Origin of the sequence: Streptomyces griseiscabiei (assembly GCF_020010925.1) — a bacterium.
GTDB lineage: Bacteria > Actinomycetota > Actinomycetes > Streptomycetales > Streptomycetaceae > Streptomyces > Streptomyces griseiscabiei.
In genome coordinates, this window is record NZ_JAGJBZ010000002.1 from 230,371 (window position 1) to 287,339 (window position 56,969).

The following is a 56,969-nucleotide window of genomic DNA, read 5'->3' on the forward strand; positions in this document are numbered from 1 at the left end:
GGAGAACTCCAGATGATCACCTCCCGAACCGGAGAACCCGCCCCGGGAGCCGCCCGATGAGGGTCCTGCTGATCGGAGCCAACGGCTACCTCGGCCGCTTCGTCGCCGAACGCCTGCTCGCCGACCCCGCCGTACAGCTCACCGCGCTCGGCCGCGGCGACGACGCCGACGTACGGTTCGACCTCGCCACCGGCAGCCCTGGCGCGCTCACCCGCTTCCTGGACGCCGTCCACCCGGGTGTCGTCGTCAACTGCGCCGGAGCCACCCGTGGCGGTGCCCGCGAACTCACCCGGCACAACACCGTCGCCGTCGCCACCGTCTGCGAGGCCCTCCGCCGCAGCGGCTGCGGCGCACGCCTGGTGCAGCTCGGCTGCGGCGCCGAATACGGGCCCAGCCAGCCCGGCTCCTCCACCGCCGAGGACGCCGTACCCCGCCCCGGCGGCCCGTACGGCGTGAGCAAGCTCGCCGCCACCGAGCTCGTCCTCGGCTCCGGCCTGGACGCCGTGGTCCTCCGTGTCTTCTCGCCCGCCGGACCCGGCACACCCGCGGGCTCCCCGCTCGGCCGCCTCGCCGAAGCCATGCGCCGCGCCATGCAGTCCGGCGACGGCGAACTCAAACTCGGCGGCCTCGGCGTCCAGCGCGACTTCGTCGACGTACGCGACGTCGCCCGCGCCGTCCACGCCGCCTCGCTCTCCGCCGCCCAGGGCGTGATCAACATCGGCTCCGGCCGAGCCGTGCGCCTCCGCGACGCCGCCGCCGTCCTCGCCCGCGTCGCCGGTTACGGCGGCGCCCTCCACGAGCTCGACGCCCCGCCCGGGCCCCTCAGGCCCACCATCGGCCACCCCCGTCCCGAACCGGACCACGCGGGCCCCGTCTCCTACCCGTACCCGGACGGCTGCGGCAGCTGGCAGCAGGCCGATGTGCGCACCGCCCGCGACCGCCTCGGCTGGCGGCCCCGCATCAATCTGGAGGAGTCCCTCGCGGACATCTGGATGGAGGCGGCGTGCCGTATCTGACCCCCGCCCCGTCCGGCATCGCCAGCACCGGCCTCAGCCTCGGCTTCGGCATCCCCGGCTATGCCCACCCTCTGGTCGCACCCCTCGAATGGGGCGAACTCACCCGCCCCGGCACTCCTCTCCACTGGGTCGTCCTGAACGTCTCCGACGGCCCCGGCAGCCGCCCCGATCCGCACTGCCTGGAAGCCGCCGGACGCCTGCGGAACGCGGGCGTCCGGGTCCTCGGTCACCTGGACACCACCTACGGGGCCCGCCCCCTCTCCGAGATCGCCTCCGACGCCCACCGCTATCTCGACTGGTACCGGGTCGACGGCTTCGTCCTCGACCGCTGCCCCACCGAGCACGGCGCCCTCCCCGAGACCGGCCGCAGGGTCGGCGCACTCCGCGCACTCCTCGGCGGTGGTCATCTCGTCCTCGGCCACGGCACCCACCCGCACCCCGGATATCTGGAGATCGCCGACCAACTGGTCACCTTCTCCGGACCCTGGAGCGACTACCGCTGGTCGCAGGTGGCCGAGTGGACCGCGGATCATCCGCCCGAACGCTTCTGCCACTTCGTCCACGGCGTCCCGCGCGGCCATCTCGACGAGGCGCTGCGCATCGCCCGCTGGCAGGGCGCCGCCACGATCTACTTCACCGACCGCACGGACCGTGGCGGCCGGATCGACCCCTGGGAGACCATGCCCGGCTACTGGGACGACATCGTCTCGCTGGTTGGAACGGGTGTCTCGGAATGAAAAAGGGCGTGGCAGTGTTACGGGAAGAACAACTGTAGTGATTGACCGACCAACGGAGTCCCCGTGTCGCTGCCACCCCTGGTCGAGCCCGCCGGCGAGCTCACCGTAGACGAGGTCCGCAGGTACTCCCGCCACCTGATCATCCCCGACGTGGGCATGGACGGGCAGAAGCGGCTGAAGAACGCCAAGGTGCTGTGTGTGGGCGCCGGTGGCCTGGGCTCGCCGGCGCTGATGTACCTGGCCGCGGCGGGCGTCGGCACGCTCGGCATCGTGGAGTTCGACGAGGTCGACGAGTCGAACCTGCAGCGCCAGATCATCCACAGCCAGGCCGACATCGGCCGCTCCAAGGCCGAGTCCGCGCGCGACTCCGTCCTCGGCATCAACCCGTACGTGAACGTGATCCTCCACGAAGAGCGGCTCGAGGCCGAGAACGTGAAGGAGATCTTCAGCCAGTACGACCTGATCGTCGACGGCACCGACAACTTCGCGACCCGCTACCTCGTCAACGACGCGGCCGTGCTGCTGAACAAGCCGTACGTGTGGGGCTCGATCTACCGCTTCGACGGCCAGGCCTCGGTCTTCTGGGCCGAGCACGGCCCGTGCTACCGCTGCCTCTACCCGGAGCCCCCGCCGCCGGGCATGGTCCCCTCCTGCGCCGAGGGCGGCGTCCTCGGTGTGCTCTGCGCGTCCATCGGCTCCATCCAGGTCAACGAGGCCATCAAGCTCCTCGCGGGCATCGGCGAGCCGCTCGTCGGCCGTCTGATGATCTACGACGCCCTGGAGATGCAGTACCGCCAGGTCAAGGTCCGCAAGGACCCCAACTGCGCGGTCTGCGGCGAGAACCCCACCGTCACCGAGCTCATCGACTACGAGGCCTTCTGCGGCGTCGTCTCCGAGGAGGCCCAGGAGGCGGCCGCCGGCTCGACGATCACTCCCAAGCAGCTCAAGGAGTGGATCGACGACGGCGAGAACATCGAGATCATCGACGTCCGCGAGATCAACGAGTACGAGATCGTCTCCATCCCGGGCGCCAAGCTGATCCCGAAGAACGAGTTCCTCATGGGCACCGCCCTGGAGGCCCTGCCGCAGGACAAGAAGATCGTCCTGCACTGCAAGACGGGTGTCCGCAGTGCGGAAGTCCTCGCGGTCCTGAAGTCGGCCGGTTTCGCCGACGCGGTCCACGTCGGTGGCGGTGTGATCGGCTGGGTCAACCAGATCGAGCCGCACAAGCCGGTCTACTAGACACACGCCTTCCCGAGAGGGGCTCGGCACCACGGGTGCCGGGCCCCTCTCCGCTGCCGTCCGTGCGCGCGCGAGTCGGTGGTGGCCCCTGCCTAGGCGCAGACCTTGCCGTCCTTCGGCGCCGTCCCGTCCAGCAGATACGAGTTCACCGTCGAGTCGACACAGTTGCTGCCGCTGCCGTACGCGCCATGGCCCTCGCCCTTCCAGGTGAGCAACACACCGACGCCCTCGCCCAACTCCCCGGCCATCTTCCGCGCACCCTCGTAGGGTGTCGCCGGGTCCCCGGTGTTGCCCACCACGAGGACGGGCGCCGCTCCGGGGGCGCTCACCTCCGGTGAGTCCGTCAGACCGGGCACCGGCCAGTCGTGGCACCAGCCCGCGGTGTCCCAGCCGAGGTACTCGCCGAAGACGGGCGAGATCTTCCGGAACTCGGGCAGCAGCTTCTTCGTCTCCTCCGGACTCGGCCGCTGCTTCTGGTCCAAGCACGATATGACCCGTTGGGAGTGGGTCGTCGTGCCGTAGCGGCCCGAGGGGTCACGCTCGTTGTATCCGTCGGCCAGCGTGAGCAGTTCGGTTCCGTCGCCGTCCTCGGCCGCGTCGAGCGCACTGGTCAGCGTGGGCCAGCTCTGCTCGCTGTAGAGCGGCAGGACGATACCGGTGGTCGCCAGCGACTGGGTGAGCTTTCGGCCGGACGTCGTCGCCAGCGGTTCGCCGTCGATCCGCTCCAGCAGGTCCGCGATCTTCCGGGTGCCCTTCGCGGGGTCCTGGCCCGTGGACCTCAGATAATTGTCGAGGGCTCGCTGGAAGCCCAGGGTCTGGTTCTTCGCATGGCCCACGGTGTCCGCGGTCGGGTCGACCACCGCGTCCAGGACCAGGCGTCCCACGTTCTCCGGGAACAGGTGGGCGTAGACCCCGCCGAGTTCGGTGCCGTAGGAGATGCCGAAGTACTGCAGCTTCTCGTCGCCGAGGGCCCGGCGCATGAGGTCCATGTCGCGGGCGGTGTCGGTGGTGGAGACATGCGACAGCAGCTTGCCGGCGGCCTTCTCGCAGCCCGCGCCGAAGTCGGACGCGTCCTTGAAGAAGGCCGTCTCCTCCCTCGCGTCGTCCGGTGTGGCGTCCACCGACTCGCCCGCCTGGATCTCCTTGTCGCTGCGGCAGCGCACCCCCTCGCTCCCCGCGACCCCACGCGGGTCCCAGCTCACCAGGTCGTACCGCTCGTGCAGTTCGCTCGTGAGTCCCGCGTACGACGGCATCATGGACACCCCGGAGCCGCCGGGCCCGCCGAAGTTGAACAGGAGCGAGCCGACCCGTTCGTCGGCGTCGCCGGTCGCCTTGCTGCGGATCAGCGCGAGCCCGATCGCCCCGTCGTCCGGGTTCGCGTAGTCCATCGGCACCTTCAGCGTGGCGCACTGCCAGTCGTCTCCCGGTGCCGGGCCCTCGGAAGTCGCCTTGCAGCGAGCCCAGTCGAGCTTCTCGGGCGCCCATGAGGACGGGGCAGAGGAAGAAGATGATGAAGACGAAGAAGCCGAGGGCTTTCCGTCGTCCTTGTCGTCACCGGCCTTGTCGTCCGTGCCGCCACTACAGCCGGCCATCAGCAGCACGGCAGCGGCCAGAGCCGCCCCCCGTGGAAAACGCGCCATGAACACTTCCCCCCTCGCGATACCGCCCGCCGGATGTCCCGAATGGCGGTCATGCCATGGTATGCGGACTGACGGGCAGGCCGAGATGGCCTGTGGATAACGTTCTGACCTGCAAGTTCACGAGCAGATCGTGCCAGACTTCGGTACCTTCCCCGTCAGCAGGTAACCGTCCACGGCCGTCTGGACGCAGGCATTGCCGCTGCCGTACGCGCCATGCCCCTGCCCCTCGTACGTCAGCTCGACGCCGACTCCCTCACCGAGCGCGTCGACCATCTTCCGCGCACCCTCGTACGGCGTGGCCGGGTCGCCGGTGTTGCCGATCACGAGGATCGGCGCCGAGCCCGGGGCGCGTACGTCGGGGTGGTCGGCCGCGCCGGCGACAGCCCAGTCGGTGCAGCTGAGCATGGCCCAGGCGAGCCACGTACCGAAGACGGGGGAGGCCGTCCGGAACTCGGTGAGTCTCGCCTCCACGTCCCCGGTGGTGTAGCGCGGTTTGTCGTCCGCGCAGTTGATGGAGATGTTGGCCGCGGTGATGTTGCTGTACTCGCCGTTCTCGCTGCGCCCGTTCAGCGAGTCGGACAGCAGCATCAGCACGCTGCCGTCGCCGTCGTACGCCTGTTCAAGGCCCTCGGTCAGGTACTGCCAGAGGTCCTGGGAGTACAGGGCCTGGGCGATACCGGCCCTCGCCTCCGACTCGGTCAGGTCGCGGGGGAAGACTCCGCTGATCGGCTTGCGGTCGAGGTCGTCGAGCAGTCTGACGATCCGGTCCTCGACGTCCTGCCGGGTGTCGCCGACCGGACAGTCCTCCACCTTGGACACGCAGTCCTGTGCGTAGTTGTCGAGCGCCCGCTGAAAGCCCTTGGCCTGTCCGAGTGCCCCCTGTTCCGCGTTCTGGGTCGGGTCGACGACGGCGTCGAACACGGCCCGTCCGACGTTCTCCGGGAACAGATGGGCGTAGACGCCGCCGAGTTCGGTGCCGTACGAGAAGCCGAAGTAGTGGAGCCGGTCGTCGCCGAGCACCTGGCGCATGAGGTCCATGTCGCGGGCCGCGTCCGTGGTGCGGACGTGCGGGAGGGTCGCCCCGGAGTTCTCCTCGCAGGCGGAGTTGAACGCCGTCGTGTTGTCGAGGAAGTCCGTCCGCTCGGCCGCGTCGTCCGGGGTTCCGTCCTGCTGGAAGTACTGGTCGAGCTGTTCGTCGTCCTCGCATTCGACTCCGGCGCTGCGGCCGACGCCCCGAGGGTCGAAGCTCACCAGGTCGTAGCGGGTGCGCAGTTTCGCGTAGTCCTCCCCGAAGGAGGGGAGGGTCTTGACGCCCGAGAGGCCGGGGCCGCCGAAGTTGAAGACGAGCGAACCGATGCGCCGGCTCCGGGAGCCGCTGGATCCGGCCCGGATCAGCGCGATGCCGATGGTGTCGCCCTCGGGCTCGTCCCAGTCGAGGGGTGCCTTCATGGTCGCGCACTCCCAGACCTCGCCGTCCGGCAGCGGGGCGGGCGCACTGCCGCCGCCCTGGGACTGGGACGGGGCCTCGCAGGTCTCCCAGCTCAGTTTCTGTGTCGTCAGGTCCCCGTCACCGCCCTTGGCATCGTCGCCGCAGCCGGCCGCCGACAGGGAGAGCAGGAGGGCGACGGCGGTCATGGCGACGGCACGCGGTCGGGGAGAGGTGGGCATGTCCTCCATCCTGGAGGTGCCCGGGACGACGCGCTCGGGGCGCGGTCCGTGCGGGTGAGGCGCGGGAGGTGCCGCCACGCGCGCGTGGACAGGACCCATCCCGGACGGGGACCCACGCGCGCGAGGACGTGCCTGGAGCGCGCCCGCGCGGGACAACCGGACGTGCCTAGAGCGCACCCTTGCGGGACAACTGGTTGAACGCCAGCCACCCCGGCAGCACGGGCAGCCACAGCGTCAGCAGACGGAACAGCAGCACCGCGGGCGCGGCGACCTCCTTGGGGAGCCCGACGGCGATCAGACCCACGGTCAGGGTGGCCTCGACCGCGCCCACACCGCCCGGGGTCGGCGCGGCCGAACCGAGCGCGTTGCCCGCGAGGAAGACGACGGCGACGCTGGCGATGCTGATCGACACGTCCTCGTTGCCGAAGGCGCGGATCGAGGCGTCCAGGCACATCACGAAGCAGCCGGTGAGGAGCAGCATGCCGCCGATACCGGTGACCAGCTTCTGCGGCCGCTGCAGCACGTCGAGCATGCGTGGCACGACACCGGCGAAGAGCGACCGCACGCGCGTGACGACGAACTTGCGCAGGAACGGGATCGACGTCACCACCAGGACCAGCACGGCGACCGTCAACAGGCCCGCGATGACGGTGCGGGACGGAGACAGGGACGGCGTCTTCTCCGTTCCGGTCAGATAGCCGAAGGCGAGCAGCATCAGGATGTGACAGCCGAGCCCGAAGAGCTGCGACGCGCCGACACTCGCCACCGCGAGCCCCGGCCGTACCCCCGCGCGCTGCAGGAAGCGGGTGTTGAGTGCCACACCGCCCACCGCGGCCGGCGCCACGATCTTGACGAACGAGCCGGCGACCTGGGCCCCGATCGTCCGCAGGAACGGCACCCGCTCCGGCACGAAGCCCAGCAGGCTCATGGCCGCCGCGACATAGCTCAGCGCGGAGAAGAACACGGCGGCGGCGACCCAGCCCCACTCGGCGTTCTCGATGAGCGGCCCGAACTCGATGTGGGTGAGCTGGGTCAGCAGGAAGTACGCGCCGATCGCGCCGGCGATGAGACTGATCAGGGTGCGCGGCTTGACCCGCTCCAGCCGGGCCGGTTCGACCGGTGCCTGGGGCCGGATCAGCAGCACCTGGTGGCGGATCTGGGTGAGCAGATCCTCCTCGCGGGCCTCCTCCAGGGCCTCGTCGATCGCCCGTTTCTCGGCCCGCTGCTCGGCCCGTACGGCCTTCTTGTCGGCCTTGCCCGGCTCGGCGGCCTTGCTGTGCTCCTCCGCGCGGGCCTGCTTGGCCAGGTGGGACGCCTCCAGGACCGCCTCGCGCTCGCGTTCGGCGCGCTCCCGGGCCAGCCTGCGCAGGGTCGCGCGCGTGGAGCGCGAGAGGGCGATGGGCTGCAGCATCGGCAGACAGTCGGCCACCGCGTCGGGGCCGAGCACGCTCACCGCCGACGCCACCGAGCGTTCGGCGCCCACACGCAGGCCCAGGGTCGTCAGCAACTGGGACACGTCCATGCGCAGCACCAGATCGCCTGCCGCGATCTCGCCGACGCGCAGATCGGTGAGGATCACCGTGCCGGAACGATCCACCAGAATCGCGTCGCCCACCAGCCGTCGGTGCGCGATCCGCCGCGACTGCAGTGCCTTGACCTGGTGCCAGGTGTCCGACATCAGCTCGTCGGTGACCTCGTCGTCCGCCAGGGAGTCCAGGTTGTGGCCGCCGGTGTGCTCGTAGACGAGCATCACGGCGTCCGGTCCGAGTTCGGAGGTCGCGATCAGTTTGGGCGCGTTGGCTCCGGCCGCGATGGCCGCGTACGCGAGGAGGGCCTCCTGCTCCAGGGCCTGGCGCAGCGACTGGAGGCTGCGGCGCGTGGTGATGCCGCGCAGGGTCAGCCGCCGCCAGACGCGGTAGAAGAAGCCCTGTGCCTGCTGCTCCCGGTCGACGACGGTGACGTCCAGGGGCGGGCCGTCCTCCAGCGTCACGAAGTACCGGCGGCCCCGGTCCCCGCCCTCCGCCGTCTCCGGGATCTCCTCGCGGGCGGCGCTGACCGGCTTGAAGCCCACCCGCCGGAGGCCGGCCATCAGGGTCCGGCCGGTCGGGCGTACGTTCGGGGAGCCGACCGCGTACAGCGTTCCGTAGGCGACGGTCCAGCCGATCAGCACCGTCAGGATGATCGAGAACGGTGTGGTGTAGCCGGTGACCAGCATCGAGAAGGCGTCCAGCAGCAGCACGATCCACAGCACGGCCCGCCAGCGTGGTCTGCGGGACATGCCGACGGCGGTCATGTACGCGATGACCGGCGCGAGATAGCCGTGCACCGGGTCGGTGAGGGCGTGGATGTCACCGGGGGACGGCTGGGTGAGGGCCTCCTGGATCGAGTCCGGGGCGGCCCGGGCGACCCACAGGTCGGTCGCCAGCGTCACCCCGTGCGCCAGGACCGCCGCGAGCACACCGTCGGCGATGCGCAGACCGTCCCGCTTGATCAGCCGTTCGATCGCGAAGGCGACCGGTACGAGCAGGATCGCGATGCTCGATCCCAGGCCGGCGAGCTTGATCAGGAGATCGGGCGCCTGTCCGGTGCCCTTGTTGATGTCCTGTTCGAGTCCGGAGGTGGTGCCATGGGCGAACGCGGCGATCGCCAGCAGGACGATGATCCCGAGGATGCCGACCGACAGCCGCATGAGGTCGGAAGGACGGTGCACGCGCGCGGGGAGCAGGGGTTCGTCGCCCTCGACCTCCTCGGCGTGCGCCTCACCGAGGTCGTCCTCGTCCCGCCCGACCTGATGCTTCTCGTTCTCGTGCGCCATGGGGGAGGCATTTTCGGCCGAGGACGGGGGGGACGGGGTGGTGCCGGAGGCCTTCTTCGAGACGTCGTCGGTGCCCTTGCCTCCCTGGGAGGCGTCCGGGCGCGACGAGGCGTCAGAGGTGCCCGACGCGTCATCGGGCTGCACGCTCTGCTGCTTCATCGTCTCTTCTTGGTCTCGTATCACCGGTCACCGCCCGCACGATGGTGGCATGCCGGGTGGGCACACAGGGGCATCAGGGTGCAATGCGGGGGCGCACAGTCTGCCCGAAGACCGCTCCCTGAGCGAGGGACGCACGCGGCGGCCACCACGTCCCATTGTCGGTGGGGTGGGGCAGGATGGGGCGGATGAGCGAGGAGAGCCTTCCGGCGGATGCCCTGCCGGAGTACGCGGAGCGGGTCCTCGAGGTCGCCGACCTGATCCCGCCGGGACGGGTCATGACATACGGGGACGTTGCCGAATGGCTGGGGGAGGGCGGCCCGCGCCAGGTGGGCCGCGCGATGGCCCTCTACGGGGGCGCGGTCGCGTGGTGGCGGGTCGTCCGCGCGGACGGCGTACTGCTGCCCGGCCACGAACTGAGAGCCCTGGAGCACTACCGCGCGGAGGGCACCCCCCTGCGCGCGGCGAGCCGCAGCGCCGAGGGCCATGTGCCGCGCCTCGACCTGAGGCGGGCGCGCTGGGACGGCGAAGGAGTCGCGGAGAGGCCCACCTGACGGCCTCGGGCACCCCAGGGGCCTCGGTGCGCCCGCCGCGCCGTACGCCGCTGCTCCGTACGGGGGACGAGGGGCACGTCGGTGCCATGCCGTACGTTCGTGGGGCGAGGGACTCACGAGCCGCGCGAGTCGGGAGGGAAGAAGAGGAAGCCCCGCTTCCGTACTGCTGGTCGGCGTAGCGTCGGCTGCGCGTGTCCCTCTCACCCCGCGGCCACCGCCCTCGACGAGTGGTGGGCCTCGCACCCGTCTCCCGACCACCACCCCTCGGCGTCGGCGCACCGCGTCGGCAGTGACATCTCGCACACCCACCAGGACCGGCGAACCACGTGAGCTCCTCTTTCTCCACCAGGCGCCTGTCGCACACCCAGGTGCGACAGGGGAGCCGTGGCGCTTACCGACTGGTGCGTACGCCACCGGCCCGGACGGACCCCCCTCGTCTGGACGCCGAGCAGCGCGGTGTGGTTGACCACGCAAGGGGCCCGCTCCTCGTCCTCGCCGGTCCGGGCACCGGCAAGACGACCACGCTCGTCGAGTCCGTGGCGGCCCGCGTCGCCCGCGGGGCGGACCCCGCGCGCGTGCTGGTCCTGACCTTCAGCCGCAAGGCCGCCGTGGAACTGCGCGACCGCATGGCGCTGCGCATGGGCGCCCCGCGCGCGCCGCAGGCCACGACGTTCCACTCGTTCTGCTACGCACTGGTCCGCTCCCACCAGGACAGTGATCTGTTCGTCGAACCCCTGCGGCTGCTGTCAGGCCCCGAACAGGACGTGGCGGTCCGTGAGCTGCTCGCGGGCCAGCCCGACCTGGAGCGTCTGGGCCTCTCGCATGTGCGCTGGCCGGACGAACTGCGCGCCTGCCTGACCACGCGCGGGTTCGCCGACGAGGTCCGCGCGGTCCTTGCCCGCAGCCGTGAACTGGGCCTGGCCCCCGAGGATCTGCGGGCCTTCGCCGAGCGCATCGGCCGCCCGGACTGGCTCGCGGCCTCCGCCTTCCTCGCCGAGTACCTCGACGTCCTCGATCTGCAGGGAGTGCTCGACTACGCGGAACTGGTCCACCGCGCCGTGCTGCTCGCCGACCGCCCCGGTGCCGCCGAGCGGCTGGCGGCCCAGTACGACGCGGTCTACGTCGACGAGTACCAGGACACGGATCCCGCCCAGGTACGACTGCTGAGGGCCCTCGCGGGCGGCGGCCGCACCCTGGTGGCCTTCGGCGACCCCGACCAGTCGATCTACACCTTCCGGGGCGCCGACGTGAACGGCATCCTCGAGTTCCCGGCGGCCTTCCCGCGCGCGGACGGCCGCCCGGCCCCGGTCGCGGTCCTCAGGAACTCCCGCCGCTCGGGTGCGGACCTGCTGGCCGCCACGCGTCTGCTCACCCAGCGCATGCCGCTCACCCGCCTCCCGGCGGAGAAGGTACGGGCCCACCGCGACCTGAGGCCGGTACGGGTCGGGGGAAGTGTCGAGGTCCACACGTACCCGACGCCGGGCACCGAAGTGGACAACATCGCGGACGTCCTGCGCCGGGCCCATCTGGAGGACGGCGTCCCCTGGGGCGAGATGGCCGTCCTCGTACGCGCCGGCGCCCGCACGATCCCCTCGATCCGCCGCGCCCTCACCGTCGCGGGCGTCCCCCTGGAGATCGACGGCGACGACCTCCCCCTGCGCCACGAGCCGGCCGTACAACCCCTCCTGACGGCACTGCGAGCGGTGGCCCGGGCGGAGCTGGAGGAGGCGGCTCCAGCGCCGCCGACGACGTCCCCGGCACCCTCGACAGAGGACGCCGACGGGTCCCCCGACATGTCTCCCGATGAGGCCGAGCCGCCCGGTACGCGGCCCTCCTGGCTCGACACGGAGACCGCGCTCGACCTGCTCGCCTCCCCTCTCGCGGGCATGGACACCGCCGATCTGCGGCGCCTCGGCCGTGCGCTGCGCGAGGAGGAGCGGGCCGGGGGCAACCCCGTCCCGCCGCCCTCGGACGAACTGCTCGCACGCGCGCTGGCGGAGCCGGAGCGCCTGGTGGCGCACGACCCGGTGTACGCACGGGGCGCGCAGCGCCTCGGCGCGCTGCTGCGCAAGGCCCGCGAACGGCTCGCGGGCGGCGGTACGGCCGAGGAGGCGCTCTGGGAGCTGTGGGACGGCACGCCGTGGCCCAGGCGCCTGGAGCGGGCCGCCCGGCGCGGTGGCACGGCCGGCCGCAACGCCGACCGTGACCTCGACGCCGTCTGCGTGCTGTTCGCCACGGCGGCACGCGCGGAGGAGCGCACCGGCGGCCTCGGCGCCCTCAACTTCCTGGCGGAGATCGAGGCCGAGGACATCGCCGCCGACACGCTCACCGGACGGGCCGTCCGCCCCGACGCCGTACGCCTGATGACCGCGCACCGCTCCAAGGGCCTCCAATGGCGCCTGGTCGTCGTCGCGGGCGTCCAGGAGGGCCTGTGGCCGGACCTGCGCCGGCGCGGCTCGCTCCTGGAGGCCGACCGCATCGGCCGCGACGGGCTCGCCCAACCGCTCACGCCGGGCGCGCTGCTCGCGGAGGAACGCCGGCTGTTCTACGTGGCCACCACACGCGCGCGTGAACGCCTCGTCGTCACCGCCGTGAAGGCCCCGGCCGACGACGGCGACCAGCCCTCCCGCTTCCTCACCGAACTCGGCGTCGAGCCCAAGGACGTCACCGGCCGTCCCCGCCGCCCGCTGTCCGTGGCCGCCCTGGTCGCCGAGCTGCGCGCCACGACGGTGGACCCGCGCGTGTCGGACGGTCTGCGCGAGGCCGCCGCCCAGCGGCTGGCCCGGCTGGCCGCGCTGAGCGACGAGGACGACCGCCCCCTGGTGCCGTCGGCGCACCCGTACCGCTGGTGGGGCATGTACGAGCCCACCGAGAGCAAGGTGCCGCTCAGGAACCGCGACCAGCCCGTCGTGCTGTCCGGCAGTGCCCTCGACCAGCTCGCCAACACCTGCGCCCTGCAGTGGTTCCTGGGCCGCGAGGTGAAGGCCGACGCGCCCGCGACCGCCGCCCAGGGCTTCGGCAACGTCGTCCACGTCCTCGCCGACGAGGTCGCCTCCGGGCGCACCCCCGCCGATCTCGACGTCCTCATGGAACGCCTCGACTCCGTGTGGAACGCGCTCGCCTTCGACGCCCCCTGGAAGTCGGAGCAGGAGAAGCAGCACGCGCGCGTGGCGCTCGAACGCTTCCTGAAGTGGCATGTGATGGACCGCACCGGTCGGGCCCCGGTGGCCAGCGAGCACGACTTCGACGTCACCCTCGAAGCGGGTGACTACGAGGTGCGCATCCGGGGCTCCATGGACCGGGTCGAGGCCGACACCGAGGGCCGTGCGTACGTCGTCGACTTCAAGACGGGCAAGCAGGCCGTGAGTTCCGCCGAGGTGACCCGCCACCCCCAGCTCGCCGTCTACCAGCTCGCCGTCCGTGAGGGAGCCGTCGACGAGCCCTTCGGCGGGGTCCGGCCCGAACCGGGCGGCGCCGAACTCGTCCAGCTGCGCCAGGGCGCCGCCAAGAAGAACGGCGGTGAGACCGTCCCCAAGGTGCAGGCCCAGGAACCCCTGGAGGGGGAATGGGTCGGAGACCTCCTGGCGACGGCCGCGGGCAAGGTCCTGGACGAACGTTTCTCCCCAACCGCCGGACAACACTGTGCACACTGCGCTTTCCGGGCATCGTGCAGCGCGCGCCCCGAGGGGCGTCACGTGGTGGAGTGACCCGGTCCTCGGGACGGCCGGCACGCGCTGTCAGTGGCCGGCGTTAGCCTCTCTGGAATGTCCGCCCGTATCAGCGACCCCGAGCAGCTCAAGGAGCTCCTCGGCATTCCGTTCACCCCGGAGCAGACGGCCTGCATCATCGCGCCGCCCGCCCCGCAGGTGATCGTGGCGGGAGCCGGTTCGGGCAAGACCACGGTGATGGCCGCGCGCGTGGTGTGGCTCGTCGGCACCGGCCAGGTCGCCCCCGAACAAATACTCGGCCTGACCTTCACCAACAAGGCGGCGGGCGAACTCGCCGAGCGTGTACGCAAGGCCCTGGTCAGGGCGGGCATCACCGACCCCGACGTGATCGACCCGGACAACCCGCCCGGCGAGCCGGTCATCTCCACGTACCACGCCTTCGCGGGCCGCCTGCTCACCGACCACGGTCTGCGCATCGGCCTGGAACCCACCTCCCGCCTCCTCGCCGACGCCACCCGTTACCAGCTCGCCGCGCGGGTGCTGAGGGAGTCCCCGGGCCCGTACCCGGCGCTGACCCGCTCCTTCCCGGACCTGGTCAGCGACCTGCTGACCCTCGACTCCGAACTCGCGGAGCACCTCGTACGCCCCGAGGACCTGCGCGCGTACGACGCCGAACTGCTGCGCGAACTGGAGGGTGCCAGGCTCACCAACGCGGACCTCCGCAAGGTCCCCGAGGCCGCCGCGGCCCGGCGTGAACTGACCGCACTGGTGGGCCGCTACCGCGCGGCCAAGCGCGAGCGGGACCTCCTCGACTTCGGCGACCAGATCGCCCTGTCCGCCGGTCTCGCCGGGCTCCCCGAGGTGGGGCGCTTCCTGCGGGACGAGTTCCGGGTGGTCCTGCTCGACGAGTACCAGGACACCTCGGTGGCCCAACGCGTCCTGCTGGCGGGCCTGTTCGGCGGCGGCACCGGCCACCCCGTGACCGCCGTCGGCGACCCCTGCCAGGCCATCTACGGCTGGCGCGGCGCCTCCGTCGCCAACCTCGACGACTTCCCCGAGCACTTCGCCCACCCCGACGGCCGCCCCGCGACCCGGCAGGCGCTCAGTGAGAACCGCCGCAGCGGCGGCCGCCTCCTCGACCTCGCCAACGGCCTCGCGGAGCCCCTGCGGGCCATGCACGCGGGCGTGGAGGCCCTGCGGCCCGCCCCGGGCGCCGAACGCGACGGAGTGGTCCGCTGCGCCCTGCTCCACACCCATGCCGAGGAACTGGACTGGATCGCCGACTCGATCGCCCACCTCGTGCGCACCGGCAAGGAACCCGGCGAGATCGCGGTCCTGTGCCGTACGGCCGGCGACTTCGCCGAGATCCAGGGCGCGCTCGTCGCCCGGGACGTCCCGGTCGAGGTCGTGGGTCTCTCCGGGCTGCTCCACCTCCCCGAGGTCGCCGACCTCGTCGCCGTCTGCGAGGTCCTCCAGGACCCCGGCGCCAACGCCTCCCTGGTGCGCCTGCTCACCGGCCCGCGCTGGCGGATCGGCCCGCGCGACCTCGCCCTCCTGGGACGCCGGGCCAGGCTGCTGGTGTCCCACGCGCGCGTGGACGGCGACGAGGACCCGGACCGACGGCTCGCCGCGGCCGTCGAGGGCGTCGACCCCTCCGAGGTGATCTCGCTCGCGGACGCGCTGGACACGTTTCTGGAACTGCCGCTCGAAGCGGAGGCGGAGGACGACGGACTGCCGTTCTCGCCGGACGCGCGCGTACGATTCGCCCGCCTCGCCGCCGAACTGCGCGACCTGCGCCGCTCCCTCGCCGACCCGCTCATGGACGTCCTCCACCGGGTGCTCACCGTCACGGGCCTGGAGGTGGAACTGTCCGCGTCCCCGCACGCGCTCGCCGCCCGCCGCCGCGAGACCCTCTCCAACTTCCTGGACGTCGCCGCCTCCTTCGCCGCCAACAGCGCCGGCGAGGCCACCCTCCTCGCCTTCCTCGGCTTTCTGCGTACGGCCGCCCAGTACGAGAAGGGCCTCGACAACGCCCTGCCGGGCGGCGAGAACACCGTCAAGGTGCTCACCGCCCACAAGTCCAAGGGCCTGGAGTGGGACGTCGTCGCCGTCCCGGGCCTGGTCACCGGGACCTTCCCCAGCACCCAGGGGCGCGAGAAGTGGACCGCCCAGGGCAAGGTCCTGCCGCACGGGCTGCGCGGCGACGCCGACACCCTTCCCGACGTCGAGGCCTGGGACTCCCGCGGCCTGAAGGCCTTCCAGGAGGCCATGAAGGACCACCAGCACACCGAGGAACTCCGCCTCGGCTACGTCACCTTCACCCGCCCCCGCTCCCTGCTCCTCGGCTCCGGCCACTGGTGGGGCCCGTCCCAGAAACGCCCGCGCGGCCCGTCCGACTTCCTCATGGCTCTCCACGACCACTGTGCCGCCGGACACGGCGAGATCGAGGTCTGGGCCGACGAACCCGAGGAGGACGCCGAGAACCCCGCCCTCCAGGAGGCGGCCGCCGAACACGCCTGGCCCCTGCCGCTCGACGGCACGGCCCTGACGCGTCGCCGCGCCGCCGCCGCGACCGTACTGGCCCACCTGGACCGGGCGGTGCCCTACGAGGACACCCCTCCGGATGCCGACGACACGGACCTCACGGACGACCTCCCCTTCGAGGAAGACACCGGCGACTGGGACTCCTGGTCGGCGGACCGTCCCGCACAGGCCGCCCACGCGCGCGTGGAGCCCGGGCCGCACAAGCACGCACCGGCCGTGCCGCACGCCCGCAGGCACCCCGCCGCGTCCGGCCTCAGCCCCGAGGAAGCGCGCACGGTCGCCTCGTGGGACCGCGACCTGGACGCCCTCACCGGAGAACTCGTACGAGCCCGCGCCCAGGTCACCGACGTACCCCTGCCGGCCTCGCTGACCGCCTCCCAGCTGATGCGGCTGGCCGCCGATCCGGACGGCTTCGCGCAGGAACTCGCGCGCCCGATGCCCAGGCCGCCGCAGCCCGCGGCACGTCGTGGCACCCGCTTCCACGCCTGGGTCGAGGCCCGCTTCGAGGAACTGCGGCTGCCCATGCTGGAGCCCGACGACCTGCCCGGCAGCGAGGCCGAGATCGCCGACGAGCTGGACCTGGAGGAGCTCAAGGAGGCCTTCGACCGCACCCCGTACGCGCACCGCACACCCCACCGTGTCGAGGCACCCTTCCAGCTCGGCATCGCCGGACGCGTCGTGCGCGGCCGTATCGACGCCGTCTACCGGGAGCGCGACGGCGACGGGGCGACGAGGTACGAGATCGTCGACTGGAAGACCAGCCGCACCCGCACCGCCGACCCGCTCCAGCTCGCCATCTACCGGCTCGCCTGGGCCGAGCAGCAGGGTGTGCCCCTGGAGTCCGTCGGCGTGGCTTTCCTGTACGTCCGTACGGGGGACGTCGTGCGGCCCACGAACCTCCCCGACCGCGACGCACTGGAGCGGCTGCTCCTGGAGGAGCCCGGCGGCGACGCGGGATCGGACGCGACCGGAGAGGGGCCGTAGCCGTCGGCGGACGGGCAGGGGGTGTTCACGGACGAACCGCCGGACGAGCATGTCGGTGCGGGCCTATAGGCTCGTGAGCATGAGCCAGCCCGTTGACAGCGACGTCAGCGTCGTCCGTACGTACATAGCGAACCACCGTGCCGCGTTCCTCGACGACCTCGTGGAGTGGCTGCGTATCCCGTCGGTCTCGGCCCAGCCCGAGCACGCGGCGGACGTACGGCGCAGCGCCGACTGGCTGGCCGCCAAGCTCAAGGAGACGGGCTTCCCCACGGCCGAGGTCTGGGAGACACCGGGCGCTCCCGCCGTCTTCGCGCAGTGGCCCTCCGCGGACGCCGACGCCCCCACCGTTCTGGTCTACGGGCACCACGACGTGCAGCCCGCCGCCCTCGCGGACGGCTGGGACACCGAGCCGTTCGAGCCGGTGATCCGCGGGAACCGTCTCCACGCGCGCGGGGCGGCCGACGACAAGGGCCAGGTGTTCTTCCACACACTCGGCGTCCGCGCCCACCTCGCCGCGACCGGCCGCACCGCCCCCGCCGTCCATCTGAAGATGCTGATCGAGGGCGAGGAGGAGTCGGGCTCCCCGCACTTCCGAGCGCTCGTAGAGGAACACGCCGAACGGCTCGCCGCCGACGTGGTCGTCGTCTCCGACACCGGTATGTGGGCCGAGGACACCCCCACCGTGTGCACCGGCATGCGCGGCCTCGCCGAGTGCGAGATCCGACTGTACGGACCCGACCAGGACATCCACTCCGGCTCCTTCGGCGGTGCCGTGCCGAACCCGGCCACCGAGATCGCCCGCCTCGTCGCCGCCCTGCACGACGAGCACGCGCGCGTGGCCGTCCCCGGTTTCTACGACGGCATCACCGAACTCACCGACCGCGAGCGAGAACTCCTCGCCGAACTTCCCTTCGACGAACAGCGATGGCTGCGCACGGCCAGGTCGACGGCGGCGCACGGAGAGGCCGGACACACCACCCTGGAACGCGTTTGGGCCCGCCCCACCGCCGAGGTCAACGGCATCGGCGGCGGCTACCAGGGCATGGGCAGCAAGACGATCATCCCGTCCTCGGCCATGGTGAAACTGTCCTTCCGCCTGGTCGCCGGTCAGGACCCCGACCACATCCGGAAGGCGGTCACCGCCTGGGCCGTCGAGCGGATCCCCACCGGGATCCGCCACGAGATCACGTTCAGCGGGTCCACCCGCCCCTGCCTCACACCGCTGGACCACCCTGCCCTGCGATCGCTGGTACGAGCCATGGGCCGCGCGTTCCAGCAGCCGGTCCGCTACACGCGCGAGGGCGGCTCCGGGCCCGCCGCCGACCTCCAGGAGGTCCTGGACGCGCCCGTGCTCTTCCTGGGCATCTCCGTCCCCTCCGACGGCTGGCACGCGCCCAACGAGAAGGTCGAACTCGATCTGCTCCTCAAAGGCGTCGAGACCAGTGCGTACCTCTGGGGCGAACTGGCCTCGGGCTCCGGCGAGGCACACTGAAGAAGGCCCCGCACACCCCGGCGCACCCGCCCGCCGCACACCCCGCCGAACCGCCCGCCCCAATCAACCGTTTCACCGGGGGAGTTGGAAGCACCCGTGACCACCTGGACCGACCACACCGCCGACCGACCCATCGCGCTCACCGCCCCCAGCGGCATCGACCGGGCCGCCCACCACCGGCTCGACGAGGCCTGGCTCGCCGCGGCGTGGAGCCACCCCACCACCCGCTGCTTCGTGGTCTCCGGCGGTCAGGTCCTCATCGACGAGACCCCGGACGGCACCACCGAACTCGTCATGACGCCTTCCTTCGAGGCCCCGCTCACCGAGGCGCACCGCTACTTCCTGGGCACCGACGCCGACGGTGTGAGCTATTTCGCACTCCAGAAGGACGCGCTCCCCGGCCGCATGGACCAGTCCGCGCGCCCGGCCGGACTGCGCGAGGCGGGCATGCTGCTGTCACCGCGCGACACGGGCCTCATGGTGCACGCGGTCGGACTGGAGAACTGGCAGCGCACCCACCGCTTCTGCTCCCGCTGCGGCGAGCGCACGGTCATCGCGGCGGCCGGACACATCCGCCGCTGCCAGGCCTGCGGTGCCGAGCACTACCCGCGCACCGACCCGGCGGTGATCATGGCGGTCACCGACGAGGAGGACCGCATCCTGCTCGGCCGCCAGGTGCACTGGCCCGAGGGCCGCTTCTCCACCCTGGCGGGCTTCGTGGAGCCGGGCGAGTCCATCGAGCAGTCCGTGCGGCGTGAGGTGCACGAGGAGGTCGGCATCACCGTCGGCCAGGTCGAGTACGTCGCCAGCCAGCCCTGGCCCTTCCCGTCCAGCCTCATGCTGGGCTTCCTGGCCCGCGCCACCTCGACCACCGTGGACGTCGACGGCGACGAGATCCACGAGGCCCGCTGGTTCTCCCGGGAAGAGCTGCGGGCCGCGTTCGAGGCCGGGGAGGTACTGCCTCCCTACGGCATCTCGATCGCGGCCCGACTGATCGAACTCTGGTACGGCAAGCCCCTGCCGACGCGAAGCCACATCGGTTAGGGACCCGCCGCGGTTACGCGCCGATCTTCTGCTTGACCTGCGCCAGCGAGGGGTTCGTGAGCGTCGAACCGTCCGGGAAGAGGACGGTGGGGACCGTCTGGTTCCCGCCGTTCGCCTTCTCCACGAACGCGGCGGACTCCGGGTCGTGCTCGATGTTGATCTCGTTGTACGTGATGCCCTCACGGTCCATCTGGCTCTTCAGCCGACGGCAGTAGCCGCACCACGTGGTGCTGTACATCGTCACAGTGCCCGGCATGTCCCTGGCGCTCCTTCACGGTCTGAGGGGTGCTTGGTCGCAGTGGGTGGAACGTACGCGACACGCCCGCCATTCCCTTGCGCCGGGTGGCGTCCACCACCGCGACCCGGCGCCCGCGCCCCGGAACACACAAGCGCCTGCCGCATTAGTACGACTGCGAGTGCCTGCCTGTGGACAACTTGCTCAGCCGTCTCCGGCGACCTGGCAGCATGGCCATGTGACAGCAGCAACGCACTCCACCCTCTTCCCGCGGGTCCCCGACTCGGCCGACGCGGTGCTCGAAGGGCTCGACCCCGAGCAGCGCGCGGTGGCGACCGCCCTGCACGGCCCGGTGTGCGTGCTGGCGGGAGCCGGCACGGGCAAGACCCGGGCGATCACCCACCGGATCGCCTACGGCGTGCGTGCCGGGATGCTCCAGCCCGCCAGTGTGCTGGCCGTCACCTTCACCAACCGCGCCGCCGGGGAGATGCGCGGCCGGCTCCGCCAGCTCGGCGCCGGCGGAGTCCAGGCCCGGACGTTCCACTCGGCCGCGCTGCGCCAGCTCCAGTACTTCTGGCCGAAGGCCGTCGGCGGCGGCATGCCCCGTATCGTCGACCGCAAGATCCAGCTCGTCGCGGACGCGGCCGCGGCCTGCCGCGTCCGTCTCGATCGCAACGAACTCCGCGACACCGCCGCCGAGATCGAATGGTCCAAGGTCACCCGGACCGTCCCCGCCGACTACGCCGCCGCCACTGCCAAGCACGGCCGCGAGGCTCCCCGCGACCCGGCCGAGATCGCCCAGATCTACGCCACCTACGAGGACCTCAAGCGCGAGCGGGCCGTCATCGACTTCGAGGACGTCCTCCTGCTCACGGTCGGCATCCTCCAGGACCGCCACGACATCGCCGAACAGGTCCGCTCCCAGTACCAGCACTTCGTGGTCGACGAGTACCAGGACGTCAGCCCCCTCCAGCAGCGTCTTCTGGAACTGTGGCTCGGTGACCGGGACGACCTCTGCGTCGTCGGTGACGCCAGCCAGACGATCTATTCGTTCACCGGCGCAACTCCCGACCATCTGCTCGACTTCCGTCACCGCCATCCCGGGGCCACCGTCGTCAAGCTCGTCCGTGACTACCGCTCCACCCCGCAGGTCGTCCATCTCGCCAACGGCCTGCTCTCCCAGGCCCGCGGTCGCGCCGCCGACCACCGACTCGAACTGATCTCGCAGCGCCCGGCGGGCCCCGAGCCCCGCTACACCGAGTACACGGACGAGCCGGCCGAGGCCGAGGGCGCCGCCCGCCGCATCCGTGACCTCATCGCCTCCGGCGTCCCGGCGAGCGAGATCGCCGTCCTGTTCCGGACGAACTCCCAGTCCGAGACCTACGAGCAGGCCCTCGCGGACGTCGGAGTGCCCTACCAGCTGCGCGGTGCGGAGCGGTTCTTCGACCGCCCCGAGGTGCGCAAGGCGGGCACCGCGATGAGAGCCGCCGCCCGCTTCGGCGGCAACGACACCCTCCTCGAAGACACCGTCGACCTGCCCTCACAGGTACGGGCCGTGCTGTCCGGCGAGGGGTGGACCGGCGAACCGCCGGCGGGCTCCGGCGCGGTCAGGGAGCGCTGGGAGTCACTGGCGGCCCTGGTGAACCTGGCCCAGGACTTCGCCGCGGCCAAGCCGGACGCCACCCTCGCCGACCTGGTGGCGGAACTCGACGAACGGGCGGGCGCCCAGCACGCCCCGACCGTCCAGGGCGTCACCCTCGCCTCACTGCACTCCGCGAAGGGTCTGGAATGGGACGTCGTCTTCCTGGTCGGAGTGGCCGAGGGCATGATGCCGATCACCTACGCGCGAACGGACGAACAGATCGAGGAGGAGAGACGACTTCTCTACGTGGGCGTCACCCGCGCGCGTGAGCAGCTCTCCGTCTCCTGGGCCATGTCCCGAACGCCCGGCAGCCGCCCCAACCGCCGCCCCAGCCGCTTCCTCAACGGCCTGCGCCCCGGATCCACCGCCACGACGGGCAGGACCGGCACAGCAGGCTCCGGGGGCGTCGAACGGGGTACGGCGGGCAGCCGGACGGGTGACCTCGCGGGAGCCGGCGGAGAGACGGCTCCTCGCCGCACCGGCCGGACACCGGCCCGCTGTCGAGTCTGCGGGCGCACCCTGCGGGACGCCGGTGACATGAAGCTGATGCGCTGCGAGGACTGCCCCTCCGACATGGACGAGGGTCTCTACGAGCGACTGCGCGAGTGGCGAGCGGTCCAGGCGCGACGCAGCGGCCAACCCGACTTCTGCGTCTTCACCGACCGGACGCTGATGGCGATCGCGGAAGCGGGACCGAGCACTCCGGTTGAGCTCGGTCGCATCGCCGGTGTCCGCTCCCGCAAGCTGCAGCGCTACGGTGCCGATGTTCTCGACATCTGCGCAGGTCGGGAGCCTGGGTACGAGGACGAGAACGACTGATACGAACTCGTCGAAAAAATAGTTTGCGCATGCCCCAGCAATCCCCATAGGTTCTTAGGCACGAGAGCAGGCGGCCTTCTCGAAGGCCCCGGTTTCGTGATTTACTTCATATCCGTCGGATTGGTTCGCGCCGGTCCCCATAGACGCCGAGAGGAGGCGAGTCCAGTGATCAGCATCGACACCAGCTTCACCAGCACGGTCAAAATGACCGATCGCTCGGCCGTCTCCCTGTGCATGCTCGGCGTCTCGAACCTGGGCACCGGTCTGTCCGCCATCAGTGGCGGCCGTCCGGCGACCTCCGTGTCTCTGGCGGGTCTCCCCGTCCGTGAGCGCAATGAGCGACCGACCAAGGCACTGGAAGCAGCAGTAACGGCACAGGCCCAGGCCTATGCCGTCGCGGCGGCCGGTGCCGGATTCCGGAAGCAGACGACGCAGCACCACCTGATGTGGGCCTTCCGTGGGCCTGAACCCTGGAGTGATCCAGCCTGATCGACGATCAGGCCGGCGCCTTCAGGGCCGCGGAACCCCATCCGGGATCCGCGGCCCTTCTGTTTGTCCCTGACCGGGGACTGCAGAGCGAAGGGGCCTCGGGACAAGAAAAGAACCCGGTACCAGCCGCCACCGGCCAACAGGCCGGAACGACCAGACGAGGAAGACGAACCGTGCAACTCGAAGCGCACGCCCCGTCCGTACCGCCTTCCGAAACGATCTCCCCGCCCGGCCTCACGGAGGACTCCACCTTGACCCCGCTCACCCCGCTCACCGCGCTCACCGCGCTCGACGACGCCATCGAGAACCTCGGCGTACCCGTCCCCTGCCGCTCCTACGACCCGGAGGTCTTCTTCGCCGAGTCGCCGGCCGATGTCGAGTACGCCAAGTCCCTCTGCCGCACCTGCCCGCTGATGGAGGCCTGCCTCGCCGGCGCCAAGGAGCGGCGTGAGCCCTGGGGCGTCTGGGGTGGCGAGCTCTTCGTCCAGGGTGTCGTCGTGGCCCGCAAGCGGCCCCGTGGCCGCCCGCGCAAGAACCCGGTCACGGCATGAACATCACCGGAACGATCGACCGCCCCCTCACGCACGATCCCAAGAAGCAGGCCCCGATGAAGCCGTCCACGAGTGAGCCCCTCGGCTCCGCGACTCCAGACTTCACCACCACCGGCGCGAACGCGTCGCGTCAGAACAGGACCCGAGAGATGCATCTCATGCCAGAAGCCCTGGCTCGTGCGCATATGCACGAGCGCCTGCACCAGGCGGAGCAGGAACGCCGGGCCATGCGCCTGGCGGTCGCCCGCCGGATGCAGCGCCGGGCCGAGCGCGCCTCGATGCGCGCCCGCCGTGCGCTCGCCATGGCGGTCATGCAGTAGCCGTTCCGCGGCAACCGGCGTGAACCAGCCTGGACAGGCACAGCACCACCGTCAGTAGTGGCTCCCCGCGGGGGCCGGTCCGAAGGGACCGGCCCCCGCGGTGCGTGGTGACCACCGAAACCGCCGGGGGCGGCGCTATCGTCGCCGCGTGACGAGTCTTTCCGGGGACAGCGACAGCGGCGCCTCCGCCGCGGAACCCCAGACCCTCATGTGTGCCCGCTGCGGCACCACCGCCGACGCTCCGCAACCCCTGTGGATCTGCTCGGTCGAGAACGGCGCACGGTGCTACTTCTGCGCCGCCTGCGCCAGGGAGAACCTGCGAGCGATCGAGGGCAGGCTGGACTCCGCCTGGTGGTGAAGCCGCCCCCGCCCGAACCGGTCACGCTTCGGCGGCCGACTCGCCCTCCTCCTCTTCCCACACGAAGCCCGGCAGCCACTCCTCCAACTCCTCGCGCATACGGACCGTCGCGCCGAGTTGGCACAGCACGCCGATGGTGCTCAGCGTCACCCGGTGGATGAGGAGATAGGACGGAGGCAGGTTCAGCTGCTTGCCCAACTGGTGGGCGGGGGAGCGGGGGTCGGCGATCCGGGCGGCCTGACTGCGCATCCAGCCGCGGGCGAAGGTGAACTCGTCCGCGCGCACCGGTTCGATGATGGGACGCAGATAGTCGAGCACGGCGTCCGGATCGAGGTCTATCGACTCCCTCACGAAGCCTTCCGTGCGGAGCATCTCGTAGACGGCCTCGGCCTCGCCCTCGATCGTCAGCCGCAGGGCGTCACCGATCGGGGTCGGCAGGCCGCCCGGCAGCCGGTCCACCGTGCCGAAGTCGAGGACGCCGAGACGCCAGCCGCGCTTCTCGTCCGGCAGGAGGCGGAAGTTGCCCGGATGCGGGTCGGCGTGCAGAAGACCGGTGCGGGCCGGGCCCGAGAAGAGGAAGCGGGTCAGCAGTTGGCCCGCGCGGTCACGCTGCTCCTGGGAGCCGTCGGTGATCACCTCGGAGAGAGGGGTGCCCTCCATCCACTCGGTCACCAGCACTTGATCGCACTGGTGCACAACGGCCGGGACCACGACATCGGGGTCGCCCGCGAACTCCTCCGCGTGCGCCTGCTGGGCCTGGGCCTCCAGACCGTAGTCGAGCTCCTCGGAGACCCGGTCCCGCAGCTCCGTGATGAGCGGCTTGATGTCCATGCCGGGGATCAGCGGGCCCAGCAGCCGGGCGAACCGGCTGAGCTGACCGAGGTCGGAGAGAAGGGCCTCGCCCGCGCCCGGGTACTGCACCTTCACGGCGACCGCACGGCCGTCGTGCCACACCGCGCGGTGCACCTGCCCGATCGACGCCGCGGCGGCCGGTTTCTCCTCGAACTCCAGGAACAGTTCCTGCCAGTCCTCTCCGATGCGCTCCTCCAGGACGGCGTGCACCGTGCGGGTCGGCATCGGGGGCGCCGCGTCCTGGAGCTTCGTCAGGGCCGCGCGATAGGGGCCCGCTACATCCTCGGGAAGCGCCGACTCGAAGACGGACAGGGCCTGCCCGAACTTCATCGCGCCGCCCTTCAGCTCGCCCAGGACCTTGAACAGCTGCTCCGCCGTGCGCTGCTGGAGTTCGCGGCCCACGAGCTCCGCCGACTCGCCGACGATTCGCTTGCCGAGTCCCCAGGTGGCCCGGCCTGCGATGCCGAGCGGAAGCGCGGCGAGCTTGGCGGTCCGGGTGACCGCCTTCCGGGGAAGATCAGACATGCGCCCTCCAAGTCCCAGCAGGCCGTGCCGCGTGTGCCTTGCGGGACAACCTCGTTGACCGCTGATGCCCCGCCATTGTCGCGCGCGCCTCCCCGTCCTTTGCGATGTGTTCCCCGTTACGTTTCCCGGCCGCGTCGCTTTCAGCGGCTGCGCAGGAACATCCCGGGTGGGGCCACACGGGTCGCGGGTGCCAGTCGAACCCCGGTACCGAGACCTCCCAGCGGGCGCCCGCACTGGACGGCGTCCGCCCGTCGAGGAACGCGAGCGCATGCCCGGCGGCCAGCCCCGCGACGGTCGTGGCCAGCGTCAGATCGCAGGCCTCGAACGGGTGCGGGCGGCCGGACCGCCACTGCGCGACCAGCCGCGGCCAGGTCTCGTCGCGGTCGGCACGGCTCTGTTCGAGACAGCCCGCGCAGCCCGTCTCACCGGGCAGCACCAGAGGACCGACCACTCCTGTGCCCTCCACCACGCCGGCGTACAGGTGGGGTGTGCCGGAGGCGATGAGTGGTTCGGCGGCCACGGGCCTGGGTGCGTGGACCTCGACACCGTCGCGTGGGGCGAGGATCACCAGGGAGAAACCGGGCTCCTCACGGAGTCGGTCGGTGGGCACCTCGCCGACCGGGTCCACGGACCGCTGAGACCCGCGGCGGCGGCGCGGCGGGCGGTCCGGGGCCGCGTGGCGGGCGGCCCGGCGGGCCGCCGTGTCCCTGCGCTCGCCGATCGACTCCGCCGGCAGACCGCCCGGTGTCACGTCCCAAGGTTCGACCCGGCCGACATCGCGCACGTCGATCTCGCCGACACCGGCCGCCGACAGCAACGAGGCGACCACCGCTCCCACCCGACCGGCACCCCGAACCTGCACTCTCAGTGACCGGCGGGTCGCCAGACGCTTCATGGCCTCGCCGGGCTCGGGCGCGCTCAGGGACAGGGTGGCGGCGTCCGGGCGCAACCGGTCGAGCACCTCCGGTTTGGCGCGGAGGCCGTCCGCGGCAGGGCCGCCGCCCGTCGCGTCGTCCAGCAGACCGGACTCGGACAGTCGATCCACCAGACCGTCCACATGTCCGTCCGGCAGGCCCATCCGGCGTCCCTCGTCGCGCAGGAGCGGCAGCCCGCGGGTGCCGTCGAGCAGGGCGAGAAAACTGCCCGTCGCCGTGTCCATCGGGCCCAGCACCATGGCGTGCGCCGGCGCCAGACCGAACTGCACGGTGTTGAGATCCCGCCAGCCGCGCCGGAGCGCGGGCTTCACCATCGGATGCATGATCGGCCCCCGTAGCCAGAGATGAGTCCCCGTGTGCCGACGGTCCGAGTGACTGGTCCGCCGACGAGTGCCAGCATGCACGGACCGCGACGAAGCCTGTCGACAGTTGTCCACAGGCGACAGCATTCGTCGTACAAATCAGGCGCTCGGAGTGCGGATCGATATCGAACCGTCCCGGAGGCGGGACTTCCCCCGTGTGCAGCGGGTAACGTCGGGGCGTGCCCGCCGACCCACTGCACCGCGCCGGACAGCCACAGCGCAGCACGACGAGCCCGCCGCCGAGCGGCTCGCGGGCGAGCGCGATCGAGGTCCGCAGAAGCGCACGACGGCGCAGAACGGTCTCCGCGTACCGCGAGGGCGATCGCACCGTCGTGCTCATCCCCGCTCGGATGTCCGAGGCGGAGGAGCAGCGCTGGGTGACGGTCATGCTCGACAAGCTGGCCGCGCAGGAAAGCAAACGGCGGCTCGGCGACACCGAACTCGCGGAGCGCGCCGCCCGGCTCTCCGAGCAATACTTCGACGGTCGCGCCCGGCCCGCCTCGGTCCGCTGGGTCACCAACCAGAACACCCGCTGGGGCTCGTGCACCCCCGCCGAGGGCAGCATCCGCCTGTCGCACCGGCTGCAGGGCATGCCCGAGTACGTCGTCGACTACGTCCTCCTCCACGAACTCGCACACCTGCTCGTACCCGGTCACGGGCCCCACTTCTGGCAGCTGCTGGAGGCCTATCCGCGCACCGAGCGTGCGCGCGGCTACCTCGAAGGGGTGGTTGCCGCCGACCGGCTGCCCCAGCTGTCCGGCGAAGGGGACGAGTGACGCGGACCGGCGTCCCACGCGCGTGTGTGCGTTTGTGGGAGCGGTGACCGAAGTCGCGCTTTTGTACCGGCTCTGTACCAGCCTCGTACGTTCCCGGACTTTGCGGTTAGCCTGACGCGACGCACACGCAGGCGCACGCACTTTCGGGATGGGGGACGGTCGTTACGCATGGCCAGGGAATTCCAACGCGGCCACAAGGCCAAGATCAGTGACCTCACCGCGGGTACGGATCTGTACGTGGGTGTACAGATCTCCGCCCCCGGGCTGAGCTTCGACATCAGCTGCTTCGGCCTGGACGCCGACGAACGGCTCTCCGACGACCGCTACTTCGTCTTCTTCAACCAGCCGAAGACCCCCGAGGAGTCGATCCAGCTCCTGGGTGCCCAGTCGGGCGACACGGAGTCCTTCCGTGTCACGCTCGACAAGATCCCGCCGCAGATCCAGAAGCTGTCCTTCACGGCGACGATCGACGGCAACGGGCAGATGTCGCAGATCGCCCCCGGTTACGTGCGCATCGTCGCGGGTGGCGAGGAGGTCGCCCGGTACCCGTTCGACGGCTCGGAGTTCTCCACCGAGCGTGCCGTGATGCTGGGCGACTTCTACCTGAAGGACGTGTGGCGGTTCGCGGCCGTCGGACAGGGATTCGACGGCGGGCTCGACGCCCTGCTGAAGAACTTCGGCGGCGAGGTCGCCGAGGAGGAGCCCGCCGCCGCGCCGCCGCAGCCTCAGGCGGATGCCGCGCCCGGCTTCGCTCCGCCCGCGTTCGGGGCTCCGCCCGCTCCCGCCGCCCCGGTACCCGCGCCGGCCCCGGCGCCCGCGCAGCCGTTCGCGCCCCCGGCGCCCTCGCCCTCCGTGCACGCCGCCCCGACCATTGCCGCGCCCCTGCACACGCCGCCCGGCGGCACCGTTCCGCCTCCGGCCGCGCCCGCACCACAGGGCGGCCCCTTCACACCGCCCGGCGCTCCGCCGCAAGGCGGGCCTTTCACGCCGCCCGGCGCTCCACCCCAGGGCGGGCCCTTCACACCTCCGGGTGCTCCGCAGGGCGGCCCGTTCACACCTCCCGGCGCTCCCGGCATGTTCCCCGGACAGGCGCAGCCCTTCGGCGGTGGCACGCATCTCGCGCCCGTGCCTCCGGAGGCGGGGCTGCGGGTCGTCCTGACGAAGTACTCCGAGGCACCCGTCGGGGACCGGTGGACCGAGCAGAACCCCCAACTGGTGCGGACGACGCTCACCAAGGGCGCCAACATCCTCGCCAAGCAGGGCAGCATGGTCGCCTACCAGGGCGACATCGACTTCGCCCACAAGGGGTCGGGTCTGCTCGGCAAGTTGACGGGCCAGCTCACCGGCCAGGGCATGGCCCTGATGCGCTGTTCCGGGGACGGCGAGGTGTTCCTCGCGGACGAGGGCAGCCACCTCTTCGTGATCCGCCTGGAGAACGAGCAGCTCTACACCAGCGCGCGCGGGGTGCTCGCCTTCGACGAGGCACTGGACACCGAGATCCGCCGTATCGAGGGCGCCGGCCTGCCCGGCGGCGGCCTGTTCAGCATGCTCTTCTCCGGTACGGGCGCGGTTGTCGTCAAGACCCGCGGCATCCCCGTCGTGCTCCCCGTCGGCCCGGCCACCTACGTCGACGGCAACGCCGTCATCGCCTGGTCCGCCGGCGCCCAGGCCGTCACCACGACCTCGCTCAGGCTGCGCCGTTCCGGGTACGCCCGGCAGACCCAGGAGGCCGTCAACCTCCAGTTCCGCGGTGCTCCCGGCAACTTCGTCGTCGTCCAGCCCTTCGAGGTGTGAGGCAGAGCATGGACCTCCAGACACTCAACGCGCACCGCTCCGCCTCCACCGGCGTACGGATGAGCGTGCACAGCTCCAAGACGCTCAAGGTCGCCATGGTCACCGGGCAGGACCTGCTGGCCAAGGCCGGTTCGATGATCGCGTACGACGGCTATGTGCAGTTCGACGGCCCGCCCGCCACGCTGCGGCGCAGCGCCGAGGAGATGGTCACCGGTGAGGGCGGCAAGCTGATGCTCTGCCGGGGCGACGGGGAGCTGTATCTCGCCGACTACGGCGGTGACGTCCTCATCCTGCACCTGAACAACGAGGCGCTGTCCGTCAACGGCCCGACCCTGCTGGCCTGCGACGCCTCGCTCCAGCTCACCATCGAGCCGGTCAAGGGCCTCGCCAAGCTGTCCGGCTCGGGTCTCACCAACCTCGTGATCCGGGGCACCGGATGGGTCGCCCTGGTCAGCCGGGGCGTGCCGATCTCCCTCGACTGCGCCGAACGGGAGACGTACGTCGACCCGGACGCGCTGATCGCCTGGACCGACGGCCTCGACATGAAGGCCCGCCGCACCATCAAGGCCGGCGCGCTCATCGGCCGGGGCAGCGGGGAGGCGTTCCAGATCGGGTTCAAGGGGCGGGGCTTCGTGGTCGTCCAGCCCAGCGAGGACACCGGTGACCGTTTCAAGATCCGTGGCTGACCGGGACCGAGAGGAGAACACCGCACCATGCACAGCACACTCTTCGCGCACATCCCGGTGAACCACACCGAGCGCTACACCCTTCAGAATCCCCAGCTGCTCAAGACGGACGTCACCATCGGCAGCAGCCCCGTCCTGGCACGCCAGGGCGCCATGGTCGCCTTCGAGGGGCAGGTCGACTTCGACAGCCAGTACCGCAACCGCAGCTGGCGCAACGCCGAGCGGATGACCGGTGAGCGGCTCGAACTCATGCGCTGCAAGGGCAACGGGATCGTGTATCTCGCCAACTTCGCGCAGTACCTGCACATCATGGAGGTCGGCCGCGGCATCACTGTCGACTCCTCCGCCGTCCTCGCCTTCGACGGCTCCCTGAACGTCGGCATCGTCGCCGTGGACAGCGCCGTCGAGGTGGCCTCGGCCGGGGCGTACAACCTGGAGCTGTCCGGTGGCGGCAAGGTCGTCCTGATGACCTCGGGTGCGCCGCTCGCCCTCGAAGTGACGCCCGAGAAGAACGTCTGCGTCGACTCCGACGCCGTCATCGCCTGGTCCACCTCGCTGCGTACGCAGCTGCAGGCACCGACCTCCACCTCCGCGGTGTGGCGCCGCAGGGGCTCCACCGGTGAGGGCTGGGAGATGCACTTCGGGGGCCAGGGGCATGTCCTGGTGCAGCCGAGCGAGCTGCTTCCGCCCCAGCACCTGCGCACGTCCGGGGTCCTCGGACAGTTCGGCATGGGCGGCGGCGGACTGAGCGGGAACTCCCTCGGCGGCAGCCGCAACTGATCAGCGCCACTCGGCCGGCACTCAGCGGCACACGGGTAAGGGGCGTCCGCCATTGCGGGCGCCCCTTACCGCGTCCGTCCCCCCGGCGGGGGACTGCCCACAGCACGTCGGCAGCACACCCCCGGCCCGTCGACACCACGCGAACGAGCGAGGTCGGCGGCAGGCGTCAGAGCCGTGCCCGCGTGGCCTCCAGCAGGCGTACGACCGAGTCGTCGGCCACCGTCGCCACCTCGTCGTAGGCGTACCAGCGCAGGTCCAGGGACTCGTCGCTGATCGCCTCCTCGGCGCCGGACGGGGCGAGGGCCGCGTACTGGACGTCCAGGTGCCAGGCGCACGGGGTGTGATGGCGGTCGAGGCGGACCGGGCCGCCGGGCAGCAGCGTCAGGCCCGCGATGCCGGACTCCTCCGTGGCCTCGCGGAGGGCGGAGCCCGCGAGGGTGGTGTCCTCGGGCTCGCAGTGGCCCCCCATCTGGAGCCACATGCGCAGCTTCTTGTGCAGGGTGAGCAGCACCCGGCCGCGCTCGGGGTCGATCACCAGGCCGCTCGCTGTGATGTGACCGGCGCCGCACGCCTTCCACATGCCGTCCGGGTGGGCCGCGAGGTGGTCGAGGTACGCCTGGCGCAGCTCGGCCTGGTCCTCGTAGCTCTTGAGTACGAGGACCGCGTCGTCGTGCAGGCTCACTCGGTGTCGTCGTCCTTCTTCTTCAGATCGGGCTTCTCGGTGGAGCCGCCCGCGGCCTCGCCGAGCATCTTGTCCAGCTCGGAGAAGTCCATCTGCTCGCGGTGGACGAAGCCGTCGGGGTCGTCCAGGTCGGAGGCGGTGGGCAGCATGTCGGGGTGGGCCCACAGGGCGTCGCGGCCGTCGACCCCGCGCGCGTCCGTGAGGGACGCCCACAGACGGGAGGCGTCGCGCAGCCGGCGGGGACGCAGCTCCAGGCCGATCAGCGTCGCGAAGGTCTGCTCGGCCGGGCCACCCGTGGCGCGGCGGCGGCGCAGGGTCTCGCGCAGCGCGTCAGCGGACGACAGGCGCGGTTTCGCGGCGGCGTGCACCACTGCGTCCACCCAGCCCTCCACCAGCGCCAGAGCGGTCTCCAGGCGTGCCAGGGCGGCCTTCTGCGCAGGAGTGTCCTCCGGCTGGAACATGCCCTGCTGGAGTGCCTGCTGCAGCTCCTCGGGGTTCTGCGGGTCGAACTGGCCGACCACGTCCTCCAGCTTGGCCGTGTCGACCTTGATCCCGCGCGCGTAGCCCTCGACCGCGCCGAACAGGTGCGAGCGCAGCCACGGCACATGGGCGAAGAGCCGCTGGTGGGCGGCCTCGCGCAGGGCCAGGTAGAGCCGCACCTCCTCCTTGCCGATGCCCAGGTCCTTGCCGAAGGCGTCCATGTTGATCGGCAGCAGCGCGGCCTTGCCGGCCGGGCCGAGCGGCAGGCCGACGTCGGTGGACCCGACCACCTCGCCCGCGAGCACGCCCACGGCCTGCCCGATCTGCTGGCCGAACATGGCGCCGCCCATCGACTTCATCATGCCGATCAGCGGGCCGGCCATGGCCTGCATCTCCTCCGGCAGGATGTCGCCCATGGCGCCGCCGACGCGCTCGGCCACCGGGTCGACGAGCTCCTTCCAGGCGGGCAGGGTGGCCTCCACCCACTCCGCGCGGCTCCACGCCACGGCGGAGCCCGCGCCGGACGGCAGGGACGTCACGTCGTCGAGCCACAGGTCGGCCAGGCGGACGGCCTCCTCGACGGCGGTGCGCTCGGCGGGGCCGACGCTGGCGTCCTTGGTGCCGTCGGCGGTGCCCTGGGAGACCGTCTGGCGGGCGATCTGCTTGGCCATGTCCCAGTTCACCGGGCCGCCCTCGTACGAGAGCATCTGGCCCAGCTGCTGGAACGCGGCGCCCAGGTCGGTGGGGTTCATGGAACCGAACATCGCGGCGAACGGATTGTCGGCGCCGGAGCCCCCGGCCCCGGGAAACCCGAAGCCGAACGGGTTGGCCGGTCCCTGACCACCACCGCTCTCCTGGTCCTTCTTCTTGCCCTCGTCGCCGTCGTCCGGCTCCTCCGGCGGAAGGCCGAATCCGAATGGGGTGTCACTCACGGGATTCCTCGGCTGATAGGGCCATCGGTTTTCTCCGACGGCACGGCTGCCCGAACACCACCCAGCGTAGACACCACGGCGGGATAAGGCCTCGGTGCTCCGCCGACCGAAGGCCTGCGGCAGGATGGATGCCACCTGGTACGTACGCGTCACCCGCGTTCGTACTGAAGACAACCGCTGGAGACGCCCGGTGAGTTCCCCAGATCCACAGGTTCGCGCAGCGCGAAACCACTCAACCAGTCCCGCCGCGCGCGGGCCCGTCGTCGCGGTCACCGGTGCCGCGTCCGGGGTAGGAGCGCTGCTCACCGAGCGGCTCGCCGAGTCCGACGAGATCCGGCAGGTCGTCGCCATCGACGAGCGGCGCGGGGAGTGCGCCGCCGCGCAGTGGCACATCCTGGACGTGCGGGACCCGGCGATCGCCGAGAAGCTGCGCGGTGCGGACGTCGTGGTGCACCTCGCCGTCGACCTCGACCTGGGCACGGACTCGGCGGCCCGCAGCGCGTACAACGTGCGCGGCACGCAGACGGTGCTCACGGCCGCCGCCGCGGCCGGGGTGCACCGGGTCGTGCTGTGCACCTCGGCGATGGTCTACGGGGCGCTGCCCGACAACGAGCTGCCGCTCTCGGAGGACGCCGAGCTGCGGGCGACCGCCGAGGCCACCGGGGTCGGCGACCTGCTGGAGATCGAGCGGCTCGCGCGCCGGGCGCCGCGCGCCCACCCGGGCCTCAATGTCACCGTCGTGCGCCCCGCGACCCTCGTCGGGGGCACGGACACGGCGCTGACCAGGTACTTCGAGTCGCCTCGGCTGCTGGTGGTGGCCGGATCGCGGCCCGCCTGGCAGTTCTGTCACGTCGAGGATCTGTGCGGGGCGCTGGAGTACGCCGTACTGGAGAAGGTCGACGGGGAGCTGGCCGTCGGGTGCGAGGGGTGGCTGGAGCAGGAGGAGGTCGAGGAGCTCAGCGGGATTCGGCGCATGGAGCTGCCGTCCGCGGTCGCCCTCGGGGCCGCCGCCCGGCTGCACCGGATCGGGCTGACGCCGTCGCCGGCCGGGGATCTCGCGTACACGATGTATCCGTGGGTCGTGAGCGGGAGCCGGTTGCACGACGCCGGGTGGCGGCCCCTGTGGACGAACGAGGAAGTGCTCGCTGAGCTGCTGGAGGAGGTCTCCGGGCGGCACACGGTGGCCGGGCGGCGGCTCGGGCGCAAGGACGCGACGGCCGCGGGCGCCGCCGGTGCGACGGTCGCGCTGCTGGGTACGGCGGCGTTGGTACGGCGGGCACGGAAGGCCCGGGGGCGGCGCTGAGGTCCCTGCCGGCCTTCGGGCTCGCCATCGAGCGCCGGACGGGCTGAATTCCCGGGCCTCCCGGGTGCGGGGGATGAGGCACGATGGGGGGTATGGCTGTGAATGAGGATCATCCTGGTGAGCAGGGGGCCGAGGAGCCCGTCAAGTTGATCGGGATCCGGGAGACGGCGCTCTCCCTGGACGAGGTGTTCCGGGCGGTCGGGGACGACGCGGCCGGGGGAACCGCGCTGTTCGTGGGGACCGTGCGGAACCACGACGGGGGAGCCGATGTCGACCGGCTCGGATATTCGTGCCACCCGACGGCCGAGGCCGAGATGCGGCGGATCGCGGAGAAGGTGGTCGCCGACTACCCGGTGCGGGCGCTGGCGGCCGTGCACAGGGTGGGCGATCTGAAGGTCGGGGACCTGGCCGTGGTCGTCGCCGTGTCCTGTCCGCACCGGGGCGAGGCCTTCGAGGCCTGCCGGAAGCTGATCGACGATCTCAAGCACGAAGTGCCCATCTGGAAGCACCAGAAGTTCTCGGACGGTACGGAGGAATGGGTGGGGGCCTGCTGAGGCCGTGACCGGAATGCGCCCGTGCGCGTTCCGGTTGCGTAACCTGTCCCCCGGCGCGAGCGTTGACGGAGCGGATGGATAATCTGCTGATCAGTCAGATGTGGTTGCTTGATAGGGGTTGGGAGGCCGGCATGGCGGCGCTCGCCTGGTTGCTGATTCCGCTTGTGGCCGCGATCGGTGCCGGACTGTGGGGCGGCTGGGCCAGCCGGAACCGCAAGAGCATCGAGGACGGCACCGAACTCGCGGGTTACTCGCGCTTCCGTGAAGCCATGGAACGTTCGCACTCCGGCGGCTAGCGGCCGACACCGGCGACGGCGCGATCAGCCGCCGTCGCCCCGGACGGACGGCCCCGACAGTGCACTTACAGGCCTGTCCCGTACTGTCGTTCCATGCCACGCCGCACCGCGACGATGCTCGCCTCCACCCTGATGCTGATCGCGCTCCTGTGCGCGGGTGTGCTCATCCCCGTGCCGTACGCGGAGATGTCACCGGGGCCGACGGTGAACACGCTCGGGCAGCACGACGGCGAGCCGGTGCTGCAGATCTCCGGGCGCAAGACCTACGCCACGACCGGCCACCTCAACATGACCACGGTCCGCGTCACCAGCGCCGACTACCGGATGAACCTCGTCGAGGCCGTGTACGGCTGGCTGGCGCACGACAACAAGGTCGTGCCGCACGACACCCTCTACCCGGACGGCAAGACCGAGGAGCAGTCGACCCAGGAGAACGCCGAGGAGTTCAGCCAGTCCCAGGAGAGCGCCAAGGTCGCGGCCCTGAAGGAACTGGACATCCCGGTGAAGTCCTGGGTGATCGTCTCCACCGTCCTCAAGGACTCCCCGGCCGAGGGCAAGCTGCACGCCGGCGATGTGATCAAGTCCGTCGACGGCACGGCGGTCAAGGCGCCCGAGGACGTCGCGAAGCTGGTCACCCAGCACAAGCCGGGCGAGGACGTCGACTTCGTCATCGTGCCCGCCAAGGCCCAGGCCGCCGCCGAGAAGGCGAACCGGACGGCGACCGAGACCGAGAAGGTCACGATCACCACGGCGAGGTCCGACGACACCGGCGAGGCGCGGGCGATCGTCGGCATCTCCGCCGGGACCGACCACACGTTCCCGTTCACCATCGACATCAAGCTCGCCGACGTCGGCGGCCCGAGCGCCGGACTGATGTTCGCCCTCGGGATCTACGACAAGCTCACGCCGGGCAATCTGACCGGCGGCAAGTTCGTGGCCGGCACCGGCACTATCGACGACGAGGGCAAGGTCGGCCCCATCGGCGGCATCGAGATGAAGACGGTCGGCGCGCGCGACAAGGGCGCCGAGTACTTCCTGACGCCCAAGGACAACTGCGCCGCGGCCGCCAAGGACACCCCGGGCGGCCTCACCCTTGTCAAGGTCGACACCATCGAGGACGCGCTGGGCGCCCTGAAGGACATCCGCTCCGGCGACACCGCCGACCTGCCGAAGTGCACCACCAAGGGCTGACAGGCGCACGGGACGGCGTACGCGCGCGTGGGGGCGCCCTCGAAAGCGGAGGGCGCCCCCATCGCCGTAGATACGGAAATCAGTCCACGAAGGTGGCGGACAGGGCCTCCGCCAGGCCCGGGACCAGCTCGGGGCCGGTGAGGACCTCGGTCGGGGTGTCCTTCTCACGCAGCCGCAGGGCCGAGTCACGGGAGCCGTCGCGCAGGACGGCGACCGTCATCCGGACCTCCTGGCGGTCCGGGTGGGAGGCGACCCACTTGGCGAGACGGGCACCGTCGAGGTTCTCGGGGACGGAGGCCTCCGCGGACGGCGGCAGCATCAGCCGCTCCACGGTCAGTGCGCAGCCGACCACCGCGTCGGGCCAGGCGATGGTGCCGAGGAAGTCGTCCAGCGCCTTGCCGGCGGGGATCTCGTCCTGCTCGATCGGGGTGAGACCGGTGGTCTCGGACTCGTCCTGGAGACCGAGCTGCGCCGCGAGGGCGGGTTCCTGGGTCCGCAGACGCGCGGTATCCACGAGGGCGAAGAGGCGAGCGGGCTGGTCCCAGCCGAGGCCCGAGGCGTACTCGTCGATCTCGAGCACCGCCCGGGTGAGGGGGTTCGCTGCCATGGGAGTGTTGGACATGGTCACAATCCTGCCTCGTTCGTTCCCCGAAGCGGGAACCGAGTAAAGCGTGAGTAAGTTGCATAGGTGAGGCCCCTGCGATCACGGGGCCCGCTGGCGGGTCCGTAGACGCGGGCCTGACGTATCGACAGCGAACTTCGAGGTGCGCACCTTGGCTTTCCAGATGCCGGACCGCGGCGGAGGCCCGACGGGGCCGCGGATCAGAGTGGGCCGACCGTCCCGACGCGTCCGGACACTGCTCATGACGCTGGGCGTCCTTGCCGTCCTCGGCATGGCGTTCGTCATGTTCGCGGGGTTCTGGACGGACTGGCTCTGGTACCGGTCGGTGAAGTACTCGTCCGTCTTCACCACCACACTGTGGACGAAGATCGGGCTCTTCTTCGTCTTCGGGCTGCTGATGTCGGCCTCGGTCGGCTTCAACATCTGGCTGGCGCACCGGCTGCGGCCGCCGCTGAGCGCGATGTCGATGGAGCAGCAGAGCCTCGACAGGTACCGCATGGGCATCGCGCCCTACAAGAAGTGGCTGCTGCTCGGGATCACCGCCCTGGTGGGCCTGATCGCCGGCGCCTCCGCCTCCGGGCAGTGGCGCACCTGGCTGATGTGGGTCAACGGAGTGTCGTTCGGGCAGAAGGACCCCCAGTTCGGTCTGGACGTCTCCTTCTACGCCTTCGACCTGCCCTGGTACCGCTTCCTGCTCGGCTTCGGCTTCGCCGCCGCCGTGCTCTCGGTGATCGCCGCCGCGCTCACGCACTACCTGTACGGCGGCCTGCGGGTCACCTCCCCGGGCGCGCGTGCCACCGCAGCGGCCACCGGGCACCTGTCGGTGCTCCTCGGCATCTTCGTCACCCTGAAGGCGGTCGCGTACTGGCTCGACCGGTACGGGCTCGCGGTGAAGTCCAGCGACTTCAAGGCGACGGGCAACTGGACGGGCCTCAGGTACGTCGACGCCAACGCCTATCTGCCGGCCAAGACGATTCTGTTCTGCATCGCCGTGATCTGCGCGCTGCTGTTCTTCGCCACCATCTGGCGGCGCACCTGGCAGCTGCCCGTCATCGGCTTCGGCCTGATGGTGCTCTCCGCGATCCTCATCGGCGGGCTGTACCCGGCGATCGTGCAGAAGTTCCAGGTCCAGCCGAACGAGCAGGCCAAGGAAGCGCCGTACGTCGAGAAGAACCTGGAGGCGACGCGGCAGGCCTATGGCATCGACGGGACCGACGTCGAGGAGTACTCGGGTGTGAGCGACACCACGGACAAGGCCAAGCTCCGCAAGGACGCCGACACCACGGCCAGCATCCGCATGCTCGACCCGAACATCGTCTCGCCGACGTTCCAGCAGCTCCAGCAGATGAGGAACTACTACGCGTTCCCCACGAACCTGGACGTCGACCGGTACAGCAATGAGGACGGCGCGGAGCAGGACACGGTCATCGGTCTGCGCGAGCTGAACCTCGCCGGCATCCCGAAGAACAACTGGATCAACGACCACTTCCGCTACACCCACGGCTACGGCGTGGTCGCCGCCAAGGGCACCGAGGCCACCTCCGGCGGCCGCCCGGTGTTCACCGAGTCCGACCTGCCGTCCAAGGGCGACCTGGGCAAGTACCAGCAGCGGGTGTACTACGGCGAGAAGACCACCCAGTACTCGATCGTCGGCGGTCCCCAGGACGAGATCGACTACTCCGACGACAGCGGTGAGAAGACCACCAGCTACAAGGGCAAGAGCGGGGTCAACCTCTCCAGCCCGGTCAACCGGGCCGCGTACGCGGTGGCGTTCAACGAGCCGCAGATCCTCTACTCGGGCGCCATCGGCGAGGGCTCGCGGATCCTGTACAACCGCACCCCCAAGGAGCGTGTCGAGGCGGTCGCCCCCTGGCTGACCATCGACGGCGACGCCTACCCGGCCGTCGTCGACGGGAAGATCCAGTGGATCGTCGACGCGTACACCACCACCAACGGCTACCCGTACGCCTCCCGCACCACCCTGGGCGACACCACGGCCGACTCGCTGACCGCGGACAACAGCCAGCGCGCGGTGGTGGCCCAGCAGAACCAGGTCAACTACATCCGCAACTCGGTGAAGGCGACCGTCGACGCGTACACGGGTCAGGTCAAGCTCTACCAGTGGGACACCAAGGACCCGGTCCTGAAGACCTGGATGAAGGCGTTCCCGGACACGGTGGAGCCGAAGACGGCGATCTCGAAGTCGCTGGAGGCCCATCTGCGGTACCCGCAGGACCTGTTCAAGGTCCAGCGTGAGCTGCTGACGCGCTATCACGTGAAGGACGCCGAGACGTTCCTGAGCGGCAGCGAGGTGTGGCAGGTCCCGGACGACCCGACCAACACCTCGGGCAACGCGGTGCCGCCGTACTACCTGAGCATGAAGCTGCCGGGGCAGACGGCACAGGCGTTCTCGCTGACCACGACGCTCACGCCGAACGGCCGGGACAACCTCAGCGCCTTCGTGGCGGTCAACGCCGAGGCGGGGACCAAGGACTACGGCAAGATCAGAATTCTGAAACTGCCGACCAGCGAACCGATCGACGGACCGAAACAGGTCCAGAGCCAGTTCAACTCCGAACAGGACATCGCCGAGACCATCAGCCTCCTCAAGAGAGGTGACTCACAGGTCGAGTACGGCAACCTCCTGACGGTCCCGCTCGACGGCGGACTGCTCTATGTGGAGCCCGTCTATGTGCGAGGCGGCGGGCTCAAGTACCCGCTGCTGCGCAAGGTGCTGGTCACCTACGGCGGCAACACGGCCTTCGAGGACACCCTCGACGAGGCGCTCAACAAGGTGTTCGAGACCGAGGGTTCGCCCACCGAGCCACCGGCGGACGATCCCGACGAGGGCACCGACGAGCCGCCGACGTCCGGTGATCCGACCGTCCAAGAGGCCCTGGAGGAAGCTCAGAAGGCGTTCGACGAGGGCCAGCAGGCCCTCAAGGACGGCGACTGGGAGGCGTACGGCCGGGCCCAACAGGACCTGGAGGACGCGCTGAAGCGGGCCGAGGACGCCCAGTCCAAGGCCGGCGGGACCGGCGGAAACGCCGGTGAGGACAGCGGGCAGAGCTCCGAGGAGGGCTCCGGCAGCGGCTGATTCAAGGCTCCACCCCGCGCCGTGGTACGGTTGCAACACAACGGCGCGGGGTGGAGCAGCTCGGTAGCTCGCTGGGCTCATAACCCAGAGGTCGCAGGTTCAAATCCTGTCCCCGCTACTGAAGTTGAAGGCCCGGATCCTCAAAGGATCCGGGCCTTCGACGTGTTGCCTGGGGTGGTCGGGAAAACTGTGTTTGACTTGTCGCTCTGTGGGCATGTCGACAAAACGCTGTAGTGACCTCAATGGCTGCGGTATACCAGGTGTACCCAGGTTGCAGGTGGTGCGACGATGGACGTTATGGGGGACAAGGCAACTCTGTTGGAGACGGGGCGGTTTGCGCAGCCTGCCGACTTTGGGCTGCCTGCCGACTTTGTGGTGCCCGCGTCCGCTTCGTCGGCCGAGTCCGTGCCTGCCGCGGAGGAGGACGAGACGGGGGACGCCGTGGAGGAGACGCGTCAGCGGCTCGCCGCCGAAGCCGGCGACGCCGAGGCGATGAGCGTCCTCGGCGCCATGCTGCTGCGCCGCGGCGACCTCGACGGGGCCGAGCCCTATCTGCGCGGCGCCACCGCCGCCGGTGACCGTGCGGCCGCCAACAACCTCGGCGTCCTGCTGCACCAGCGCGGGTACCCCGACGACGCCGCCGGCTGGTGGCGGATCGCGGCCGTTGCCGGGTCCGCCGCCGCCGCGCACGCGCTCGGCCGGCACCACCGTGAGCGCGGCGACGAACCGGCCGCCGAGTACTGGCTGCGCCAGTCCGCCGAGCAGGGCCACGCGCTGGGCGCGTACGCCCTCGCCGACCTGCTGGAGCACCGCAGCGACGCCGCCGCCGAGCGCTGGATGCGGGTCGCCGCCGAGCGCGGCCACCGCGAGGCCGCGTACCGCCTCGCGCGGGCGCTCGACCACCTCGCCGAGCAGGAGGAGCGTGCGGCCGTGCGGGAGGGGCGCAGGATCGCGCGCGCGGCGTTCGAGATCGGCAGTGCGAGCCGTGAGGCCGCCCGCGAGGGCCGCCCCGTCGTACGGGAAGGCCGCGGCGCCGCCGTGCGAGCGGGGGCGGGGGAGCCCGGCGGTGACAACGGTGTCGCAGGTGTCGCCGAGGAGGCCGAGCAGTGGTACCGCCAGGCCGCCGCGCGCGGGCACCGGCGGGCCGCGCTGCACCTCGGGGCGATCCTGGAGCGGCGCGGGGAGCTGAAGGAGGCCGGGCGCTGGTATCTGACCTCGGCCAAGGACGGCGAGCCGCGGGCCGCGTGCGCGCTCGGGTTCCTGCTGCGGGACGCGGGCGACACCGAGAGTGCGGCCGTGTGGTGGCTGCGGGCCGCCCAGGACGGCGACGGCAACGCGGCCAACGCGCTGGGCGCGCTGCACGCCGAGCGCGGTGAGACCCAGACCGCCGAGCGCTGGTACCGGGCCGCGATGGACGCCGGTGACGTCAACGGCGCGTACAACCTCGGGCTGCTCTGCGCCGAGCAGGGGCGGACCGCGCAGGCCGAGCAGTGGTACCGGCGTGCCGCGTACGCCGGGCACCGGGAGGCGGCGAACGCGCTGGCCATCCTGCTGCTGCAGGTCGGGGACGCGTCCGGGGCCGAGCCGTGGTTCTCCAAGGCCGCGGAGGCCGGCAGCGTGGACGCCGCCTTCAACCTGGGCATCCTGTTCGCCGGGCGGGGCGACGACGCGACGGCGCTCGTCTGGTACGAGCGGGCGGCCGCCGCCGGGCACACCGAGGCGGCGCTCCAGGTCGCCATCGCGCGCCTGCGGGACGGGGACGAGCGGGCCGCCGAGCGGCATCTGAGGTGTGCCGCCGGCGGGGGCAGCGCCGAGGCCGCGTACCGGCTGGCCGCGGTGCTCGACGCCCGTCGGCCGCCCGCGCCCGCGCATGAGCTGGGGGAGCCGGTACGGGAGAAGAACGAGTGCGAGGAGTGGTACGAGCGGGCCGCTTCGCAGGGGCATCGGCGGGCGCAGGTGCGGGTCGGGATGCTGGCCGCCGGGCGCGGGGATGTCGTCGAGGCGGCTCGGTGGTACCGGGTCGCGGCGGAGTCCGGGTCGCGGAACGGCGCGTTCAATCTGGGGCTGCTGCTGGCTCGGGAGGGGAGCGAGCCGGAGGCCGCCGTGTGGTGGGCCCGGGCTGCCGACGCGGGGCACGGGCGGGCGGCGTTGCGGCTCGCCCTCGTCTACGCGCGTCGGGGTGAGCTGGTGGAGGGCAAGCGGTGGGCCGATCGGGCCGTCGCTCTCGGACCGGTGGAGGTCGCGGAGCGGGCCGCGCGGTTGGGCGACGCGTTGCGGGACGAGTTGTCGGCGTAGAGGGCGGCTCAAGCCATGGCCCAAGCCATCGCCCGAGCCATGGTTCTTAATGGATTTGCGCTGGTCGATGGCGGTGACGTAGTGTTCTGTTCATCGACGCGGGGTGGAGCAGCTCGGTAGCTCGCTGGGCTCATAACCCAGAGGTCGCAGGTTCAAATCCTGTCCCCGCTACTGAAGATCTAGGGCCCGGAACCGATCAGGTTCCGGGCCCTAGATGTGTTCTGAGGTGAACGATGAGCCCTCCCCACGGGGGGCAGGGCAGGGGCTACGCCGTCGTGCAGGTCGGGCACACGCCTCGATAGGTGACCTCCACGTCCGAGACGGTGAAACCGAACCGCTCGGAGGAGGGGAGGTCGGCCAGGGGGTCGCCCGTGGGGTGGACGTCGCGGATCGTGCCGCAGCGGGCGCAGACCAGGTGGTGGTGCGGGCGGTGCGCGTTCGGGTCGTACCGCTTGGCGCGCCGGTCCGTGGCGACCTCCAGCACCTCGCCGAGGGAGACCAATTCGCCCAGGGTGTTGTAGACGGTCGCCCTGGAGATCTCGGGCAGCTTGGCGACAGCGCGCACGTGTACCTCGTCGGCCGTCAGATGGACGTGTTCGCCGTCGAGGACCTCGGCCACGACGCGCCGCTGTGCGGTCATGCGCCATCCGCGTCCGCGCAGCCGCTCCAGAAGGTCACTCATACCGGTCAGCGTAACAGCAGGTCGGAACAGATCCCGAACAGGTGTGACTTTGGAGCGTGCCTTGACTTGGATTTGGTCCAATGTAGGATCGGGCTCGATCGATCGAGGCTTCGGCGAGCGCCCGGAGGCCGCCGTCCAGGCCCTGTGCGGCCGTCCGGGGTTGGACCGCTCGCCGTCGGGGACGGGCCGGGATCTCCTGCGAGAACCCGGCCCGTTCGCTATGCCGTCGCGTGCTGCCGGGCCGGGACCCAGCAGCGGATGATGTCGCGGACCGAGACGATGCCTATCGGGGCGCCCTGGTCGAGGACGATCAGATGGCGGAAGCCGCCGTGGGTCATGGCGCGGGCCGCTTCCTCCAGGGTCCAGGACGGCGCGGCGAACACGACGTCGTTGGTGGTGTGGGCGTGGGTCCGCTCGGCGTCGGGGTTCTGGCCGAGGCCTACGGAGTTGAGGACGTCGCGTTCGGTCAGGATGCCGAGTCCGCCGGCGTCCGGGTCGAGGACCACGGCCGCGCCGATCCGGCGAGCCGACATCAGGGCGGCGGCCTGGCGGAGGGTGTGATCGGGGCCGATGGTGAGGACCACTGTGCTCATGGCGTCGCGGACGAGCATGGAGTTCAGCCACCTCCTAGGGAATCCGGTGAACCGCTAGTTCAAGGATTCACAAGTTCACAAGTGGGGGAACTCTCAATGTGGCAGGTAAAGCGGAGGTCAACAAGGGGGCGTGCGTGGCCAGTTCGGGGCGCCCCGGGATCACTCGGGGGCCCCGTACGCATCGGGAGGTGGTGTCGCCCGTTCAGTAACGCTGGGTCAGATACCCCAGCAGTTCGTCGTGGAGCAGGCCGTTCGAGGCCGCCGCGTCGCCGCTGTGCGGGCCGGGGCGGCCGTCGAGGCCGGTGAAGCTGCCGCCCGCCTCGGTGACGATGATCGCGTTGGCGGCCATGTCCCAGAGGGACAGCTCGGGTTCGGCGCAGATGTCCACCGCGCCCTCGGCGACCATCATGTACGGCCAGAAGTCGCCGTACGCGCGCGTGCGCCACACCTCGCGGGTCAGGTCCAGGAAGCCGTTGAGGTTGCCGCGATCCTCCCAGCCACTGAGGGAGGAGTACGCGAAGGAGGCGTCCGAGAGATCGGCGACGCGGGAGACCCGCAGGCGGGAGGCGGAGCTGAGGCTGCGGCCGGTGAAGGCGCCGTGGCCCTTCGCCGCCCACCAGCGGCGGCCCAGGGCGGGGGCGGAGACGACGCCGACGACGGGCTGGTAGCCGCCCTCGGCCGCCTCCATCAGGGAGATCAGGGTGGCCCAGACGGGGACACCGCGGACGTAGTTCTTGGTGCCGTCGATCGGGTCGACGACCCAGCGGCGGGGGCCGGTGCCTTCGAGGCCGAACTCCTCGCCGAGGATGGCGTCCCGGGGCCGGGCCCGCTTGAGTTGGCCTCGGACGATCTCCTCGGCGGCCTTGTCGGCCTCGCTCACCGGGGTCATGTCCGGCTTCGTCTCGACCTTCAGGTCGAGGGCCTTGAAGCGGGCCATGGTGGTCGCGTCGGCGGCGTCCGCGAGGACGTGGGCGAAGCGGAGGTCGTCGAGGTAGTCGGCCATGTGGCGAACGGTATCTGTCGAGGTCGGTGCGGGGCTACAGGGGACCGAGGGTCGGACGGGGCGCGGGATCGGGCGTACGGGGGCGGGGCGGCGGTACGACTGCCCGCGGCGGGGCGGGGTAGGGGGGGTGGGGCCGGCGGAGGGGGCCGCGCACGTTGGCCGGAGTGCGCCCCTGGGGGCCGCCGGAAACCCTTGACAGTGACTTGATGCGCGTCAAATCTGAGGGCCAGAGCCGCCCGCTCGCATTCAGGGAGGCGATGATGCCTGCAGCGCGGGAATCCTTGTTGGACGCCGCTTACACGGCACTGGTGCGCCGGCCGTGGTCCGCCGTGCGCATGGTGGACGTGGCGGCGGTGGCCGGAGTGTCACGTCAGACGCTGTACAACGAGTTCGGCAGCAAGGAGGGGCTCGCCAGGGCCCTGGTCCGGAGGGAGGCGGACGGCTATCTGGCGGGGGTCGACCGGGCGCTGGCCGCCCACGCGGACACCCGGGACCGGCTGGCCGCGACCGCCGAGTGGACCGTGGCGGCCTCCCGGAACAACGCACTCGTTCGCGCCATGCTCACCGGCTGCTGGGGTGAGCGGCTGCCCGCGCCGACGCTCTCGGCGGTGCCCTCGTCCTCGGTCGTCCCCGCGCAGCGGCGCGCGGACGGACCGTTGCCCGCGCCCACCGACTTCGTGGCCCTGGTGCGCGAGCGGGCCGTCGCCGTGCTCTCCGCGCCCGGCACCCCCAAGTCGGACACCGCGGAGCTGGCCCGGTCCTGCGAACTCGCCGTACGGCTCGCCCTGTCGTGCGTGGCCGCGCCCCCGGGCGAGGGCGGAGTCACGGATCTCGTACGGACGGCGCTGCCCCGCCAGCTGAGCCGGCCCCTCAACCCCCTGTAGGCGAGGCCGGGGCGGAACGAGAGGAGCGAGAGGAGGAGAGGGAGGCGCGGGCGCGAACTAGTGTGCCGAGCCCGACAGTTGCAGGCCCACGACCCCCACGATCACCAGACTGATCGAGACGATCTTCAGCGTCGACACGAGATCGCCGAGGAAGATCATCCCGTAGATCGCAGTGCCGGCCGCGCCGATGCCCGTCCAGACGGCGTAGGCGGGGCCGACATCGAGCTTCTTGAGGGCGAGGGTCAGCAGGCCGAAGCTGCCGAGCGCGAAGACGCAGAAGGCGACCGTGGGCCAGAGTCTGGTGAATCCGTGCGAGAGCTTCAGACAGACGGCGAATCCGGTCTCCAGAAGTCCCGCCACGACCACCAGCAGCCACGCCATGTCTCGTCCTCCCGTGTCCCCACGTTCTGTGACCGCTTGGTCCGTTCCCGGCTGATCTCGTCTGGTCCGGGTCCGACTTGGTGCGATTATGCACTTACCGGGTGGACGGGGGCGCAAACAACGCGGAGGTCAACGCGGAGGTCAGTCGCCTTCCCGCCGTTCGCGTGTCGAGAGGAGCCTGCGCAGAGAGTAAAGACGGGCCGGATCCGCGTGTCCGTCCGCCACCCACTGGTCCAGTGCGCAGTCCTGTTCGTCGTGGCTGCACGCGCGCGGACAGCCCTCCGTGCCCGGCACCAGGTCCGGGAAGGCGTTGATCACCCGGGACGGGTCGATGTGGGCGAGGCCGAAGGAGCGTACGCCGGGGGTGTCCACGACCCAGCCGCCGTCCGAGTCGGCGAGGGGGAGGGCGAGCGCGGAGGTCGTGGTGTGCCTGCCCCGGCCCGTCACCGCGTTGACATGACCCGTCGTACGGCGGCGGTCCTCCGGCACCAGGGCGTTCACCAGGGTCGTCTTGCCGACCCCCGAGTGGCCGACGAACGCGGTGACCTTGCCCGCGAGGTGCCGGCGTACGCGGTCGGCGGCGCCGCCCGTCTCCAGTTCCTCGCGGCTCGTCACGACGTACGGGATGTCGAGGTCGCCGTACAGCTCCAGGAGCTTGTCGGCGGAGGCCAGATCGGACTTGGTGAGCACGAGGAGGGGGGTGAGGCCGCCATCGTAGGCCGCCACCAGGCAGCGGTCGATGAGGCGGGGGCGGGGCTCGGGGTCGGCGAGGGCCGTGACGACGGCGAGTTGGTCGGCGTTGGCGACGACGACGCGTTCGTACGGGTCGTCGTCGTCGGCCGTGCGGCGCAGCACCGAGGTGCGGTCGGCGATGCGGACGATGCGGGCGAGGGTGTCCTTCTTGCCGGAGAGATCGCCGACGAGGGCGACGGTGTCGCCGACGACGGCCGCCTTCCGGCCCAGTTCACGGGCCTTCATCGCCATCACCACCCGGTCCTCGACCAGACAGGTCAGCCGGCCGCGGTCGACGGTGAGGACCATGCCCTCCGCGGCGTCCTCGTGCTTGGGGCGGATGTGGGTCCGGGGACGGTTGCCCTTGCGGTTCGGGCGGCTGCGGATGTCGTCCTCGTCGGTGTGCTTGCCGTAACGGCGCATGATCCCGGTCCGCCCGTCAGTTCTTCCCGAGCATCCCGGCCCACATGTCGGGGAAGTCCGGCAGGGTCTTGGCGGTCGTCGCCACGTTCTCGATCCGTACGCCCTCCACGGCCAGGCCGATGATCGCACCGGCGGTGGCCATGCGGTGGTCGTCGTAGGTGTGGAAGACACCGCCGTGCAGGGGGCGCGGGCGGATGTGGAGGCCGTCGGCGGTCTCGGTGACGTCGCCGCCGAGTTCGTTGATCTCCTTGGTGAGCGCGGCCAGGCGGTCCGTCTCGTGGAGGCGCAGGTGGGCGACGCCGCGCAGGGTGGAGGGGGAGTCGGCGAGGGCGGCGACCGCCGCGATGCCCGGGGTCAGCTCGCCGACCTCGCTCAGGTCCACGTCGATGCCGTGGATCGCGCCCGAACCGGTGAACACCAGTCCGTACTCGGTCAGTTCGCAGACGCCGCCCATCTCCGTGAAGATCTCGCGGAGCTGGTCACCGGGCTGGGTGGTGCGCGCGGGCCAGTCCGGGACGACGACCTTGCCGCCGGTCACCAGGGCCGCGGCCAGGAACGGCTGGGCGTTGGAGAGGTCCGGCTCGATCGTCAGGTCGCGGCCGAGCAGGGCGCCCGGGGTGACCCGCCAGACGTTCGGCTCGCCGCCCGACTCCGGGGTGTCCACCTGGGCGCCCACCGAGCGCAGCATGTCGACGGTCATCCGGATGTGGGGGAGCGAGGGGAGGGTCGCGCCGGTGTGGCGGACCTCGACGCCCTGGTTGAAGCGGGGGGCGGAGAGCAGCAGCGCGCTCACGAACTGCGAGGACGAGGACGCGTCGATCGCCACCGGGCCGCCGTCCAGGGCACCGCCGCCGTGCACGGTCAGCGGGAGGGCGCCCCGGCCGTCGTCGTCGATACGGGCGCCGAGGACGCGCAGAGCGTCGATCACGCCGTTCAGGGGGCGCTCGTAGGAGCGGGGGTCGCCGTCGAAGCGGATGGGGCCGTCGGCGAGGGCGGCGACCGGGGGGAGGAAGCGCATGACCGTGCCCGCGTTGCCGACGTCGACCGTGGCCGGGCCGTGCAGGCCGGTGGGCAGGACGCGCCAGGCCTCGCCGGAGCCGCCCGCTCCGGAGGAACTGGAGGAGACCGTCTCCTCGATACCGACGCCCATCGCGCGCAGCGCCGCCGCCATCAGCAGGGTGTCGCGGGAGCGGAGGGGGCGGCGCAGCCAGCCGGGCTCGCTCGCGAGGGCGGCGAGGACCAGGGCGCGGTTGGTGACCGACTTGGACCCCGGGACGTGGACCGTCGCGTCGACGGCTCCGCTCGCGATGGGGGCGGGCCAGAGGGCGGGCTGTGCGTTCAGGGCCATGCGGCCACTTTAGTAGGGGTTCGACCGAGGGGGTGCCTCGTGATCACCGTGGGCGGCCGCGGGGCCGTCGTGGTGGTGCGCGCCCACGCGGCGGAGCCGTCGGTCCATGCGCCCGCGCCCCTGACGGCAGGTCGGCCCTACAGCCCCAGCAGCCACCTTCCGCCGCCGGTCAGCGCGCACAGCGACACCACGTGGAACATCACCAGCCACACCGTCGCCGGAAGGTGCGTCAGACGGGAGAGCTGGTCGGCGTCGGAGTCGCCGGCGCCTCCGCGGCGGCGCTTGGCCTGGAGTTCGAAGGCCGGGCGTACACCCCCGAGGAGGAGGAACCAGACGACCGCGTAGGCGAAGGCGGCCTGGACCTGGGGGCCCGCCAGCCAGGAGACGACGACGAAGGTGCCGCCGGTGAGGATCACCGTCAGGGCGCCGTAGGCGTTGCGGATCATGACCAGCATGGCGACCAGCAGGATCGTGGCCAGCCACAGGAGAAGCGTGATGCGGCCGGAGCCGAGGAGCGCGGCGCCCCCGAGGCCGAGCAGCGGGGGCGCGGTGTAGCCGGCGGCGGCCGTGAGGATCATGCCGATACCGGTCGGCTTGCCGCGGCTGACCGTGAGGCCGCTGGTGTCGGAGTGCAGCCGGATGCCGGTCAGGGTGCGGCCGGTGAGCAGCGCGATCAGTCCGTGGCCGCCCTCGTGCGCGATGGTGATGGCGTTGCGCGAGAGCCGCCAGACGCCGTGCGGGACGATCGCGGCGAGTGCGGCGACCGCGGTGGCTATGACGACCCACAGGTCCGGGTCGGGCTGGGTGCCGAAGACTTCGTCCCACAGGCTCGCCAGTGAGGTGGCTGCGGTGCTTTCCATGGTCTGCGGTGGCTCCCTCGGCTCGCTTCGGATATGGAAGTCTGGCACTTATGTGCGGACGGTATGCGTCGAGTCGTAGGCCCGAGGATCTCGCAGGAATCTTTGAGATCGAGAAATGGGAGCCGGAGGAGACACTGGAGCCGGATTACAACGTGGCTCCCACCAAAGAGGTCTACGCGGTTCTCGACCGCCCTGTGAAGGACGCCGACGACAAGCGGCCGGTTCGCCAGCTGCGGAAGCTGAAGTGGGGGCTGGTCCCCTCCTGGTCCAAGAGCCCCGAGGGCGCGGCCCGGATGATCAACGCCCGCGCGGAGACCGTGCACGAGAAGCCGTCGTTCCGCCGGGCCTTCGCCACCCGGCGCTGCATCCTGCCCGCCGACGGCTACTTCGAGTGGGTCACGGGGCAGGGGGAGCGGGATCTGGAGGTCGAGGGGAAGAAGAAGCGCCCGCGCAAGCAGCCGTACTTCGTGCTTCCGGCCGACGGGTCGGTCTTCGCGATGGCGGGGCTGTACGAGTTCTGGCGGGACCGGACGCTGCCGGACGACCACCCGCGGTCCTGGTGGGTGACCTGCTCGGTGATCACGACGGAGGCGGAGACGACCCCGCTGGCCGTGGCCCCGGCGGACGGGCCGCACGCGCTGGCCGAGATCCATCCCCGGATGCCGCTGATGCTCACCCCCGACCGCTGGGACAGCTGGCTCGATCCCGCCCGTACGGACCTCGACGAGCTGCGCGGGCTGCTGGAGCCGCCGCCGGCCGGGCTGATGCGCGCCTACCCCGTCTCCACGGCCGTCAGCAATGTCCGCAACAACAGCCCGGAGCTGCTGACGGAGCTGGAGGGGCCCGAGGAGGGCACACTCTTCTGACGTGAACGAGATCGAGGCAGCGGCGAAGGAAGAGATCGACACCGAGGCGGGGACGGCCCGGGTCACGTGGCACGAGGCCGCGCGGCCGGAATACGTCCTCGCCGTCGGGCACGGTGCCGGTGGCGGGATCGAGGCGCGTGATCTGCGGGCCCTCGCCGCCGTGCTCCCGGCGCACGGGGTGACCGTCGCCCTGGTGGAGCAGCCGTGGCGGGTGGCCGGGAAGAAGCTCGCGCCCGCGCCGAAGACGCTGGACACCGGGTGGCGGGGGCTGTGGCCCGCGCTGGCGAAGCCGGGGCTGCCGGTGATCGCGGGCGGGCGCAGCGCCGGGGCCCGGGTCGCCTGCCGTACGGCCACGGAGCTGGGCGCGGTGGCCGTACTGGCGCTGAGCTTTCCGCTGCATCCGCCGGGGAAGCCGGAGAAGTCCCGGGCCGGTGAGCTGCTGGGAGCCGGGGTGCCCACGCTCGTCGTCCAGGGCGGGAACGACCCGTTCGGCAGGCCCGAGGAGTTCCCGGAGGGCCCGTACGGGCTCGTGGAGGTGCCGTACGGCGATCACGGGTTCGCCGTGCCGAAGCGGGCGCCGCTCGGGCAGACGGAGGCGCTGACGGTGCTCACGGACGGTGTCGTGGAGTGGATCGCGTCACTTCGGTGACCGGTCCGGCGGGTGGCCGGGAATGCGGAGCGGCGGGCCTTGGTTGTGCGGATCAGACAGCGCGAAAGAGCGTGCTGACCGCCGTAGGAGAGGAAGTCCGCCGCATGGGTTCGACCTATTGCCCGAGCCGCAGCAGCCGCGCTGACCTGGACTGGACGGTGCTGCACGCGGCCAAGAGCGGCCCTGTTCGGGCGGCGGCGGGCATGGATCGTCGTCTATCCTCCGATTCTGGTGGTACCGGTTTCGGTATCGCACAGACGCTGGAGGAGGTGGGTCCGGTCACTGGGACCGACGCAGGGACCGAACGGGGCCAGGCGGAGCAGCCCGAGGGCACCGAGACCGCCGCGGAGCGCAGCGCCCGTTTCGAGCGGGACGCTCTGGAATTCCTCGACCAGATGTACTCGGCCGCGCTGCGCATGACGCGCAATCCGGCCGACGCCGAGGACCTGGTGCAGGAGACGTACGCGAAGGCGTACGCCTCGTTCCACCAGTTCCGTGAGGGCACCAACCTGAAGGCCTGGCTGTACCGCATCCTCACGAACACCTTCATCAACTCGTACCGCAAGAAGCAGCGCGAACCCCAGCGCTCCGCGGCCGAGGAGATCGAGGACTGGCAGCTGGCGCGCGCCGAGTCGCACATGTCGACCGGGCTGCGCTCCGCCGAGTCGCAGGCGCTCGATCACCTGCCCGACTCGGACGTGAAGGAAGCGCTGCAGGCGATCCCCGAGGAGTTCCGCATCGCCGTCTATCTCGCCGATGTCGAGGGCTTTGCGTACAAGGAGATCGCCGACATCATGGGGACACCCATCGGTACGGTGATGTCCCGGCTGCACCGGGGCCGCCGTCAACTGCGCGGCATGCTCGAGGACTACGCCCGTGACCGCGGGCTCGTCCCGGCCGGCGCCGGAGAGTCGAACGAAGCGAAAGGCTCGGGCTCATGAGCTGCGGAGAGCCGCACGAGACGGATTGCAGCGAAATCCTCGATCATCTCTACGAGTTCCTCGACCGGGAGATGCCGGACTCGGACTGCACCAAGTTCGAGCACCACTTCGAGGAGTGCTCGCCCTGTCTGGAGAAGTACGGGCTCGAACAGGCCGTCAAGAAGCTGGTCAAGCGGTGCTGTGGGCAGGACGACGTGCCCACCGATCTGCGGGCCAAGGTGATGGGCAGGATCGATCTGATCCGGTCAGGTCAGACCGTTCCCGAGCATGATGTGACGGCCTCGCCGGTCACACCGCAGGAGAGCTGAACTGATCACTGGGCCCGTTACGGAGGCGGCTGTACGGCTGCCCCCGTAACGGGCCCAGTCGTGTCCCGGCTGTGTCTCAGCGGTCGCGCGCGGAGCGCCGGCGGAACGGGCTCAGACCTCCAGGCCGTTCTCGATGCGCTTCAGGCCGTGCCGGGCCAGCGCCAGGTTGCTGCGCGAGCGGTCCAGCGCCAGGTAGAGGAAGAGCGATCCCTTGCTGCTGGTCAGCGGGCGGATCAGGTGGTACTGCCGGCCCAGCGTGATCAGGATGTCCTCGATCACGTCGTTCATGTCCAGCGAGGCCAGCGTGCGCATCTTGGAGCGCACCACCTCGGTGTTCCCGGCCGCCGCGAGCTCCAGGTCGAGGCCCTGCCCACCGCCGAGGGCGCCCAGCGACATCCCGCTCTCGTAGTCGACCAGCGCGACACCGATCGCACCGTCGAGGGCCATGGCTTCCTTGAGCGCGGTCTCGATGTTCATATTGCTGCCCCAATTCCTCAGTGCTGCTGACCGGTCACTGTCCGGCCAACTACGATCGAACGCGAGTGACCCACCGGTCACAAACATCAACTTTTCTGCGTGTTTCGGAAGTTGGCGTTCAAGGTACTGTGCGGCGCGTGAACGTGGAGGGCGAATGGGGGGACTTGAGGAAACGAAGCCTGCGCTCCAGGCCCGCCTGGACCGGCTTCTCGACTCTCCCGGCGTCACCGGCGTAGCCCTCGTCGACGCGGTCACGGGCCTGACCTACGCCGTGGCGGGCGACGCCGCACAGGTGGGGACGGGGGCGGAGTGCTCCGATCTCGCCACCCTCATCTCCGAGCGGCTCGGCGCGGCGGGGGCCGAGGGGGAGTTGGAGAGCGTGGTCATGACCAGCAGGAGACGCCATCAGGTGCTCCTCTCCGTGGACCGGTCGGCCGGCGATCCGCTGCTGCTGGCGGCCGGTCTCGACCGCGACCGGGCGAACGTGGCCCTGGCGCTGCGCAGCCTCGGCGACCGGGCCCGCGAGGTGCTGGCGTGAAGACTCCCTCGGCACGCAACGTCCCCGCGCTTCTGCAGGCACTCCACCAGGAGGGCTTCACCGGCACCGTGCGGGTCTCCGGCTCCCCCGGTGGCACGATTCACCTGCGGGGCGGACTGATCGGCGCGATCGAGACACCGGGCGCGCCGACCGCGACGTCCGTGCTGCTGGCCTCGGGCCGCGTCGACGACGACGCGTGGCTCGCGGCCTGCGCCGCAGAACCCGACGCCGACCGGCTCGATCTGCACCTGTCGGCCACCGGTCTGATCGGCGCCGCCGAACTGGAGGTCGTCTGCACGGCCGCCGTGTTCGACGGGGCCTTCGCGATGGCGCTCAGCCCGCCCGGCGGCTGGGAACTGGCCGAACGCCGGCCCACCCTGCTCGCCCGGCCCGGTGTCGAACCGCGACCGCTGGCCGAGGAGACCACCCGCCGTATGGCGCTGCTGACCCGGCTGTGGGGCCCCGCGGGCGAACTGGCCCGCGCCCGGCCCGCACGGGTCGTCGGCCGCGGCGCCCCGGAATCCGACGGGCGGCTCACCCGGCGCCACCGCGACCTGGTGGAGAGCGCCAACGGCCGCCGCACTCCACGTGACATCGCCTTCGCCCGCGGGCGCGGCCTCTACGCGGTGATGCTGGACCTCGTCCGGCTGGAATCGCGGCGGGCCGTCCGCTGGGAGACCAGGCCCGCACCCGAGAGCCGGCCCAGCACCGCGCCCCGCACCCCGCAGGGGCACGCGGCGGCCGACGAACCGCCACCCAGAGCCGGTCCCCTGCCCAGACGCAGGCCCGGTGGAGGCTCTCCCACCGGAGACCTCGGAGCGAAGGACGGGTAGTGAGCCCCGACAAAGACCCGGCCCGCAAGCGCCGCATCCGCAGCAAGGCCGCCCGTCTCCGCAGGCGTTCGGTCCCCGGAGCCGCCGCGGACGACCGCCCGGCCCCGCCCGACGCGACCGCACCGCCCGCCGTACCCGTCCCCACGCACACGGCACCACCACCGTCCACCGAGCCCCATGGAGGCGCGGCCGAACGCCCACCGCCCGGTGACACGGACACGGCGGCCGGACCGTCACCGTCCACCCCGACCGGCGCCGCCGCCGCACCACGGCCGTCGCGCACCGGACCCGGAGCGACCGCCGGACCCGGCGAACGCGCCGAACCAGGCGAAGTCCCCTCGGGATTGCCGCCGTTACCCGTGCGGGGCGCGGCACGCGGTCCCGCGAACACCGGGGACGACACGTCGGACACCCCGGCCGTGCCGCCCCCCTTCCCACCTCTGTCCCTGCTGTCGGCCGAGGAACTGCTCGCCGACCAACCCTCCGTCGAAATGCTGCGGCGCGTCCGCCGCGGTCTGCGGGCTCTCCCCGAGTCCGACCGGCACCTGCCCGACTGAGCCGCTCGGACCGCACACCCACCGCAGAAGCCTGGACCAAGGAGCACGTGCCCATGACCACACACGCATCGACCGAATCGCTGACGGACATCCTGGTCTCGCTGCGTGACCGGGTGATGGGCGTCGCCGAGAGCGTCCTGTCCACCGTGGACGGTCTCCTCGTCGTCGCCGACGTCGACAAGGTCCACCCCGAGTCCGTCGCCGCGCTCGCCGCCGCCACCCTCGGCGTCGGCCGCCGCATGGCCGACCAGTCCGGCGTCGGCGCGCTCCGCGAGGTCGTCGTCCGGTGCGGCGCCGGACACGTCATCGTCGTCGCCGTCGGCGAGCGCACCCTGCTGACCGTCATGGGCGACGACGGCCTCGACATCGCGGCCTTCCAGCGCGAGTCCCCGGCGACCGTGGAACAGCTCAACAAGGCGCTCGCGGCGGACGTGGCGCACTGACCGGTCTTCACCGGTGTCCTCCTGCCGTCTTCACTGCCGTCCCCACCGACGTCTCGGCCGCCGTCCCTATGGGCGTCTTCATGGGTGTCTTCACTCGAAGGAGTTAATCCAGCCGTCGCGGCCCCATGGATTCACCCGTAGCCGTCCCCGCCCGCTCCGGCCCGTCCTAGGCTCCGGAGCCTGGACTCGGGAGGCGTGCCATGGGGTCGGTGCCGGCAGGGGCACGTCTGTACGTCGCCTGTGCCGCCCTCGGTGCCCTGGCCTGTCTCATTCCGTTGCCGGACGCCCCTGTCCCATGGGGAGCGGTGGCCCTGCTCGCCGTGCTGTACGCCGGGTGCGAGCAGATCACCCGGTGCCCGTTCATGGGGCATCGGGCCCCCACGGGCATGGGCACCTTCTTCCCGGTGCTGCTCGCCGGGGCCTTCCTGCTGCCGGTGCCCGCCGCCGCGCTCGTGGCCGTGCCGGGGGCGCTGCTCTCCCGGGTCGAGCAGCGGCCTCGCGCACTGCGCCGGATCTGGCGTGCGGCCCGTCTCGTGCTCACGGTGTGGGCCGCGTCGCGGGCGTACGGGATGCTCGGCGGCCGGGACGCGGTCGAGGGCCGGGGCGCGGTCGGCGGTGCGGAGGCGGGCGCCGGGTACGACTTCCCGTACGCGCTGTTGCCCGCCGCCGGTGCGGCGCTGGTGTTCTGCGTGGTGCTCACCCTGCTCGACGGCGGCATCCGGGCGCTCGCCGAGCGGGCGCCCGTGCGCACCGCCTGGAAGGGGCTCCTCCCGCGGTCGCTCGCGCCCGTCATGGTGCACGGGTTCGCCGGGCTGATGATGGCCGTGCTCTGGCACAGCCCGTACGGGCCCGTCGCCGCGCTGCTCGTCCTGCTGCCGATGTACGTGTCCTGCTGGGTGTTCGCGCAGTACCACCGGGAGCGGGCCGCGCACCGGGCCACCATCCGGGCGCTCGTCCAGGCCGTCGACATCAAGGACGGCTACACACGGGGACACAGCGAGCGGGTCGGGCAGGCGTCCCTGCTGATCGCGCGTGAGCTGGGCATGGACGACGAACGGGCCGAGGTCCTGCGGTTCGCCGGGATCCTGCACGACGTGGGGAAGCTGGGGGTGCCCACCCGGCTGCTGCGCAAGGACGGGCCGCTGACGCCTCAGGAGCGGCGGGTCATCGAGCTGCATCCCGAGTACGGCCACGAGATCGTGCGCGGGATCTCCTTCCTCGGGGAGGCCCGGGCGGCGGTGCTGCACCACCATGAGCGGCTGGACGGCAGCGGGTACCCCTACGGGCTGGCCGGCGGTCAGATCCCCGAGTTCGCCCGGGTCGTGGCCGTCGCGGACGCCTTCGACGCCATGACCTCCACCCGCTCCTACCGCCGGGCCCGCCCCGTCGCCGCCGCGCTGGCGGAGCTGGACCGCTGCGCCGGCGCCCAGTTCGATCCCGCGATGGTGCGCGCGCTGGCGCGGGCCCTCGGCCGCCACGGCTGGCACCCGACGGTGACCGCCGACTCATGCGGAAACGTGCCGCCGGGCGAGGACCGGGTGGAGGAGGAACGGGTGGATGCGGGCCGGGTGCGTGCCGTCCGTCCCCATGGTGGTCAGGCCCCGGCCGGGCGGGCGGACTCCGCCGGGGGGCGGGTTCCGTGACTCTGCTGGTCGTCCCACGCGGTGCAGCCCTCCTCGTGGCCCTTCTCGGCCTCGGCCACACGCTCTGGTACGGGCTCGACGAACCCGGTATCGCACTCGCGTTCGGAGTGCTCATGGTGGTGGGGGAGCTGTCGCGGTGGCGGGGGGCGCAGGGGCGGGAGGCCGCGCCGCTCGGGGCGGCCGGGGCGCTGGCGTACGCGCTGCTGGGGGAGAGCGCCGGGCGGCCGACGGGGCACGGGGTGCTCCAGGTCGTCGCCGTCGTCGTCGCGGCCGCGCTGCTGGGCTGTGTGCCGCATGTGGCGAGGGGGTACGGGTCCACCGCCGATCACCTCACCCGGCGCGTGCTCACCGCCGCCTTCGCCGCCCTCTGCTTCCAGCCGCTGTCCGACCGGGGCAGGCCGCCGGAGTGGAGCGGCCCCTCCTATGTACTGCTGCTCGTCGCCCTGCTCGTCGTGACCGCGCTCTGCGACGCCGTGCTGGCGGCGGCCATGGCACACGCGCGGACCAGGTGGCCCTTCGGCCCGCTGCTCAGGGACGAACTGCGGGCGCCGGCGGGCATCGGGTCGGCGGTGTGCGCGACCGGGGTCGTCATGGCGCTCGCGGTCGGCGTGGTCGGACTGTGGGCCCTGCCGGTCTTCTCCCTGCCCCTCCTGCTCGCCCAGCTGTCGTTCC

51 protein-coding genes and 2 tRNA genes (1 of these 53 running past the window's edge) are annotated in these 56,969 nt (G+C 71.4%); 36 read left to right on the top strand and 17 right to left on the bottom strand.

The window, feature by feature from the left end:
- The first annotated feature begins 56 nt into the window (after positions 1-56).
- The 3 genes from J8M51_RS18605 (at position 57) to moeZ (ending at position 2,995) form a co-directional block, all read left to right on the top strand.
- The gene (locus J8M51_RS18605; RefSeq protein ID WP_086752258.1) at positions 57-1,016 is read left to right on the top strand and encodes an NAD-dependent epimerase/dehydratase family protein; all 960 of its coding nucleotides are present in this window, start codon (positions 57-59) and stop codon (positions 1,014-1,016) included.
- Complete coding sequence (locus tag J8M51_RS18610; protein WP_086752256.1) at positions 1,004-1,753, top strand: spherulation-specific family 4 protein; 750 nt, start codon at positions 1,004-1,006, stop codon at positions 1,751-1,753. Before J8M51_RS18605 ends, J8M51_RS18610 begins: the two co-directional genes overlap by 13 nt.
- A gap of 63 nt (positions 1,754-1,816) precedes the next feature.
- On the top strand, positions 1,817-2,995 hold the full coding sequence (gene moeZ, locus J8M51_RS18615) for an adenylyltransferase/sulfurtransferase MoeZ (RefSeq protein WP_086752254.1): 1,179 nt from the start codon (positions 1,817-1,819) through the stop codon (positions 2,993-2,995).
- Positions 2,996-3,087: 92 nt separating this feature from the next.
- Here the strand turns inward: moeZ and J8M51_RS18620 are convergent, their stop codons facing one another.
- The 3 genes from J8M51_RS18620 to J8M51_RS18630 form a co-directional block, all read right to left on the bottom strand.
- Positions 3,088-4,635 (bottom strand): alpha/beta hydrolase, encoded by a 1,548-nt coding sequence (locus J8M51_RS18620; protein WP_086752252.1) that lies wholly within the window; start codon positions 4,633-4,635, stop codon positions 3,088-3,090.
- Between the two features lie 117 nt (positions 4,636-4,752).
- On the bottom strand, positions 4,753-6,303 hold the full coding sequence (locus J8M51_RS18625; protein ID WP_086752250.1) for an alpha/beta hydrolase: 1,551 nt from the start codon (positions 6,301-6,303) through the stop codon (positions 4,753-4,755).
- A gap of 166 nt (positions 6,304-6,469) precedes the next feature.
- Positions 6,470-9,277: a lysylphosphatidylglycerol synthase transmembrane domain-containing protein gene (locus J8M51_RS18630; protein WP_179202873.1), complete on the bottom strand. Its 2,808-nt coding sequence runs from the start codon at positions 9,275-9,277 to the stop codon at positions 6,470-6,472.
- A gap of 185 nt (positions 9,278-9,462) precedes the next feature.
- On the opposite strand from J8M51_RS18630, the gene J8M51_RS18635 reads away from it, so the two are divergent.
- The 5 genes from J8M51_RS18635 (at position 9,463) to nudC (ending at position 19,560) form a co-directional block, all read left to right on the top strand.
- Positions 9,463-9,828: an MGMT family protein gene (locus J8M51_RS18635; RefSeq protein WP_236067771.1), complete on the top strand. Its 366-nt coding sequence runs from the start codon at positions 9,463-9,465 to the stop codon at positions 9,826-9,828.
- 326 nt (positions 9,829-10,154) lie between these two features.
- Entirely contained in the window at positions 10,155-13,535 is a 3,381-nt protein-coding gene (locus J8M51_RS18640; protein ID WP_086752247.1) for an ATP-dependent helicase, read from the top strand.
- Between the two features lie 57 nt (positions 13,536-13,592).
- On the top strand, positions 13,593-17,024 hold the full coding sequence (locus tag J8M51_RS18645; protein ID WP_086752245.1) for an ATP-dependent DNA helicase: 3,432 nt from the start codon (positions 13,593-13,595) through the stop codon (positions 17,022-17,024).
- Positions 17,025-17,103: 79 nt separating this feature from the next.
- Positions 17,104-18,516, top strand: coding sequence for a dipeptidase (locus J8M51_RS18650; RefSeq protein WP_086752243.1), 1,413 nt, complete (start codon positions 17,104-17,106; stop codon positions 18,514-18,516).
- Positions 18,517-18,612: 96 nt separating this feature from the next.
- Entirely contained in the window at positions 18,613-19,560 is a 948-nt protein-coding gene (nudC, locus tag J8M51_RS18655) for an NAD(+) diphosphatase (RefSeq protein WP_086758504.1), read from the top strand.
- Between the two features lie 13 nt (positions 19,561-19,573).
- Here the strand turns inward: nudC and J8M51_RS18660 are convergent, their stop codons facing one another.
- Positions 19,574-19,816: a mycoredoxin gene (locus J8M51_RS18660; RefSeq protein WP_086758502.1), complete on the bottom strand. Its 243-nt coding sequence runs from the start codon at positions 19,814-19,816 to the stop codon at positions 19,574-19,576.
- A gap of 160 nt (positions 19,817-19,976) precedes the next feature.
- Between J8M51_RS18660 and J8M51_RS18665 the strand changes: the two genes are divergently transcribed.
- The 5 genes from J8M51_RS18665 to J8M51_RS18685 all read left to right on the top strand — a co-directional run bounded on the left by J8M51_RS18665 (position 19,977) and on the right by J8M51_RS18685 (position 23,974).
- Entirely contained in the window at positions 19,977-22,256 is a 2,280-nt protein-coding gene (locus tag J8M51_RS18665) for an ATP-dependent DNA helicase UvrD2 (RefSeq protein WP_086758500.1), read from the top strand.
- Between the two features lie 165 nt (positions 22,257-22,421).
- Complete coding sequence (locus J8M51_RS18670) at positions 22,422-22,745, top strand: hypothetical protein (RefSeq protein WP_086758498.1); 324 nt, start codon at positions 22,422-22,424, stop codon at positions 22,743-22,745.
- Positions 22,746-22,918: 173 nt separating this feature from the next.
- Entirely contained in the window at positions 22,919-23,296 is a 378-nt protein-coding gene (locus J8M51_RS18675) for a WhiB family transcriptional regulator (protein WP_086758497.1), read from the top strand.
- Positions 23,293-23,616 (top strand): hypothetical protein, encoded by a 324-nt coding sequence (locus tag J8M51_RS18680; RefSeq protein WP_086758495.1) that lies wholly within the window; start codon positions 23,293-23,295, stop codon positions 23,614-23,616. The genes J8M51_RS18675 and J8M51_RS18680 overlap by 4 nt, the downstream gene beginning before the upstream one ends.
- A gap of 148 nt (positions 23,617-23,764) precedes the next feature.
- Positions 23,765-23,974, top strand: a complete 210-nt coding sequence (locus J8M51_RS18685) for a hypothetical protein (RefSeq protein WP_086758494.1) — start codon at positions 23,765-23,767, stop codon at positions 23,972-23,974.
- 21 nt (positions 23,975-23,995) lie between these two features.
- Here the strand turns inward: J8M51_RS18685 and J8M51_RS18690 are convergent, their stop codons facing one another.
- Complete coding sequence (locus J8M51_RS18690; protein ID WP_086758492.1) at positions 23,996-25,351, bottom strand: ABC1 kinase family protein; 1,356 nt, start codon at positions 25,349-25,351, stop codon at positions 23,996-23,998.
- Positions 25,344-26,609: a TOMM precursor leader peptide-binding protein gene (locus J8M51_RS18695; protein WP_086758491.1), complete on the bottom strand. Its 1,266-nt coding sequence runs from the start codon at positions 26,607-26,609 to the stop codon at positions 25,344-25,346. The genes J8M51_RS18690 and J8M51_RS18695 overlap by 8 nt, the downstream gene beginning before the upstream one ends.
- 218 nt (positions 26,610-26,827) lie before the next feature.
- Here J8M51_RS18695 and J8M51_RS18700 point away from each other — a divergent pair, with 218 nt between their 5' ends.
- From J8M51_RS18700 to J8M51_RS18715, 4 genes are all read left to right on the top strand, one after another.
- Positions 26,828-27,424, top strand: a complete 597-nt coding sequence (locus J8M51_RS18700) for a M48 metallopeptidase family protein (protein WP_086758489.1) — start codon at positions 26,828-26,830, stop codon at positions 27,422-27,424.
- Positions 27,425-27,592: 168 nt separating this feature from the next.
- On the top strand, positions 27,593-29,218 hold the full coding sequence (locus J8M51_RS18705) for a TerD family protein (protein WP_086758487.1): 1,626 nt from the start codon (positions 27,593-27,595) through the stop codon (positions 29,216-29,218).
- 8 nt (positions 29,219-29,226) lie between these two features.
- Positions 29,227-29,904, top strand: coding sequence for an AIM24 family protein (locus tag J8M51_RS18710; RefSeq protein WP_086758485.1), 678 nt, complete (start codon positions 29,227-29,229; stop codon positions 29,902-29,904).
- A 27-nt stretch (positions 29,905-29,931) separates the two neighbouring features.
- Positions 29,932-30,684 (top strand): AIM24 family protein, encoded by a 753-nt coding sequence (locus J8M51_RS18715; protein ID WP_086758482.1) that lies wholly within the window; start codon positions 29,932-29,934, stop codon positions 30,682-30,684.
- Positions 30,685-30,850: 166 nt separating this feature from the next.
- Here the strand turns inward: J8M51_RS18715 and J8M51_RS18720 are convergent, their stop codons facing one another.
- Both J8M51_RS18720 and J8M51_RS18725 read right to left on the bottom strand, forming a co-directional pair.
- Positions 30,851-31,366: an NUDIX hydrolase gene (locus J8M51_RS18720; protein WP_086758476.1), complete on the bottom strand. Its 516-nt coding sequence runs from the start codon at positions 31,364-31,366 to the stop codon at positions 30,851-30,853.
- Positions 31,363-32,778 carry a zinc-dependent metalloprotease gene (locus J8M51_RS18725; protein WP_086758474.1) on the bottom strand — a complete coding sequence of 472 codons (1,416 nt, stop codon included), beginning with the start codon at positions 32,776-32,778 and terminating at the stop codon, positions 31,363-31,365. The genes J8M51_RS18720 and J8M51_RS18725 overlap by 4 nt, the downstream gene beginning before the upstream one ends.
- Before the next feature lie 190 nt (positions 32,779-32,968).
- Between J8M51_RS18725 and J8M51_RS18730 the strand changes: the two genes are divergently transcribed.
- From J8M51_RS18730 to J8M51_RS18745, 4 genes are all read left to right on the top strand, one after another.
- Positions 32,969-34,081, top strand: coding sequence for an SDR family oxidoreductase (locus tag J8M51_RS18730; protein WP_086758472.1), 1,113 nt, complete (start codon positions 32,969-32,971; stop codon positions 34,079-34,081).
- 92 nt (positions 34,082-34,173) lie between these two features.
- On the top strand, positions 34,174-34,635 hold the full coding sequence (locus J8M51_RS18735; protein WP_086758470.1) for a molybdenum cofactor biosynthesis protein MoaE: 462 nt from the start codon (positions 34,174-34,176) through the stop codon (positions 34,633-34,635).
- Between the two features lie 74 nt (positions 34,636-34,709).
- The gene (locus J8M51_RS18740; RefSeq protein ID WP_143673274.1) at positions 34,710-34,931 is read left to right on the top strand and encodes a hypothetical protein; all 222 of its coding nucleotides are present in this window, start codon (positions 34,710-34,712) and stop codon (positions 34,929-34,931) included.
- Positions 34,932-35,024: 93 nt separating this feature from the next.
- Entirely contained in the window at positions 35,025-36,122 is a 1,098-nt protein-coding gene (locus J8M51_RS18745; RefSeq protein ID WP_086758468.1) for a YlbL family protein, read from the top strand.
- A 79-nt stretch (positions 36,123-36,201) separates the two neighbouring features.
- Here the strand turns inward: J8M51_RS18745 and J8M51_RS18750 are convergent, their stop codons facing one another.
- A complete protein-coding gene (locus J8M51_RS18750; protein ID WP_216869684.1) occupies positions 36,202-36,744 on the bottom strand; it encodes a PPA1309 family protein in 543 nt (180 codons plus the stop codon).
- A gap of 163 nt (positions 36,745-36,907) precedes the next feature.
- Here J8M51_RS18750 and J8M51_RS18755 point away from each other — a divergent pair, with 163 nt between their 5' ends.
- The 4 genes from J8M51_RS18755 to J8M51_RS18770 all read left to right on the top strand — a co-directional run bounded on the left by J8M51_RS18755 (position 36,908) and on the right by J8M51_RS18770 (position 42,307).
- Entirely contained in the window at positions 36,908-39,841 is a 2,934-nt protein-coding gene (locus tag J8M51_RS18755; RefSeq protein ID WP_256965404.1) for a UPF0182 family membrane protein, read from the top strand.
- A gap of 44 nt (positions 39,842-39,885) precedes the next feature.
- Positions 39,886-39,959, top strand: a tRNA-Met gene (locus J8M51_RS18760).
- 170 nt (positions 39,960-40,129) lie between these two features.
- On the top strand, positions 40,130-42,136 hold the full coding sequence (locus J8M51_RS18765; protein WP_179203230.1) for a tetratricopeptide repeat protein: 2,007 nt from the start codon (positions 40,130-40,132) through the stop codon (positions 42,134-42,136).
- A gap of 97 nt (positions 42,137-42,233) precedes the next feature.
- Positions 42,234-42,307 (top strand) — tRNA-Met (locus tag J8M51_RS18770).
- A 94-nt stretch (positions 42,308-42,401) separates the two neighbouring features.
- Here the strand turns inward: J8M51_RS18770 and J8M51_RS18775 are convergent.
- The 3 genes from J8M51_RS18775 to hisN all read right to left on the bottom strand — a co-directional run bounded on the left by J8M51_RS18775 (position 42,402) and on the right by hisN (position 44,414).
- Positions 42,402-42,818: a Fur family transcriptional regulator gene (locus tag J8M51_RS18775; protein WP_086758174.1), complete on the bottom strand. Its 417-nt coding sequence runs from the start codon at positions 42,816-42,818 to the stop codon at positions 42,402-42,404.
- A 218-nt stretch (positions 42,819-43,036) separates the two neighbouring features.
- Complete coding sequence (locus J8M51_RS18780) at positions 43,037-43,429, bottom strand: CBS domain-containing protein (RefSeq protein ID WP_086758175.1); 393 nt, start codon at positions 43,427-43,429, stop codon at positions 43,037-43,039.
- 184 nt (positions 43,430-43,613) lie between these two features.
- The gene (hisN, locus tag J8M51_RS18785; RefSeq protein WP_216590067.1) at positions 43,614-44,414 is read right to left on the bottom strand and encodes a histidinol-phosphatase; all 801 of its coding nucleotides are present in this window, start codon (positions 44,412-44,414) and stop codon (positions 43,614-43,616) included.
- Between the two features lie 257 nt (positions 44,415-44,671).
- On the opposite strand from hisN, the gene J8M51_RS18790 reads away from it, so the two are divergent.
- On the top strand, positions 44,672-45,298 hold the full coding sequence (locus J8M51_RS18790) for a TetR/AcrR family transcriptional regulator (protein WP_086762348.1): 627 nt from the start codon (positions 44,672-44,674) through the stop codon (positions 45,296-45,298).
- 57 nt (positions 45,299-45,355) lie between these two features.
- On the opposite strand, the gene J8M51_RS18795 is transcribed toward J8M51_RS18790, so the two are convergent.
- From J8M51_RS18795 to J8M51_RS18810, 4 genes are all read right to left on the bottom strand, one after another.
- Positions 45,356-45,679: a DMT family transporter gene (locus tag J8M51_RS18795; protein ID WP_086762350.1), complete on the bottom strand. Its 324-nt coding sequence runs from the start codon at positions 45,677-45,679 to the stop codon at positions 45,356-45,358.
- A 141-nt stretch (positions 45,680-45,820) separates the two neighbouring features.
- A complete protein-coding gene (rsgA, locus tag J8M51_RS18800; protein WP_086762352.1) occupies positions 45,821-46,834 on the bottom strand; it encodes a ribosome small subunit-dependent GTPase A in 1,014 nt (337 codons plus the stop codon).
- 16 nt (positions 46,835-46,850) lie between these two features.
- Positions 46,851-48,182 (bottom strand): 3-phosphoshikimate 1-carboxyvinyltransferase, encoded by a 1,332-nt coding sequence (gene aroA / locus J8M51_RS18805; RefSeq protein WP_086762354.1) that lies wholly within the window; start codon positions 48,180-48,182, stop codon positions 46,851-46,853.
- 137 nt (positions 48,183-48,319) lie between these two features.
- On the bottom strand, positions 48,320-49,042 hold the full coding sequence (locus J8M51_RS18810) for a M50 family metallopeptidase (RefSeq protein ID WP_086762356.1): 723 nt from the start codon (positions 49,040-49,042) through the stop codon (positions 48,320-48,322).
- Positions 49,043-49,092: 50 nt separating this feature from the next.
- Here J8M51_RS18810 and J8M51_RS18815 point away from each other — a divergent pair, with 50 nt between their 5' ends.
- From J8M51_RS18815 to rsrA, 4 genes are all read left to right on the top strand, one after another.
- On the top strand, positions 49,093-49,908 hold the full coding sequence (locus J8M51_RS18815; RefSeq protein ID WP_086762358.1) for an SOS response-associated peptidase: 816 nt from the start codon (positions 49,093-49,095) through the stop codon (positions 49,906-49,908).
- A gap of 1 nt (position 49,909) precedes the next feature.
- Positions 49,910-50,557 carry an alpha/beta hydrolase family protein gene (locus J8M51_RS18820; RefSeq protein ID WP_086762360.1) on the top strand — a complete coding sequence of 216 codons (648 nt, stop codon included), beginning with the start codon at positions 49,910-49,912 and terminating at the stop codon, positions 50,555-50,557.
- Positions 50,558-50,826: 269 nt separating this feature from the next.
- Positions 50,827-51,498, top strand: a complete 672-nt coding sequence (gene sigR / locus J8M51_RS18825) for an RNA polymerase sigma factor SigR (protein ID WP_193242057.1) — start codon at positions 50,827-50,829, stop codon at positions 51,496-51,498.
- Positions 51,495-51,806, top strand: coding sequence for a mycothiol system anti-sigma-R factor (gene rsrA / locus J8M51_RS18830; protein ID WP_033525449.1), 312 nt, complete (start codon positions 51,495-51,497; stop codon positions 51,804-51,806). The genes sigR and rsrA overlap by 4 nt, the downstream gene beginning before the upstream one ends.
- Positions 51,807-51,917: 111 nt before the next feature.
- Here the strand turns inward: rsrA and J8M51_RS18835 are convergent, their stop codons facing one another.
- Positions 51,918-52,283, bottom strand: a complete 366-nt coding sequence (locus J8M51_RS18835) for a hypothetical protein (RefSeq protein ID WP_086762364.1) — start codon at positions 52,281-52,283, stop codon at positions 51,918-51,920.
- A 196-nt stretch (positions 52,284-52,479) separates the two neighbouring features.
- Between J8M51_RS18835 and J8M51_RS18840 the strand changes: the two genes are divergently transcribed.
- From J8M51_RS18840 to J8M51_RS18865, 6 genes are all read left to right on the top strand, one after another.
- A complete protein-coding gene (locus J8M51_RS18840; RefSeq protein ID WP_086762376.1) occupies positions 52,480-52,821 on the top strand; it encodes a hypothetical protein in 342 nt (113 codons plus the stop codon).
- On the top strand, positions 52,818-53,654 hold the full coding sequence (locus tag J8M51_RS18845) for a hypothetical protein (protein ID WP_086762366.1): 837 nt from the start codon (positions 52,818-52,820) through the stop codon (positions 53,652-53,654). The genes J8M51_RS18840 and J8M51_RS18845 overlap by 4 nt, the downstream gene beginning before the upstream one ends.
- Entirely contained in the window at positions 53,654-54,211 is a 558-nt protein-coding gene (locus J8M51_RS18850; protein ID WP_256966244.1) for a hypothetical protein, read from the top strand. Before J8M51_RS18845 ends, J8M51_RS18850 begins: the two co-directional genes overlap by 1 nt.
- Before the next feature lie 53 nt (positions 54,212-54,264).
- Entirely contained in the window at positions 54,265-54,654 is a 390-nt protein-coding gene (locus J8M51_RS18855) for a roadblock/LC7 domain-containing protein (RefSeq protein WP_086762372.1), read from the top strand.
- Positions 54,655-54,854: 200 nt separating this feature from the next.
- On the top strand, positions 54,855-56,297 hold the full coding sequence (locus tag J8M51_RS18860) for an HD-GYP domain-containing protein (protein WP_086762374.1): 1,443 nt from the start codon (positions 54,855-54,857) through the stop codon (positions 56,295-56,297).
- Positions 56,294-56,969 carry the 5' portion of an HD-GYP domain-containing protein gene (locus J8M51_RS18865; protein ID WP_398856430.1) on the top strand. The gene runs 554 nt beyond the window's last position, so only the first 676 of its 1,230 coding nucleotides appear in the window; it begins with the start codon at positions 56,294-56,296; its stop codon lies beyond the right edge, outside the window. Before J8M51_RS18860 ends, J8M51_RS18865 begins: the two co-directional genes overlap by 4 nt.

Bases quoted from the DNA above. Each gene is read 5' to 3' on its own strand.
- J8M51_RS18765 (WP_179203230.1), top strand. From the start codon at position 40,130: ATGGACGTTATGGGGGACAAGGCAACTCTGTTGGAGACGGGGCGGTTT.
- J8M51_RS18650 (WP_086752243.1), top strand. From the start codon at position 17,104: ATGAGCCAGCCCGTTGACAGCGACGTCAGCGTCGTCCGTACGTACATA.
- rsgA (WP_086762352.1), bottom strand. From the start codon at position 46,834: ATGCGCCGTTACGGCAAGCACACCGACGAGGACGACATCCGCAGCCGC.
- J8M51_RS18810 (WP_086762356.1), bottom strand. From the start codon at position 49,042: ATGGAAAGCACCGCAGCCACCTCACTGGCGAGCCTGTGGGACGAAGTC.
- J8M51_RS18795 (WP_086762350.1), bottom strand. From the start codon at position 45,679: ATGGCGTGGCTGCTGGTGGTCGTGGCGGGACTTCTGGAGACCGGATTC.
- J8M51_RS18715 (WP_086758482.1), top strand. From the start codon at position 29,932: ATGCACAGCACACTCTTCGCGCACATCCCGGTGAACCACACCGAGCGC.
- hisN (WP_216590067.1), bottom strand. From the start codon at position 44,414: ATGGCCGACTACCTCGACGACCTCCGCTTCGCCCACGTCCTCGCGGAC.
- J8M51_RS18750 (WP_216869684.1), bottom strand. From the start codon at position 36,744: ATGTCCAACACTCCCATGGCAGCGAACCCCCTCACCCGGGCGGTGCTC.
- J8M51_RS18695 (WP_086758491.1), bottom strand. From the start codon at position 26,609: ATGCATCCGATGGTGAAGCCCGCGCTCCGGCGCGGCTGGCGGGATCTC.
- J8M51_RS18690 (WP_086758492.1), bottom strand. From the start codon at position 25,351: ATGTCTGATCTTCCCCGGAAGGCGGTCACCCGGACCGCCAAGCTCGCC.
- rsrA (WP_033525449.1), top strand. From the start codon at position 51,495: ATGAGCTGCGGAGAGCCGCACGAGACGGATTGCAGCGAAATCCTCGAT.
- J8M51_RS18855 (WP_086762372.1), top strand. From the start codon at position 54,265: ATGACCACACACGCATCGACCGAATCGCTGACGGACATCCTGGTCTCG.
- J8M51_RS18625 (WP_086752250.1), bottom strand. From the start codon at position 6,303: ATGCCCACCTCTCCCCGACCGCGTGCCGTCGCCATGACCGCCGTCGCC.
- J8M51_RS18745 (WP_086758468.1), top strand. From the start codon at position 35,025: ATGCCACGCCGCACCGCGACGATGCTCGCCTCCACCCTGATGCTGATC.
- J8M51_RS18680 (WP_086758495.1), top strand. From the start codon at position 23,293: ATGAACATCACCGGAACGATCGACCGCCCCCTCACGCACGATCCCAAG.
- J8M51_RS18660 (WP_086758502.1), bottom strand. From the start codon at position 19,816: ATGCCGGGCACTGTGACGATGTACAGCACCACGTGGTGCGGCTACTGC.
- J8M51_RS18835 (WP_086762364.1), bottom strand. From the start codon at position 52,283: ATGAACATCGAGACCGCGCTCAAGGAAGCCATGGCCCTCGACGGTGCG.
- J8M51_RS18775 (WP_086758174.1), bottom strand. From the start codon at position 42,818: ATGAGTGACCTTCTGGAGCGGCTGCGCGGACGCGGATGGCGCATGACC.
- J8M51_RS18735 (WP_086758470.1), top strand. From the start codon at position 34,174: ATGGCTGTGAATGAGGATCATCCTGGTGAGCAGGGGGCCGAGGAGCCC.
- J8M51_RS18645 (WP_086752245.1), top strand. From the start codon at position 13,593: ATGTCCGCCCGTATCAGCGACCCCGAGCAGCTCAAGGAGCTCCTCGGC.
- J8M51_RS18605 (WP_086752258.1), top strand. From the start codon at position 57: ATGAGGGTCCTGCTGATCGGAGCCAACGGCTACCTCGGCCGCTTCGTC.
- J8M51_RS18710 (WP_086758485.1), top strand. From the start codon at position 29,227: ATGGACCTCCAGACACTCAACGCGCACCGCTCCGCCTCCACCGGCGTA.
- J8M51_RS18780 (WP_086758175.1), bottom strand. From the start codon at position 43,429: ATGCTCGTCCGCGACGCCATGAGCACAGTGGTCCTCACCATCGGCCCC.
- J8M51_RS18790 (WP_086762348.1), top strand. From the start codon at position 44,672: ATGATGCCTGCAGCGCGGGAATCCTTGTTGGACGCCGCTTACACGGCA.
- aroA (WP_086762354.1), bottom strand. From the start codon at position 48,182: ATGGCCCTGAACGCACAGCCCGCCCTCTGGCCCGCCCCCATCGCGAGC.
- J8M51_RS18815 (WP_086762358.1), top strand. From the start codon at position 49,093: ATGTGCGGACGGTATGCGTCGAGTCGTAGGCCCGAGGATCTCGCAGGA.
- J8M51_RS18740 (WP_143673274.1), top strand. From the start codon at position 34,710: ATGGATAATCTGCTGATCAGTCAGATGTGGTTGCTTGATAGGGGTTGG.
- J8M51_RS18705 (WP_086758487.1), top strand. From the start codon at position 27,593: ATGGCCAGGGAATTCCAACGCGGCCACAAGGCCAAGATCAGTGACCTC.
- J8M51_RS18860 (WP_086762374.1), top strand. From the start codon at position 54,855: ATGGGGTCGGTGCCGGCAGGGGCACGTCTGTACGTCGCCTGTGCCGCC.
- J8M51_RS18630 (WP_179202873.1), bottom strand. From the start codon at position 9,277: ATGAAGCAGCAGAGCGTGCAGCCCGATGACGCGTCGGGCACCTCTGAC.
- J8M51_RS18635 (WP_236067771.1), top strand. From the start codon at position 9,463: ATGAGCGAGGAGAGCCTTCCGGCGGATGCCCTGCCGGAGTACGCGGAG.
- J8M51_RS18620 (WP_086752252.1), bottom strand. From the start codon at position 4,635: ATGGCGCGTTTTCCACGGGGGGCGGCTCTGGCCGCTGCCGTGCTGCTG.
- J8M51_RS18755 (WP_256965404.1), top strand. From the start codon at position 36,908: ATGCCGGACCGCGGCGGAGGCCCGACGGGGCCGCGGATCAGAGTGGGC.